A 52148-nucleotide genomic window follows, 5' to 3' on the forward strand; every position below is an offset into this window, starting at 1 on the left:
ATTCATATGGTGTCTTTCCTCCGGTGTCTTGCCTCGGCTGTCTGAAGGGGTGGATTTCACCGGCGCCGGGCGGGTGCCGGGGCTCGTCACACGCGCGGATCATCTGGCCGGTGGTCGCCCTCCAGCGCCTCGACGGCGCCGAGTAGGCCACGCAGGCCGACCTCCTCGCGCTCGACGTCCGTCGGATCGAACTGCCAGTCGGTGACAGGCAGGTTCATGACCTCCTCCGCACGGCTCGACTCGACCAGGGTCACCTCCTCTTCGACCTCGATCTCGAGCTCGTACAGAAATCCGTCTTCGCCGCTCGTGGCGTTCATCGTTCCTCCATGCATGGCTGGGATGTGTGTTCGGGGGGCCGGCTGAAGGCGTGGATCGCCCGCAGGCAGATCTGCCCGGAGACGAACAGGCGGGCGAAGCGCCCGCCCTGGCGAGTCGCCAGGGCGGAGGCGGGACCGGCCCGATGGCGGGCCGCGATGTAGTCCGAACAGCCGCGCGGCGGCCCCGCATGCGGTCGGCATCGGTTCCAGCAGGATCGGCCGGGCTCCTGTTGTCCGCCGGTCGCCTCTTGCGGTCATGCCGTGGGCATGGAGCCACCTGTCGCTGATCTACTTTCCGGTGGCGGTCCGGTCGAGCCAGTCGCGGTATCGGATCTGGCCGAGGGTGGCGCCGTCACCGGGCACCAGCGTGCGCTCGCCCGGCACGCTGCCGAAGTAGCGCGCCTGCGGGTCGGTGACCACCTCACGCGGGTCGCCCCAGGCGGCCAGGGCCGTACGGAAGAACTCGTCCATCCGGAACTGCTCGGGCCCGGCCACCTCCACCCTGCCGTTCAGCGGCGTCCCGACTGCGACCCGGCCGACCGCCTGAGCGACGTCCTCGCCCGCCATGGGCTGGAAGAGCACGGGCGCGATCCGCACCTTGTCGCCGTCCGTGGCCTCGTCCGCGATGCCGCGGACGAACTCGAAGAACTGAGTCGCGTGCACGAGCGAGAACGGGATCGACGAATTCTCGATCAGCTTCTCCTGAACGATCTTCGCCGCGAAGTAGCCGTTCTCCGGCATCTTCTCCGTGCCCACAACCGACACCGCGACGTGGTGACCGACACCCGCCGCCGCCTCCGCCGCGAGCAGATTACGCGTGGAGGTCTCGAAGAACTGCAGCACCGCGGCCCGCTCGAACGACGGAGAGTTCGACACGTCGACCACCACCTGCGCGCCCGCCAGCACCTCGGCCAGCCCTTCGCCGGTGAGGGTGTTGACCCCGGTGCTCGGCGCCGCCGCCACCGCTTCGTGGCCGTGCTCCCCCAGCTTTGTCACGAGCTTCGACCCGATGAGGCCGGTCCCGCCAATTACCACGATCTTCATGATGAGCCTTCTTGTCCGCCGGGGCACTTGATCGCCGCCGGTCGCCAGTTAAGACAGGACAACCCTCCGGCATGTGACAGCTCCAGCGAAAAATTCTGGAGCGCACGCCGCCCGGGTCGACTCGTGGCCGGTCCAGCCCCTGCTGGAAGGCGCTGCCAGCCGATGACGGGCAGGATTCCGCCCTCCCCCCGTAGCGCTTTGGAAGCAAGGGTGCCCGCCGCGTTCTCGGGTGCGATGAGACCCGACGGGTGGAACTGCACCAGCTCGGCGTCGCGGATGTGGCAGCCTGCGAGCACGGCCAGCCGGGACGAGTCCCCCGTGTTCTCGTCCCGCCGAGAGGAGGTGCGCCGCCAAGTTGGCGGCGATCACGCCTACCATGCGACCCGCGCCGACCTGCTGCGCCGGCTGGGCCGCAGTCAGAAGTCGCGCGCGGCGTACGGCAAAGCCATCGAGCTTGCAGGCAACACCGCCGAGACCGCCTACCTGACACGCCGCCGCGACCAGCTGGGGTAGTGCCGGTCGCAGCCGGTTGCAGCCGCTTCGGCGTGGGCGAGGCCGACGCGGTACGGCCGGCTCGGCTCAGCGCTTCTTCTTCCCCGGGGCCTTGACGATCCGGGCACGGACCTGCGGGCGGGTGACGCTCCAGGCGACGCCCAGCAGCAGCAGTCCCTGCACGGCCTGCTCCACGCGGGCCCACATCGGGTACGGGCCGGGCAGCAGCACCAGGGCGGCGATGCCGATCGGACCGACCACCGACACCCACAGCATGCGCATCCACGCCGAGCGGGCGCCGTCACGCATCCTGGCAGCCCAGCGCAGCGACAGCAGCGCCAGCAGCAGCACGCCGGCCGCCCGGATCCACACCACGGGGTCGAGACCCTCGCGGAAGAGGAACGCCAGACCGAGAAAGCCCACGCTGAGGCCGACGTTGGCCCGGAGCAGCGTGAAGGTCCATCGCGTCGGGGCATCGACGGCGGCAGGGGCAGGAGTGGGAATCGGAACCGGGACAGGATTGGCGAAGACGTCGGACCCGGCGGCGGGACCAGCGGTGACGGAGGCGGGAACGGTAGCGGGGGCGGTGTGCTGAGCGGTCATCGTCCTGAACCTTTCGCAGTGTGTTGCGGTGATGTGGATGACGCTACGGATCAAGCACTGGCTGCCGGTATCCCGTTAGCCACCGTCCCGGGTGGGGCTGGACCCACTTGATCGCGGGGCCCAGGTGGGTACGCTCACCTCAGCGGGGGACGGCACACTTGGGGCTGTGGTGAACATCTGGGCGCCGGCCCGCGCGCACGGCGTGGCACTGACCCGCGGCCTGCTGCTCACCGGTCTGAAACCGGTGGCGACCGTGCTGGCCCTGCTCCCGGTTCTCGTCGTCGCCGACGGCTACGCCGGCGTGGTGTCCCTGACGCTGCTGATGATGTTCGTCCTCGGCCGCCGACTCGCCGGGCTGAGTCGTAAGCTGGCCGGTCGCTGGGGCGGCGTCGAGATCCCGGCCCCCTACCTGCCCCGCCCGGCGCTCAAGCAGGCCGAGCACGGGTGGTACTGGACCGGGTACGACTACCATCGCTCGCGCTGGGCGGCCAAGGCCTCGCTCTACACGAACTGGTTCTTCCGCGACCCCGCGAGCTGGCGCGACATGCTCTGGCTGCTGGTCGATCCGGTGGTCGGCGGCGTGTTGGCGCTGGCGCCCGCCGCGCTGGTCGCCTACGGGCTGGCGAGCGCGGTGCTGGCGTGGCTCCCCTGGAATGGCGCCGACCTGCCGGAGTTGGCGAGATACGGCGTCATCCACGGCGGCTCCACCACCACGGCTCTGCTCGCCACGCTGGCCGGAGCGGCCATCCTGCTCCTCGGGGTCGCCGCGGCGCCCTCGGCCGTGCGCGCGCACGCGCGCTGGACCCGGGCGCTGCTGGCCCCCACCAGACAGGCGTGGCTCGCCCGCCGCGTCGAGCGCCTCACCGAGACCCGCACCGACGCGATCAACGCGCAGGCCGCCGAGCTGCGCCGAATCGAGCGCGACCTGCACGACGGCGCCCAGGCCAGGCTGGTGGCGATCGGCATGACGCTCGGTGCGGCCGAGCAGTTGCTGCGGACCGACCCCCCAGCCGTCGCCCCGCTCCTCGCGGAGGCCCGCGAAAGCTCGGCCGCCGCGCTGCGTGAGCTGCGCGACCTGGTGCACGGAATCTACCCGCCGGTACTGGCCGAACGCGGCCTCGGCGACGCGCTGCGCCTGATGGCCCTGGAGAACCCGCTGGACGTCACCGTCCAGGCCGATCTGTCCGGCAGACCGGAGCCGCCGCTCGAGTCCGCCGCCTATTTCGCGGTGTCCGAGGCGCTCACCAACGTAGTCCGGCACGCCTGCGCACGTCACGCGCAGGTGGAGATACGGCACGACGGCGAGTTGCTGCGCATCGTCGTGCGCGACGACGGCCAGGGCGGCGCCGACCCTTCGCGCGGCTCGGGCCTGCGGGGGCTGCAGCGCAGGCTCGGTGTCTTCGACGGTAACGTGATCGTGGACAGCCCCCGTGGTGGTCCGACCGAACTGACGATGGAGATCCCGTGCGCGTTGTCCTCGCCGAGGACCTCTACCTCCTGAGAGACGGGCTGTCCCGGCTCCTCCAGGCCCACGGTCTCGAGGTCGTCGCGGCCGTGGAGAGCGGCCCCGAACTCGCCGACGCCCTGGCCGAGCACCACCCCGACGTGGCCGTGGTCGACGTGCGGCTGCCGCCCACCTTCACCGACGAGGGCCTGCGAGTCGCGCTGGAGGCCCGCCGGGAGATGCCCGGCCTCCCCGTGCTGGTGCTCTCGCAGTACGTCCAGCAGCTCTACGCCCGCGAATTACTCGCCGACGGCACCGGCGGCGTCGGCTACCTGCTCAAAGACCGTGTCTTCAACGCCGAGCAGTTCGTCGACGCGGTACGGCGGGTCGCCGCCGGGGGCACCGCCATGGACCCCGAGGTGATCTCGCAACTGCTGGCCGGCACCGGGCGCGAGAGCACGCTGAGCCGCCTGAACCCGCGCGAGCTCGACGTGCTCGCCCTGATGGCCGAGGGCTATTCCAATGCCATCATCGCCCAGCGCCTCTTCCTCAGCGAGGGCTCGGTCAGCAAATACACCACCACGATCTTCGCCAAGCTCGACCTCGCGGCCTCGAACGACATCAACCGACGCGTGCTGGCCGTCCTCGCCTACCTCAACGGCATCGGACCCTGACCCGCCGTCGAGCGCTGACACGTCAAGAGGTTCTCGAAGAAGATGTCGCAGAGGATGTCGAGAACGGCCTGGCAGCTCCGTCTCAGGGGTGGATGCGGCCACCGGGTCGCACCACACCAAGGAGACCCAGCGTGACGATCCAGCGGATGGACAACGTCCTCATCGTTGTCGACGACCTCGACCGTGTCATTTCGTTCTTCGTCGAACTCGGCATGGAGCTGGAGGGCAAGTCGCCGGTCGAGGGACGTTGGGTGGAGCGTGTCATCGGGATCGACGACGTCCGGCAGGACATCGCAATGCTCCGGACCCCGGACGGCCACGGCCGAATCGAGCTGGCGATGTTCCACACGCCGAAGACGGTCAGCGCCGAGCCGAAGGACGCACCGGCGAACACGCTGGGCATTCGTCGCATCATGTTCGCCGTCGACGACATCGAGGACGTCGTTGCCCGCCTGCGCACCCACGGCGGCGAACTCGTCGGCGAACTGGCGCAGTACGAGGACAGCTATCGGCTCTGCTACGTCCGCGGCCCCGAGGGCATCATCGTCGGCCTGGCCGAACAGCTCAGCTGAGGGCCGCGCGCAGCCCCGGGCCGGCTCAGGTGCCCGGGCGCCGGGGAGCTGTCGGGACGGGCGGGTGTACAACGGGCAGGCCCGAGGTGCGCCAGGACTGGAATCCACCCGGGATCTCGCCGTCGGCGGCCCGCTGGAACTCCGGTCGCGTGTCGACGAGCAGAGCCCCCCGCCGTACCGCGTGATAGGCCTGAACGGCGGTCAAGCGCTGCAGCCCCCGCCGCGCCCGGGCGAGCACGTGATCTATTCCCCCCGACTCCATTCGTCGATCATGACCCGAGATGGCCACGTCAAACGTCCCGGTGACGTTGACGGAGTACCGAAGGGGTCGCGTTTCGCAAGAGTCTCGCCGATGGGTAGACCGGCGGTGTGTCGCTTGAATTCGCTGTCCAGTGGCGGCTGACCCTGCTCTGGAGGACTGCGTTCAGGAGAAGAGATTCGGCCAGTTGCCGCCGCGAGCCCGTACGTCCGCGGCCACCTCCTTCACCGACCGACCGTCGGTGTCAACACGCAGATCACCTGTCCCGGCGCTGTCGAGCGCCCTGGCCTCGAACGCCGCTCGTTCGGCGATACGGTGCAGGGTGTCCGAGTTCAGCCCTTTCAGCCCATCACCCGGGAGGGCCGGCCCGCCTCCCCGGCCACGCTGCGCGACGCGCTCGGCCAGCGTTTCCGGCCCCGCATGCAAGCGGCACACGGTCAAGGCCGTTCCGGGCAGCAACTCGGCGTAGCCGCGGACGATGTCGTCGGAGCCGGCCTCCCCGGAGACGACCAGGCATTGGGCACCCGCCGCGCGGTGCCCTGCCCAGACGGCCGCAAGGTTGCGGGCCTTGAGGCGATGGCTGTCCACGTCGTCGTCCGCGACGGGACGCAGCGCACCGATCTGCTTCACATCGACATAGGCGGCACGCACGCCGGTCCGGTAGACCTGCATGAAGATCTCGTAGCCGACCGTCGACTTCCCAACCGCCGTAGCACCGCACAGCCACAGCACGGGTACCGGCACGGAAACGGGTGCGGCATCCACCGAGGTCGGGGGGTTCTCCCGGTCAACGACACGGTGGACCGTCGCGGCGGGGAGGATGCCCGGCCATCCCCCCACACGCTCACAGACCAGCCGGGCAGTCTCGGACACCGCTAAGCCGCCCGTATCCACGCACACGTCGGCGTAGTCACTGCGTTCCAGCGTTTCCGCTTCAACGACCGCCTCCTCTACCAGATCAGGACGCCATCCCCGCGCGAGGAACCGTTCCTTGAGTTCAGCACTGTCGACGCGCAGTCGGCACACGGTGAACGTGGCCTCAGGAAGAAGGGCGGTGTACTCACGAACCTCCTCGGGAGTGTCGACGAAGCCCGCGAGGACCAGACACTGCACCCCTTCCTGCAGGAAATTCGGCCACATCGCAGCCAGATTCCGCGCGCGGAGGCGATGCGTCACCCCCTCTGGCATGGGGTAGCACAGGCTGATCTGGTCAGCGTCGACAAACGCCGTCTTGACGCCGGCACGACTCAGCTGCGCGAACACCTCCCAGCCAACCGTGGACTTCCCGACACCCGTAGGCCCCGACAGCCAGAGCAGAGGCAGAGAAACGTTGCTCATCCGCGTGACGCTAGCGGGCCCCCGGTGGAACGAGCGAGTGCATTTCGCCGCCGTCAGGGGGTGGGTGAGGCTCCGAACAGGACAGACACGGGGGCTCCCCCCCTCAAAGGGCGACCGGTACGACGGTGACGGTGGCCGTGCATATAGACGAGCGCACCGTCGCGGCAGCGGGCGCTAATAATGCCGCAATCCAGACCACAGCGCCGACCAGGGCTTGGCCGTGCCGGAGCACAGTGCGATCTGAGCATTCTGCTCCTCGTTGTCCACGCCCTCCCCGTTGTCCACGCGGCCCACCTGCCGGCAGCCGGTGAAGAACTGCTCGCTGGCGTCGTCGCCCTGCAGGCCCACCACCAGCACCGGCCCGTCGGCCGCGTCAGAGGGTGGCCCCCAGTCGGCGTAGCTCATATGGCCGGAGTAGGGCATCGGCAGGTTGTACCGGGGGCCGTACCGGACCAACGCGCTCGCCTCGCCGTAGTTGGCGGTGAAGATCACGGCTCGGGAGCGCTGCTCGGCGGGGATGGCGGCCCACTGGGCCGCTACCGCAGAGGTGAGTTCGGGCCACCCGACCTGCTCACCCTGCTCCTTGTTGATCGCGTTCACCACCGACAGCGCGTTCGGCGGCAGTACCGGAAGCGAGAACAGACCGCTCACCATGATTGTGACGGCACCGGCGGCGACAACCGTCCATACGCGTCGCCGGTCTCGCATCCATCTGGCCACCGGTTCACAGCCGGCCGCCAGCAACACCAAAAGGAGCGGAAGCGCGTAGTACGGCTTGCCGCCGGCCAGGAGCACCAAGGCACAGAGAAGCGGATAGGCCAGCGCCATCGCACGCGCCCATCGCAGTTCGGGATCGCGCCACAGACGCAGGAACCCCGCGATCCAGATCGGCACGAACAATGGGGACAGGTACACGATCTGCATGGGGAGGAACAACAAGCGGTTCTCAAGCCCATCGTCGGCACTGATCCCACTTGCGACGGTGAACTCCGGCCACCCGTGCGCGGCCTGCCACCACAGGTTGGGCCCGGCCACTACGGCTGCGATGACCACCCCGACTCCCAGCCACCGGCTGCGCAGCACCTGGCGCGGTCCCAGTGCCAGCTGAGCCACGAGCAGGGCTGCCACCAGAATGCCGACCAGATACTTGTTCTCCAGGGCGAGGCCGACGGCCGCGCCCATCGCGACCCAGAGGCGACCGTCGCCGGTGCGCAGCAGCCGCAACGCCAGCCATGCGATCACCACCCACGCCAGCATGTCGAACGTCGACGTGGACACCATGTGACCGACCGCCAAGACGAATACCGACGTCGCCGCGGAGAACGCGGCGATCACCTGCGCTCGCCGCCCCCCGCGCAATTCCCTGGCCACCAGGGCCACCACCAGCACCGTCACCGCGCAGGCGAGCGTCGAGGCGACCCGCAGCCCGGCCGGGGTGTCCCCGAAGACCGCGGTGGTCGCCCTGGCCACGATCGGGGTCAGCGGGGGCTGGTCCACGTATCCCCAGGCGGGATGATCTCCGGCGACCAGGAAGTACAGTTCGTCGCGGTGGAAGCCGTAACGCCAGGAGAGCGCAGTCAGCACCCCGGCCAATGCGGACACGATCGCCACCACCGGAACGTAGGCGAACGCCGCCACCGGGACTGTGGCGAACTTCGCCGGGCCTGTGGCGGGCACTGAGGCGCCGGCAGGCGGCGGGCCCAGGTCGGAATTGATCAACTTGAGGACCTCCGAGGGGATGCCGGGCCGGCGCGACCGCCGTCGTGGCCCGGGAGTTCATAGGTCATCGGCGGGATGCCGACACGAGGAAGGTAGACGGTGGGCCACGGCTGCCGGATCCCCTGCGCTCGCCAACTCTGGCCTCCCCCGTCGGGGGGAGTCACCCGGCCGGGCTCACTCCTGAGAGGGAGGCGGTCCACAGGCGCCTACCCCCCGATCTGCCGCCGCCATACCGGTGTCTGTGGAGACGGACGTGGAACGGCCGGCGCCGAGCGACGAACGCCCGAGGATCCCTCTTGCTGGGGAGGCATTGCTGAGGGCACGGGCCGCATACTTGATCGCATGCAGACGCGTCAGCTCCTCAGCGTCGTGGCGTGGATCAGGGCCCGCCCGCTGATCGCCGACGCGCTGCTCGGCGTGCTGCTCGCCGTCGTCTCGCTCATCGCGCTCGTCTTCCAGTCGCGCGATGAGCACATGCCTGCTCCGGGGCCGCTCGCGGTGGCGTTCGTCCTACTCATCAACCTGCCGCTGGCCTGGCGGCGGGCTTACCCCCTCGGGGTCAACCTGGCCATCGGGGCGGCGGCCGCCGCCTACGGGGCCACGGCGTTGCCGGACCTGGTGACGCCCGTTCCGCTCGCCGGCGTGGTCGCCATTTACAGCATCGCCGCGTGGTGCGGGAGGCGGGTCTCCATGGTCGTGGGCGTGCTGACCGCGATCAGTATCGTGGTCATCACCGTGCTTCCCGCGACCGACAGCGACTTCCTCGACTTCACGTTCGGCGCGCTGCTGCTCGGCAGCGCGTGGGTGCTGGGCGACAGTGGGCGCATCCGCCGTGTGCGCACCGCCGACCTCGAGGCGAGAGCGATCTGGCTGGCGCGGGAGCGTGACTTCGAGGCAAGGCGCGCAGTGACCGCCGAGCGAGCCCGCATCGCCCGGGAACTGCACGACGTGGTAGCCCACCACGTCAGCATGATGGTGGTCCAGGCCGAAGCGGGGCCGGTTGCGGCGGAGCACGACGTGCGAGGGGCGCTACGGGCGTTCGACACGATCGCGGAAACGGGCAGGCGGGCACTGGTCGAGATGCGCCGCCTGCTCAGCGTGCTGCGCGAGGAGACGGACGGACCCGAGCCGGCCCTCGTGCCGCAGCCGGGTGTGGCGGAGCTGCCCGGTCTCGTCGAGCAGGTACGGCAGGCCGGTCTGCCGGCGACGCTCGACATCGAGGGCGAGCCCGTCCCGCTGTACGCCGGAGTCGACCTGTCGGCGTACCGAATCGTGCAGGAGGCGCTCACCAACGCGGTCAAGCACGCGGGCAAGGTACCGGTTCGCGTCCATCTCCGTTACGGCCGGCAGGAGCTGCGCATCGAGGTGCGCGACGACGGGCACGCCGCAGGGCCGGAGCGCGGTGGCGGAGACGACGGCGGACCGAACGGCGGGAACGGCCTGATCGGCATGCGGGAGAGGGCGCACCTGTTCGGTGGCGAACTGACCGCGGGGCCGGATCCCGAAGGAGGCTTCACCGTCATGGCCCGGCTGCCACTCGGCAGCACCAGAGGGTGATCATCATTTCTTACCGTGGCGGATGAGCACCGGGGGCAGACGCGAAGTGAGCATCAGGATTATGGTCGCCGACGACCACGGGATCGTCAGGGACGGCTTCCGCATGATCCTTGGGGCCCAGCCGGACATGGAGGTGGTCGGGGAGGCCGCCGACGGGTTGGAGGCGGTCGAGGCCGCCCGCAGGCTGCGCCCCGACGTGGTTCTGATGGACATCCGCATGCCTCGGATGGACGGCTTGGAGGCCACCCGTAGGCTCGCCGGCCCCGACGTGGCCGATCCCGTCAAGGTGCTGATGCTGACCACGTTCGACCTCGACGACTACGTCTATGAGGCACTACGTGCGGGCGCCAGCGGCTTCCTGCTCAAGGACGTGCGCCGCGACGACCTGGTGGGCGCCGTACGGGTCGTCGCCTCCGGGGAGGCCCTGCTCGCCCCCTCGATCACCAAGCGGCTGATCGCTGAGTTCGCCGCCCGCCCACGCCCGTCGAAGAAGGCCCCGCCGGCTGTCGAGACCCTTACGGGGAGAGAGCGCCAGGTGCTCGAACTGCTGGCGAGAGGCCATTCCAACGCCGAAATCGCCGCCCGGCTGGTGGTCTCAGAGGAAACGGTGAAGACCCATGTGAGCCACGTCCTGGCGAAGCTGTTCCTGCGCGACCGCGTGCACGCGGTGATCCTGGCCTACGAGATCGGCGTGATCACCCCGGGCTCCGGGTGAGACTCTTCCGCGCGACGCCCGGCATGGTGTCCCGGACAACGCCGGGCCTGCCCGGCGATGTAACCGATCAATGGCAGCTCCGGCCATTCAGTCGGTTAGGGTCGCGGGGTGGGTCCTCACCGCATGCCTGCCGCCGAGGTCGACGTCTCCCCCGGTCTGGTTCGCCGGCTCTTGGCCGCCCAGCAACCCGACCTTGCTCACCTGCCTGTCGAAGTGATGGCGAACGGGTGGGACAACGTCATGTGCCGGATCGGCGACGTGCTGGTCGCCCGGCTGCCGAGACGTGAGGTGGCCGCCAGGTTGCTCGTGCACGAACAGCGGTGGCTCCCCGTTCTTGAGCCTCGGCTGCCTCTGCCCGTACCCGCGCCGGTGCGGAACGGGCAACCGGACCTCGACTACCCGTGGCCGTGGAGCATCGTCCCGTTCCTGCCCGGGGAGATTGCCGCGCGGAAGCCGCCGGCCGACCTGCGAGACGCAGCGGTCAGCCTTGCCGGGTTTCTGGCGGCCTTGCACACTCCCGCCGCACCGGACGCCCCCATGAACCCCTACCGCGGTGTCCCGCTCGCGGACCGCGGCGCGACGGTCACCCAGAACCTGAGCGTATTGGGCAGCCTGGTCGACCACGGGGCCGTGATGCGCGTATGGGAGGCCGCGGCCGCAGCACCGACGTGGGGCAGGCCCCCGTCGTGGGTGCACGGCGACCTTCACCCCGCCAACATCCTGGTGCACCACGGCCGCATCAGCGGTGTGATCGACTTCGGTGACATCACCTCCGGCGACCCTGCCACGGACTTGTCCGTGGCCTGGATGCTCCTGCCCACCGAATGCCACGATGCTTTCCAGAACGCCTATCGGGCGGCGGCCGAGTATGTGCCCGACGACCACATCTGGGCACGAGCGCGAGGCTGGGCGCTCGCGCTGTCGCTCGCGTTTCTGGCCCATTCCGCTGACAACCCGCTGATAGCGGAAATAGGCCACCACACCATCAATGCCGTGCTCGCATAGGCAGCGCGGCCGAATATCGGATGGCAGGCCGGGCCCGCAGGCTGTCAGGCTCCGCACATGAGTCCCCAGACCAACGGCGTGTCCGACACCTCCTGGCTCGGCACACCGATCGACGCCCGCCCCCTGTTCGGGCCGGAGCTGACCTCGCTCCTGGACCTGCTGCGCGCACTGTCAGCGGCCGAATGGAATCAGACGGCCGTACCAGGCTGGAGCGTGCAGAACCTTGCCGCACACATCCTCGGCGACTACCGCGGCCGACTCGGCTGGAGCACAGACGGATTTCGGCCCGCCTTCGCACCCGGCGAGACCCTGGAAACGTTCATCCATCGCGTCAACCAGGACTGGATCGACCTCCACACCGGCCACAGCCCGGCCGAGCTCATCGACGCCCTAGAACTGGCAGGTGACCAGGTCAACCGTCGATTCGAGTCCACCGACCTCGGTACGGCGGGCCTGGGAGTGTCCTGGGCAGGGGCAGACCCGGCACCCACATGGCTGGACATCGCACGGGAGTTCACCGAGTACTGGACGCACCGCCAGCAGATCCGCCATGCCACCGGCCGCCGCACGGATCCGGACCCTCGGGCCCTCGCCACGGTCCTGGACACCTTCATGCGGGCCCTGCCCCACACGATGCGCGGCACCTCCGCAGCCGTCGGGACGCAGGTGCAGGTGGCCATCAGCGGTCCGGTCGGCGGCATCTGGAACGTGACGGCGATGAAGGGCCGATGGTCACTGGCCGCGGCGCCCAACGGGCAGCCGGCGGCATCGGTGACGCTGGACTCGGAGACGGCCTGGCGCTTGTGCACGCGTGGCATCGAGCCCAGTACCGCCCTGACACGCGCGCGCATCCGGGGGGATCGTCAGCTTGCCGAAGCCGTCTGCCAGATCGTGTCCATCGTCTACTGAAACCGGGCGTCGAAACGCAGCCGCCGTGGATCGTGTTCGACGAGTTGGGGGCACGCGCCGACCGCCGTTGCCCGTCGTACGGCACTGGGCCGACCATCCCGGCCGCTCCGTTCTGGTCAGGCGCGTAGCGGGCGGAAGAACTCGCGGATCTCGGTGACCAGCTCATGCGGCCGCTCCAACGCCGCGAAATGGCCGCCTCGGTCGAACTCGGTGAACCGGGTCAGGCGGTAGCAGCGCCGTACCCATTCCTCGGGCGGCGTGAAGTTGTCCTTCGCGAAGGAGGCGAACCCGGTCGGCGTGCCGACGTACCCGGGCACAAACCTGCCGAGCATGCCCTCGGTGTGCATGGTCTCGTAGTACAGGCGAGTGGAGGTGGCGATGGAGTTGGTCAGCCAGTAGAGGGTGATGTCGGTGAGCAGTTCGTCCTTGCTGAAGACCGACTCGACGTCGCCGCCGCAGTCGCTCCATGCCCGGAACTTCTCCACGATCCACGCGGCCAGCCCGGCGGGCGAATCGGACAGTCCCGCAGCGAGCGTGGATGGCCGGGTGCCCTGGATTTGGGCGTACCCGCCCTCCTCGGAGAAGAAGTGCTCGGCCTGGGCACGGAGATGCTGGCCGCCTTGAAGGAGCGCTTTGCCGCGATCAAGGTGGGTGACCCGAAGGACGAGGCCACTCTGGTCGGCCCCCTGTCCAGTGAACGCGCCCTGGAGGGACTGCTTCGGCTGATCGAGGACGCTGAGGCCGCGGGTGCTCGAATCGTCCACGGCGGCAACCGCGTCGACCGCCCCGGGTTCTATCTAGAACCGACGATCATCACGGACATCGGCGAGGACAACCCGCTCTATCAGGAAGAAGCCTTCGGACCAGTGCTGTCCTTCTACGTCGTGAACACCGAGGAAGAAGCGATTCAGCTGGCCAACGCCACGAGGTTCGGCCTGGGCGGCTACGTCTTCGATGCCGACGTCGAGCATGCCCAACAGGTGGCGACCCGGATCGAGGCCGGCATGGTGTACATCAATTCCTGCTTCGCCGACTCGCCGAGCCTGCCCTTCGGAGGGGTCAAGAACTCCGGATTCGGACGTGAACTGTCAGAACTGGGCATCGGCGAATTCCTCAACCGCAAACTGGTGACGGTCGCGCCGTAGCGCGAAGACGCCCGTATCCTCCGGCACGTCGAGGACCAGATCGATGCGGCCAAGCCCGCTGGCGCGCGAGGTCCGCAACCGCCCACTGGGCGGATCACGAACGTACGCTGAGGGCATGCGTAAGGTCGTTGGGGTTCTTGGCTTCATCCTGGGCGCCTACCTGATCGTCCGCGCCATCGCAGAACCGTTCGTCATCGACATGTCCGACCCGGCAACATACCGAAACGACTGGGGCGGTCCCAGCCTCGCAGGGGTCGTCGCAGTGCACAGTGGACCCGGCCTCATAGCAGCCGCGTTGATGATTTGGGCACTGATGCGCCGTCGATCGCGCCTCTCGCGGTAGGACGGGCGCGGACCGTCGCCTCTATGAGAGCGCGGCGCCCGGCATGCTCGGCGGTTACCGCCGGAACAAGGCCGGGCCGTTTATCAGCGTGTACATCTTGCCCTTCTTCATCACGCTGATCCTTTCTGGCTCGTGTGCGGATGTGGGTCATGTGGCGTCGTGGAAGACGAGGCCGAGGGTGTGCCGGCGACCGGTGCGGACGGTGGAGACGCCATGGCGTACCGGTGCGGCGGACCAGCCTCGTGCGGACGGCACGGGCCTGTCTCGGGTGGTGAAGATCAGGCCGTGGCCCTGAGGGATGAGTACCGCCGTTCCGCGGGATTGCGCCCGAGGGCGCTGTTCGACGAGCAGGAACTCACCGCCGGTGTGGTCTTCGGCCGGGGCGTTCAAATTGACGACGACCTGGAGAGGGAAGACCTTCTCGCCGAAGATGTCGCGGTGGAGCGCGTTCCAGCCGCCAGCCTCGTAGCGCAGCAGGATCGGAGACGGTCTGCCCTGGCCGGCGCTGTGGCAGATCTCCAGCCATTCAGCCAGGGTGTCGGGCCATTCGGCGTCGCGGCCGAGCTTGCCGTACCAGTCGCGGGCGATGGGCAGCAACCGCACATACAGTTCTTCGCGGAGTCGCTGGACGGCCTCGGGGAAGGGGCGGTCGAAGTAGCGGTACTCCCCCTCGCCGAACCGGTGCCGTCGCATGCTGACCGTGGAGCGGAACAGTTCCGGCTGGTCGTACAGTCCCGCCAGGTCGGAGCATTCGGCGGGCGTGAGCAGTTGAGGCAGCAGCGCGCATCCGTATTCGCCGACCTCGCCGGTGACCGCGTCCCAGTCCGCGGCGGCGACCCGCTCGGCGAACCTGTCCCTTGCGGCGGTGTTCCGTCCCGCTGTGCGCGACGTGGCGGTGATGGCGTTCATGGTGTCGCCTCCAACGTGAGAAGGGCGTGTTCGGCATGGTTGCCGCCGGCGTACCCGCCGAGGCTGCCGTCGGACCGTACGACTCGGTGGCAGGGCACGACGGGCAGCACCATGGGGCCGTAGACGGTCACGATCGGCTCGAAAGGCGGCATGGTCACATCCTGAAAACGCCCGGCGCGCCGAAAACGTGAGATCACCTTCAGAACAGCCGCGCATCTTCCCGTTTCGGCGGGCTCGGCGGCAGGGGCGGCAGGCTCCTCCAGGTTCGGCAGGAACCGCTTACGCTCCAACTTCCCGGCTCAGGGCGCGGGCTTTGGGGTCGGACAGTTCGTCTGCGGGTCGCAGCGATCTCCATAGCAGCGCGGCCGCATACGTCCGATAGGGCGCCCACGTGGTCGCCATCTTCCGCGCCTCCTCCACGGTCGGCAGATCCTCGCGCTGCCACGCCTTGCCGATGGCGCGGCGGATGCCGACGTCACCGGCGGGCAGGACGTCGCTGCGGTGGAGTTGGTGGATCAGGAACGTCTGTGCCGACCACAATCCGATACCTTTCACCGCGGTCAGCGCGGCTATCGCCGCACTGTCGTCCAGGTCGGCCATGTCCTCGATGTCGATGAGGCCGCTCACCTGCCGGTGCGCGAGGTCAAGGACGTATGCCGCCTTCGCCCGAGACAGGCCGCACTCGCGCAACCGTTCGGCTCCCAACGCGATGATGCCGCCGGGTGTGGGGATGCCGCCGACCGCGGCCGCGATCCGGTCGAAAACGACGAACGCAACGACGGCGGAGATCTGCTGGCCGACGATGTGCAGCGTCATCGCCGCGAAATTGCTCGATCCGGTACGGCCGCCGTCGTGCCATTCGAAAGGGTTGGGATGACCGTACTCTTCGGCCAGGCGTGCGAGGACCGGATCACGATCGGCAAGAAATCGGTATTGGCGCTCATAATCGCTGGTCATGATGGTTCCCCTCAGGTGGCCCGCCTCCGATCGCCTGGCCCGACAGGCGCGGGCCGCGGCCTGCGCAAGAAGGTCAGACGGCGGCGACGCAGTCGATTTCTATGTCGAAGGGGCCGGGCCATGCGGGAACGCACACGAAGATCCGCGCGGGTGGATCGCTGGGGAAGTATCGGCCGTATACGGCGTTTACCGCGGCGAACTTCTCGACGGATGTGCAGTACACGTTGCATTTGAGGACGTTCTCCAAGGACGAGCCCGCCGTCTCCAGACAGAGTTTCATCTGCTCCAGGACGAGCTCGGCCTGGCGCTCGATCGAGGCTCCCTCTATTACGTCACCGGTGTCGGGGTCGAAGGGCGGGAATCCCGAGACATAGATGGTGTCGCCGCTTCGAGTGGCGGCCGAGGTCGGCGCTTTCCATCGCTCCAGGTAGCTCGACAACGGCTCGACGCGGATCATCTGTCTGTTCATCGTCGTACTCCCGTCAGTGAGTATGCGCGGATCTGTTGAGACACCGGCGGGCTCCGCCCGGCTCTCGCCGATTTCGGCTTCCCGCAGCGCCCGGCGCGAGACGGAGCCGTCTCCGGCGACGGGCACGTGATCCCGGCGCATCCGTGCGTGCGTGGCCTACGAGCGCCATCGCTGGATGAGCTGGTCGGCCAGGCCGGGCAGGTCCGGTGCGACGATGTTGGGCTGAGGCAGCGAGGCGACGGGCAGAGGCGCGTTGCCCGGCCGGGTGACCAGGCCCGCGGTGTAGCCGGCGCTTTGGGCGCCCACGGTGTCCCAGACATGGCAGGCGACCATGAAGCATGTGGACGGCGGCACCGCCAGTTCCTGGGCGACCAGATGGTAGACGTGCGTGTCGGGCTTGTAGGCGCGGACGGTCTCGACGGTGAACTGCCGCTCGAAGAACGGCGCGAGGCCCGCGTGCTCCAGCGGGCTCTGCCCGCCGGGGTTGCCCGGCGAGTTGGTCAGCGTGACCAGGCGGAAGCCCGCGTCTCTGAGCTTGGTCAGACCCGGCTCGACGTCGGGATGGGCGGGCATGGTCAGCATGGCCTGCCCGATCTCCTCCACGTCGTCGTCGGAGACCTGGACGCCGTGGACGTCGCCGACCATCTTGAGCAGCCCCTGGCCCAGAGTGAAGTAGCCCTCCCAGAGGCCGGACAGGGTGATCGTCATCGAGTACATGATGAGCTGGCTGAGCCACTCGCGCATGACCCGGGCGTCGCCGAAGATCTTCTCGAAGAGCGGGTCCATCGACTCGAAGTCGATGAGGGTCTCGTTCACGTCGAAGACGAGAACGCGGGGCTCGCCACCGATCCACTCGCCGTCGGCGCCGGCGGGCGTGGCCAGGTTGTGGTTCATCGTTGTCATCCCCCTGTTCGGTTCCGATGGTTTGCGCGGTTTGCCCGAGCCCGGCGGTCACCAGTCGGCGGTGTCCACGTAGGGCCGGGTCCAGACCGTGACGTGCAGCATGACCGACTTGGTGAAGGCCGCGTGCATGCGGTCGACCTGCTCGGGCGAGGCGCCCTTGGCGGCCAGGTACTCACGCGCCGTGGCGATCACGACGGCGGTGAAGGCCAGCAGGTAGCGCATCGGAATGTGGTCGAGCGAGTCGGCGTGGTCGGTGGCGTTCTTCTTGGCCCGGGTGTGACGCAGCCCGATCTCCTGCTGGTAGTTCAACCAGGCCTGATCCAGCGGGCGGGTACAGGCGTCGATGATGAACCGGTCGAAACGTGGCTTGGACGCCGCGCCGTACTCGGGGTTGGACCTGCCGTCGGGATGGCCGGAGTAGGGGCGCATGAACGGCAGCTCGCCGAGCCGTCGGCGGTAGGCGGTCACCATGTCGTCGGCCTGATCGGCGAGGATGCCGGCGGCATCCTCGAGAGCTCGTTGATCCTCTTCGGTGAGCCCCACCACTTCCTTGAGCCGTTCCAGGTCCTGCATGGTCAACGGCGAGGCGGCGGCCTCGGCCGTGCCGTAGGTGTAACCGGGAATGGCCTCGGCGTGCTCGGTGACCAGTTTGGGTGTGGGCGTGTGCTCAGTCTTCACAAGAGCCCCCTTCGTACGACATCGCAAATCGGGCCCTGGAAAATCGCAGTGCGCGCGGCTCCGGCGTCCTGCGACGCGCCTTCGATCTGCGGAGACTTGTCCATCCAATAGGGCCGAGATGTCTCTGACCTGGGCCGCAAGCCCCATTGAGATCCGGCTTCTCCCCTGGCCTACCCATTCGGTAGGTGCTACACCTCGACCGTACGCGCACGATGCTTCGACGGCGCTCGAACAATGATGGACTTGACCTGGCCGAATGATTGTGGCGAGGAGCCGCGGTCACCGGATCTTCGCGTTATCAGATCCGCTGGAACTGCCTGGAGACGCTCGGCGTTCCCTCACCCCGGGCACCGCGAAGCGGGTCGAACGGCGTGCGTGCCGTCCGGTGCAGGCACCGGACGGCACGCTTACGCGGTAGAAGAGCTCGACTCAGGAGGGGCGCTGGCCCGGCTTCGCGACGATGCCCACGGCGGTACGCAGCCGCTCGTACTCCACGGTCCCCTTCTTCACAAAGACCGGCGGCCCGCCGTCCGACTCGAATGTCTGGTCCTTGATCGTGATAATCCGGTCCCCCAGGAAGGCATAGGTCTTCGGGTCGAGTAGCACTTCCTGGTGCATCGCGTCCATTTCCAGCCCCAGAGCGATCGCCGGTCGGCCGGCCGCGTCGACCCTGCCCGTGATCAAGGTCACGTTAGGGATCTTCTTGATGGCCTGGAAGATCGCCGCTTCCTGCTTGGGCGGCACGACATTGAAGGCCAAGATGTTGACCAGACTGTCATAAGCCATCTCATAGCCACCCGTCCGCACGCCGAGCTTCTGCAGCAGCGCGTCGGGGTCTGTGGGTAGAGGAGCGTAAGAGAACGGGCGCTGCGGCCTCACTAGCTCGGGTCCGACATAGACCTTGCCGTTCGTGATGCCGGCGCCCTGCTTGCCGTCGGCCCGCTCCCATCTCTCCTCGACCACGGTCTTGTAGGGCCCGCCGTCGACCCCTCCTTTGGCGTTCACACCGGTCGTTTCCGACATCTTCGTGTAGATCCACTGATGGCTCTGTAGCGGGGTGAAGGGCCGTTGCTCGGCGGCCGCGGAGGCCCGGTCCAGTACGTTCGCCGCCAAGGCGACCGACCCGATCCGACCAGGCTCCCGGTTCCCACCGGAGGTCTGTACGACGGTCACCCCGGCCGCCACGACCGCTGCCAGCGCGCCGACGGCGAGGAGTCCCACGCCCGCCCTGAGCATCCGGAACCGGCGGCGGGGCCGTACCGGCTCCGGGGTACGGCCCGCGGCCCTGGTCAGCAGAGCCGCCCGAGCCTCCATCCGTGCAGTGTGCGAAGGCGTCTTGGGCTCGCCCCAAACCTCGCGCAGAGTCGTCAAGTCATCCATCAGGCGTCCTCTCCGATTGTCGTGGGGTCGATGCCGCCCAGCGCGGCGCGTATCTTCTTGCGGGCTCGATGCAGGCGTGATCGGGCCGTCCCCGAAGGGATGTCCAGAGCCCGCGCGGCCTCCTCCCCGGTCAGCCCGGCCCATGCGACGAGCAGCAGCACGTCCCGGTCACCCTGGGAAATCGCGGCCAGCGCCGCCGCGAGCCGCCCCCGGTTCGACTCGGCGACGACGCGCCCCACGATCCGGTCCGCGGGCCCGTCGACGGCGCCGGGCGGGCCGACCCGGGTCAGGGCCCGGTAGTGGCGGGTCTCGGCTCGGTGGTGACGGGAGATGAGGTTGGAGGCGATCCCGTACAACCACGGCCTGGCCGTTGAATGCGCCGTGTCAAAACGGCCTCTTCTGTCGAAGGCGATCAAAAAGGTCTCCGCCGCCACGTCGTCGGCCATGCTCGGCCCGAGCCGCCGCTCGACGTATCCGTAAATCTCGGCGTAGTAACGATCGAAGATATCGGCGAACCGCTCCGGTTCTCGCCCCGAAAGCCCGATGATCTCGGCATCGGTCGGCCCGGCACTTACATCGCCGAGCTCTCCTGCCACCTCCGCCGTCTGTGCCTCCGCTCGTCTCATGGGTTCCTTCCTCGGGTGGGTGGTCACTCCCCCTTCGCCGATGCGCCGGGAAGTGTTCGCAGGAGACGCTGCACGAGAGCGGGCCGAGTCGAAGATAGCGATCTTCTACGCTGTGGAAATTGTTTCTCGACTTGTCGATTGGCGATCGGTTTGACTCGTCGTAGGGGTAGGCGGGCCCGGCCGGGCCCCCACCTGAAGGGATGGCTGACGTGGCGCAGTATCTGATCCTCATCCACGGCGACGAGAGGGAGTGGGCCGCGATGTCCGCTCAGCAGCGGGAGGAACTCGCCGAGGGTCATCGTTCCCTCGTCAAGGCGGCCGGGGCGGCGGTCCTTGACTCCCGGGAGCTGGAGCCGGCGACGGTCGCGACCACACTGCGCGCGGACCCCGCCGGTCGGCTGACCATCACTGATGGGCCGTTCCTGGAAACCAAGGAGGCGGTGGGCGGCTACTACCTGATCGAAGCCGCCGACCTCGACGAGGTGATCGGTCTGGCGTCGCGGCTGTACGAGGTCTCCGCCGGCCACAGCGGGGTGGAGATCCGCCCGGTGGTCGATCACGGATGAGCGCCGAGGTCCTCGCGGCGGTCGCGCAGGCGCACCGCCGCGACTGGGCCCAGGTGCTGGCCGCGACGGCGCGCCTGACCCGGGACCTCGATCTCGCTGAGGAGTGCACCCAGGAGGCCTACGCCCAGGCGTTGCAGACCTGGGCGCAGGTCGGCGTCCCAGATCGCCCCGGTGCGTGGCTCACGACCACTGCCCGCAACCGGGCGCTGGATGTGCTGCGTCGCGAGTCGGTGCTGCGCCGGGCCCTGCCGCTGCTTGTATCGGAACAGTCGGTGCCCGGGCCCGAGGACGGCCTCGACGACGACCGCCTGCGGCTCATCTTCACCTGCTGTCACCCGGCGTTGTCGCGCGACGCTCAGGTGGCGCTGACACTGCGACTGGTGTGCGGCCTGTCCACGGCCGAAGTGGCCCGCGCGTTTCTGGTGCCGGAGCCCACCATGGCCGCGCGGATCACCCGGGCCAAGAAGAAGATCACCGCCGCCCGTATCCCGTACCGCGTGCCCTCACCCGACCACCTCGCCGAACGCGTCAGCGCCGTCCTCGAGGTCCTGCATCTGATCTTCACCACCGGCCACACGGCGCCGATCGGCGCGCATCTCGTCCGCCGGGACCTGGTGGACAGCGCGATCGGCCTCGCCCGCATGCTGCATCTGCTCATGCCCAACGACGCCGAGGTCAGCGCCCTGCTCGCGCTGCTGCTGCTCATCGAGGCGCGCGCCGACAGCCGCCTGTCCGCCGCCGGGCGGCTTCAGCTGCTCTCGGAGCAGGACCGCACGCGCTGGGACACCCAGCTCATCGGTGAGGGCATCGCCCTGCTGACCGATGCGCTACGCCGGCGGCCGCTGACGCGGTACGCCGTCGAGGCCGCGATCGCCGCGGTGCACGCCGAGGCTCCGACCTGGCAGGACACGGACTGGGCGGAGATCGTCGGGCTGTACGACGTCCTCCTCCAGCTCTGGCCCTCGCCGGTGGTCGAGCTCAACCGTGCCGTCGCCGTGGGACTGCGCGACGGCCCGCAGGCAGGCCTCGACGCGCTGACGCCGCTGCTCGCCGAGCCGGCGTTGGCCACCTACGGCTACCTCAGCGCCGCCCGCGCCGACTTCCTGCGCCGACTGCACCGGTGGACGCAGGCGGCGGACGCGTACCAGGAGGCCCTGGCCCTCACCGAGAACGGCGTCGAACGCGCCTTCCTCACCGAACGGTTGGGCGAGGTCCAGCGCATATCAACCGGGGAAGAGCGGCCTCAGCGCCCGCCTACCGATGACAGCTAGAGCCTGTCGCGGTGTCCCGGCGGATCGCACTCAACTCGGCATGAGCGCGCGGTCAGCGGCAGAAGAGTACGTTCGATGGCCGTCAAATCATCGCCTTGAGAGTCAGTCGGCCGGTCCCGTTCTCCCGCATTTTCGGGGGTACGCAACCATCTCGTGGTGATGGTCCCTCCGTGGAGGGCCAAGGCGCCAGCCTCCAGTAGTGCTTGCCGTTCGGACAGTCGCGATTGGTACCGGGTCATGGCTGACCCGGTACCGGGACCGGCGGGTCCGGTGGTCCCGTCCTTGTTGTTGGCCGGGGTGGTGCCAAAAAAGGATGGCCGAGGATGTCGAGAACGTGACGCCGGCTCCGTCCCCGGGGCACGAGCGGCCACGAGGGGCCGTGCGATACAGGAGGAAATCATGACGATTCACCGGATGGATCACGTCGGCTTCGTGGTGGAGGATCTCGCGGCGGCGATCGCGTTCTTCGTCGAACTGGGCCTGGAGTTGGAGGGCCAGACCACGGTCGAGGGTGCCTGGGTGGATCAGCTCATCGGGCTGGAGGGCGTGCGATCGGACATTGCTGTCGTGCGGACCCCGGACGGCCAGGGCCGGGTCGAGCTGTCGACGTTCCATCGGCCGGTGGCCACCAGCAGTGCGCCGTGGGAGCCGGTGAACACCCCGGGCATCCCTCGGCTCACGTTCGTCGTCGACGCAGTCGAGGATGTCCTCGACCGGCTGCGCGGCCACGGCGCCGAGCTCGTGGGCGAGCTGGCGCAGTACGAGGATTACTGCCGGTACTGCTACGTCCGCGGCCCCGCCGGCGTCATCATCGGGCTGGTCGAGGAACTCCGCTGAACGACGCTCCGTGCGTCCGCGTGATAGATCACCGACCATTACCATCCGCATCGGAAAGGACCGCCGCCATGGCCGCCGCTGATGATCTCGACCGTGCCACCGACTCGAAGTGGGACTGGGTCGCCGAGCAGACCCGGACGTATCTGGCCTCGGGCGGAACCGAGGGACACGAGTCGGACGGCGTATACACACTCGTGCTCGCCACGACCGGACGCAGGACCGGCGAGCCGCGTCGCACCTGCCTGATCTACGGCACCTCGGGGGACGACTTCGTCGTCGTCGCCTCCAAGGGCGGCGCCGACGAGGATCCAGAGTGGTTCAAGAACCTCCAGTCGGACCCGAGCGTCGGCGTGCAGGCCGGCACCCGCCGGTTCACCGCCCGCGCCCGGGTCGCGTCCCCGGCCGAGCGCGAGCCCCTCTGGGCCCAGATGGTGAGCATCTTCCCGCTGTACGCTGAATACGCGCAGAAGACCGACCGCGTGATCCCGATCGTCCTGCTCACTCCACAGGACTGACTCAAGTCATCTCCGGCCTGCGGTCCATGGCCCTGAATTCGAACGTTCGCGACGTGTCCTGGCATGGCTGACCGAACCACCCGGTGATCCACCGACGCCGTAAGCGGCAGGCAGGCGCTCAGCTGATCGATTCCGTGTCCTGCTCTCAACGCGCTGTCGTCGGCAAGAGCGCGCGGTCAGCGGCAATGAGGACGTCGGCCTGCAGCGGGCTCGACCTACACTGTCGTCGGCTGAGTTCGTCGTGAAGACCGTGCGACCGGTGGGAGTGGAACAGCAAAGAGGAGTCGTCGCCCCTGTCCCCAGGAGCGCCCCTCAATCAGGTCAACGTCAAGCGGAGCACACCCAGCAGGCGAGCGGTGCATTGCTTCAGTTAGCGGCGTCCAGAGGGATTTCTGGTTCTGCCTTGGCTAGTCGGCGCGCGACGATCAGCATTCCGTCTACGGCCCTGCGGTCTCGGTCGCCGATGGCAACGCCGGTCGGCGTGACGTCCAGTCGTTCGAGAACGGCGGCTACGAATGAGGCCGAGCCCCGTCGATGCTCGAGGTCCAGTCGGAGGTAGGTCGTGAGTGAGGGTACGGCCTTCGCTCCCAGACCATGAAGGGCGACGGTCGCCAGAGGCGGCGCTGTCAGCGTCCCCAGCGAGGTCTCCAGGCTTTCCAGCAGCGCAGCCTCCAGGCGCTGGGTCCGACCAGACGCGAGCCAAGCGCCCATGACGCGCGGCCGCCAGTGCGAGGCCAGCAGCTCAGCGACTTCGTCGTCGGTCGTCCCTCGCGCCACTTCGCGCAGAGCGTCGAACGGGACGCCATGCCTTACTGCATTCAGGCCCATCATCGCCAAGTAGAACGGCAAGACGCACCGCCGCTCCAGATCCGTCAATCCCGACACAGCCGTAGGCTACGGCACGCACCTCGCGGAGATCGTCGTACGTCGCACGGCATGACCGCGCGACCAGCGGCATGACAGGATGTTTCGCTCTAGGCCTGTCGACGGAGCCTGTACCACTGCGGCGCTGTCTGCGTCAGCGGCCACCCCAGCCCCGTGGTGTCCGCGGGCTCGACCGAGAGCGTCTGCCAGCTCGGGAATGCGGCCTCGACGTCCGCCCTCGACACGCCACCTGCGACGGAACGCATCCTGGTTGGTCCGAAGGCGAGCATCAGCAGCGTCGCACCCGGGTCGGCAAGCGCAGAGACACCCCGCCCCTCGGCGAGACGCTGCTCGGAGTTCAGGCCCTGAAAGCAGCCGATGTCGAAGAAGAAGTCGAACGTGCCCAGGTCGGCCGGCGCGAGGTCCGTTACGTCGCCCACTACGAAGGTGGCGCCGGAGACACCCCTGCGGTTCGCCGCGTCGATCGCGCGCGGGATGTTGTCGATGCCCACGGCCTCCCAACCCCTCCTCGCGAGTTCGGGGGTGTACTGGCCACGGCCGCAGCCGAGATCGATCGCACGACCGAGCGGGCGCGACCGCTCTGGCTCCTCCCGGTCCAGCAGGGCCCCGATACTTGCCGCCGCGGCCCTTCCGTAACGCTCCCACGGAGTAAGCCCGAAGCGATATGCGAGGGCGTATCTCATCATCGCGGTGACCTCCCGGCACAAATCGATACGTCTCTTCTCGACGACGCGAGGTGCCGTTTCATCACAGCACTGAACGGAACCGCCGACTGCCGCTCATCGGCATGTCAGTGTGTGCCGGTTCGGCTGAGACTGAACCTGTTGACTTGGAACGGGCGGCTCATCGTTCCCAGCCGTCAGGGCCTGAGGTTGCGGTGGAGGAAGTCGGCGGTCGCCTGAGCGGCTCGGGTGACGTGCGGTTTCACGTCATAGAGGTCGATATGCTGGTCGGCGTCCAGCCAAAGGATCTCCTTGTCTCCGGGCTTGCGTTCGTAGAGCTCCCGAGCCAGCTCCGGCGAGCAGTAGGCGTCGGTCTTTCCGTGGACAATCAATAGCGGGGTGGCGGCCAGGAGATCAGCCGCGCTGAGGGCGTCGAAGGTCATCAGGGAGTGGAGCGATCCTCTGGTGACTTCGTCGCGCCAGTACGGCGACGCGGACCGGGCGGTGCCGTAGTAGGCATACGGTTCATCGCCTGCCATCGCGGCCTCGCCGCCGTCGGGCGCCACGGCGGGCACGTACTCGTCGTACCGGTCCAGGAAGCCGCCGAGCGCGGACCGATAGGCGTCAATGCCCATGGTCTGGGTGATCTGAGCCGGGCTGTTGTAGGCACCCGCTATTCCGGCCACCGCCTTCACGCGGGAATCCGTGGCGGCGGCCCGCACCGCATAGCCCCCGCCGAGGCAGACGCCGACCACACCGATCCGAGCCGGGTCTACCTCGGGCCGGCCGGCCAGCACGCCGACCGCGGCCCTCAGGTCAGCCAGTTTTCCCTGACTGTCCTCATGCTGGCGGCGTCCGCCGCTTTCCCCGAAGCCCCGGTGGTCAAAGGCGAGCGTGACGAGCCCAGCCTGAGCGAGTACCTCGGCGTAGGTGCCGACCACTTGCTCTTTCACCCCGGTGAAGGGGCCGGTGAGTGCCACGGCAGGCTGCGGACCGTCCGCGTCCGGAACCCGGAGCTCGCCCACCAACTCCACACCTTCGCTGCCGAAGGTGATCCGCTCAGTTTTGACAGTGGTCATGAGCCCTCCCAGGCGCCGAGATCCCAACCTTCGTGATCACGCGGCGAGTTCGGCGGCAACGGCGTCCGCGCCCAGGCCGACCAGCCAGCCCAGGGGCGCATCAGGCAGGAAGCGGGTCATGGTCTGCGTCAGCTCCAGCTTCTGCGTGTCGCTCAGATTCGGCGCACCGGCGGCCAAGTGCCCCACCGCCTCTCGGTACATCAGCAGGTACTGGCGCTGCCGGGTCAGCAGGCCGGTGTCGCCGGGCGCGCCGTGGCCCGGATACAGCGGCACCTCGGCCAGCTCGTCCACCAGCCGGTCGAGCACACTCAGCCACGCGCCCGAATGCCCGTCCACCGTGTAGGAGTGCACGCCGTCGAAGGCCAGGTCACCGATGAAGGCATTCCGCTTCTCGCCGGCCTCGACGAGGAGATAGGAGTCGGCGTGACTTTCAGCGGCCCCGAGGTCGTGCACCTGAATCCGCAGCCCGGCGACGTCCACGGTGCCGCCACCGTCCAGCGGCCGGTCCGGCACCCGGAACCGGTCCGGCCACTCCTCGCCGTAGGTGGGCTGCCACTGCTCCCGCTTGGCGACCGCAGTCTGCTCGATCGTCTTGGCGACCAACGCCGTCGCATAGACCGGCACGTCGTCGCCGACCACGTATGGCAGCCCGTTGAAGTGATCCGGGTGGGGATGCGTCACGAACGCCGCAACCAGCGGCTTGCGCAACGCCGCGAGCCGCGCGGCCAGCGCCCTGGCGTCGGACACCAGCAGTCCGGCATCGACGAGCACCACGCCGTCCACCGTCTCCAGCAGGTAACTGTTGACGAAGATCCCGGGCTCCGCGGCCGTGTACGTGTGGACCTTAAGCTCTGTCATGACCGAGACACTAGGCGCCCTGATCTTGAACCGGCCAGAAGGCACTTTGAGGTGCCCCTCCACACGGGAGAACCCCATGGCACTGGTGATACCCGACGTCCTGGAAGAAAGCTGCACGACCCGGCAGGCGCTGGAGCGGCTGGCCGCCAAGTGGCGCGTCCTGCTGATCTACGCACTACTCGCGGGACCACAGCGGCACGCCGAACTGCGCCGCAGGCTACCTGGCATCACTCAAAAGGTCCTGACCGAGACCCTGCGGAACATGGAAAGCGACGGGCTGGTCGAACGGCGGGTGCTCAAGGAAACCGCCCCACAGCATGTGGAGTACGCCCTGACCACACTCGGCAAAACCCTGCGGGAGCCGCTGTCTGCCATCTGCGCCTGGGCGGCGGAGCACGGCTAGCGATGCCTCACGCAACAGCGGCATCCGCTCATCGGCTACTTGTTAACTGGCGGCACGACCTCAGCCCGGCCAGGTCGTCGGCCTGCAGGCGATGCGGTGCTTCCGCGGCGACAGCGAGTTGATGCACCGCGTCTACCCGGTGATCCGGGCCGGCCTGGCCGCGCCGGACCCGGCATGACCTGGCTCAACGAGACCATCCGCGGTCGGCACATCAGTCTGACCACCTTCCGCGAGAACGGCCAGGCCGTCCCCACCCCGGTCGGGTTCGTCGTCGACGGCGACGAATTGTTCGTGCTGACGGCACGGGACAGCGGAAAGGTCAGACGACTCCGTGACAACCCGTCCGTTGTGGTCGCACCGTGCGACGGCAGGGGGCGCATCGCCGAGGGCGCACCAGGCACGAACGGCACGGCCCGGCTTCTGGATGAGACGGAGACGGCCCGAGTGCGACGGCTCATGTCGCGCAGGTATCCCGCGGCCCGGTTGGTGTTCTGGTGGAACCGGTTCCGCGGTGACCGTGACCGTTGGATCGGGATCGAGGTGACGCCCTCCACGATCGCCCTGGTCGCCGATCTCGCCAAGGGGCATCGCCGGTAGAACCGGCCGAGCGAGGTCGAGGACGCGATTTTCGTCCCCACGGACCTCCGGGCAACCGGTGAAACCCGGTCGAGGGTGCCGTGAAACCGGCGCCGCGGAGAGTGGAGCCATGAGCATCACAGAACTCGGACGTACCGGGGGCGGCCCGGCCCCCAACGAGAGCACCGATCTGGCCGTACGTGCGGAAGGGCTGATGAAGACGTTCGGCGAGCACCGTGCCGTCGACGGGATCGACCTACACGTACGCCCCGGCGAGATCTTCGGCGTCCTCGGCCCGAACGGCGCCGGCAAGACCACCACGCTACGGATGCTGGCCACCCTCTTGAAGATCGACGCAGGCCGTGCCGAGATCTTCGGGGTCGACGTGGCCGGCAACCCGCACGTGATCCGCCAGCTGGTCGGCGTCACCGGACAGTACGCATCGGTCGACGAGAACCTGACCGCCCGCGAGAACCTCTGGCTTTTCAGTCGCCTGCAGGGCATCGCCGCGCCGCGCGCCCGGCGCATCGCCACCGAGCTGTTGGCCCAGTTCGGCCTGGAGGAAGCCGCCGGCAAACCGATCGCGCAGTTCTCCGGCGGCATGCGCCGCCGCCTCGACCTGGCGGCCAGCCTGATCACCAGGCCGCCGCTGATCTTCCTCGACGAGCCGACCACCGGTCTCGATCCGCGCACGCGCGGCCAGATGTGGGACACCATCCGCGGTCTGGTCGCCGACGGCTGCACGGTGCTGCTGACCACGCAATACCTGGACGAGGCCGACCAACTCGCCGATCGCGTCGCCGTCATCGACCACGGCCGCAAAGTCGCCGAGGGCACCCCCGACGAGTTGAAGACCGCGGTCGGCAACTCGGCCCTCCAGTTGCGACTCGCCGACCCGGGCGAGGGGTCCGCCGCCGTGGAGGTCGTGCGGCGCGTCCTCGGCTCAGACCCGATCCTCAGCCCGGAGCAGGGCCGCCTCAACGTCGCCCTCGACCAGGCCGACCTGGCCGCGGACGTACTGATCGCGCTTCGCGCCGCCGGGGTGTCGATCTCCTCGGTGAGCGTGGCCAAGCCCAGCCTGGACGAGGTGTTCCTCGCCCTCACCGGCCACGAGACGGACGGCGACGACGAGACCGGCACGGAGGAGAACCGATGAGCACCCTGATCGCACCTGCCCGCGAAGTGGTCACGGCCGCCGACCGCGTGGCCGCCGCCCGGCGGCACGTCTCCATGGCGGAGACGCTCGCCCAGACGATGATGATGGCGTGGCGGGCGCTCAAGAAGATGCGCCGCAACCCGGAGCAGTTCTTCGATGTGGCGCTGCAGCCGATCCTGTTCACCGCGATGTTCGCCTTCATCTTCGGCGGCGCCATCGCCGGCGACGTGCAGAGCTACCTCCCCCTGATGATCCCCGGCATCCTCGCCCAGACCGTGCTGACGACGTGCATGGCCACGGGCACGCAACTCCGCGAGGACATGGAGAAGGGCGTCTTCGACCGGTTCAAGTCGTTGCCGATCGCCCGGATCGCGCCACTCGCCGGCCCGATGGTGGCCGACCTGCTGCGCTATACGATCGCGGCCACGCTGACCTTCGGCATGGGTCTGGTGATGGGCTACCGTCCGGGCGGCGGAGCGGGCGGCGTGCTCGCCGCGATCCTGCTGGCGATCTTCACGGGCTGGTCGCTGGCGTGGGTCTTCACCTGGGTCGGCACGATCGCCCGGAGCGCCCAGGCCGTGCAGGGCATCTCCATGATGATCTTGTTCCCTTTGACGTTCCTGTCGAACGCGTTCGTCCCCGTCGACACCCTGCCCGGCTGGCTGGCCGCGTTCGTACGGATCAACCCGGTCTCACATCTGGTCACGGCCGCCCGCGACCTCGCCAACCACGCCGTCGTCAGCGGAGAGGTGGCCTGGACGATCCTGGCGTGCCTGATCGTCATGGCGATCTTCGCGCCGCTGTCGGTACGCAGCTACAAACGGCACATGTGACCTCCGTCCGGCACGGCCGGAGACCTGCTCGACGAGACTCCGTGCCTCGTCGAGCACGTCGGAGCCGCGTCGATCGCCGTAGTGGGCCCGCACGGCGGCGATCAACCCGGGCGCGGCCCGCTCCGCGTACGGTTCGATCCGCTCGAAGGTCATGCTGGGCATGAGGCTGTTGTACGCGAACCGCTCGGCGAGCACCAGCAACCCGATCGAGTCGCCGGGGGCCATGGCTCCGCGCAACAACCCCCAGGCGCCGAGGGCGAAGAGCATCGAGCCGCACAGCGGGTAGTCGAGGACGGGGTTCTTCACGGCCAGCAGGTCGTAGCCCCGGACGGCGGAGAACAGCTCCTCGCCGTACCGGACGTCTTCCGGCGGGGCGTGGTACGCGTACGCCGTCAGGGTGACCGACACCGCGACGAGCGACCACGGCGTGAACTCCGCGCTCGGCATCCCGGGCAGGCGCAGATCGCGGGCCCGCTGGACGGCCAGGCGGTATTCCGCGAGCGCGGCGGCCGTCTCGCCGCGGGCGAGGGCGAGCTCGGCCGCGCACAACGAGACGATCGCCACCCCGCCGAGCACTGCCTCATTGTCGTTGATCCGGGTGATCTCGGCGAGCTCGGCCTCCGCGGTGTCGAGATCGCCGTCGGCGAGCGCGGAGGTCAGCAGCAGCGCGCGTAGCTGGGTCTCGTCTTCGGCGGCGCCGAGCCGGCTCAGCACCGGGATGGCGGTCCGCGCGTGTCCGACCGCCCGCCGGCGGTCGCCGAGCTGCATGACCAGGTGGGCCAGCACGGCGCGCATGATCGCGGCGAACCACGGGCCCTCGTCCTCTCGGAGCATCGACAGGGTCCGCTCAGCGGCCTCGATCGCCCCGGTCACGTCACCCGCGTTCTCCAAGACGTGGACGTTCATCTGCGTCGCCGCCAAGGCGACGTCACGGTCGGTGCTCCGGCACAACTGCTCCAGCCGGCGATGCATCTCGGCACCGTCGGCCGCGTCGCACGCGAGCAGCACCGCGGCCATCGCCGTCACGCGGGAATCCGTCGTGCCGCTGGTGGGCAGCGCACGGAGGAGATCGCGCAACGGATCGCCGCGGCGATCGGTGACGATCGCGATGTTCATGAGCGTGATCAGCACGGCGGCCCTGGTCACCTCGACAAGGGACGGCGGCGGCACCCAACCGGTGATCACCTGGCTGATCGCGTCCCAGTGAACGAGGATCCGGAAGTGGTCGCCACGGATCGACCACAGCGCGCCGAGGCCGGCCAGCAACTGGACCGTGGCAACGGGATCGGACTCGCCGAGAGCCTGCCGCAGCAGATCGGCGAGGTTGCCCTCCTCGGCGCGCAACGCGTCGACCGCCGCGAACTGTGCCAGGCTGAAGATCTGGGAGGCGTGTTCGAGGGCGTACGCCGTCGCCCAGTCCCGCTGCGCCGTCCGAGCGAGCGCCTCCTCGCCGGCCTCCTTCAACCGCATCCGCCCGAACTCCCTGACGGTCTCCAGCATCCGGTAGCGGAGGCCGTACGCCGTCTCGCGGACGCTCAGCATCGACTGCTCGGTCAGCGCGTCCACGACGTGCAGGGCGTCCGGGCCGAGTACGTGCTCGGCCACGGCCAGCGTGAAACCATCACCGAACAGCGACAACCACCGCGATGCCTGCCGTTCCGGCTCATCCAGCAGATTCCACGACCAGTCGATGACCGCGAGCAGCGTCTGGTGCCGGTCGGGGGCCGTACGGTTCCCGCCGCGCAGCAGGGCGAACCGGTCCGGAAGGCGCAGCGCGATCTCCTCCACCGACATCACCCGCACCTTGGCCGCGGCCAGCTCGATCGCGAGCGGCAGCCCGTCGAGGCGGGCGACGACCTCCTCGACCACTCGCACGTCGATCCGCGCACCCGGGCGGGCGGCCGTGGCGCGCTGGCGGAACAACTCCACCGCGTCGCCTGTGGGCAGCTCACCGAGCAGGTAGACGCGTTCGGCGGGGATCGACAAGGGGGCGCGCGAGGTGATGAGCACCCGCAGGTCGCGGGTCGTCACGGATAAGAACGCCACCAGGTCGGCGACGGCCTCGATCACATGCTCGCAGTTGTCCAGGATCAGCAGTGCCGGAGCCTGGTCGAGATGCTGGGCGATCCGGGCGCGAACGTCGGAACGCTGCTCGGCGGTCAGGGCACGACGCCCGCTGACCGAGTCCCGAACCCCGAGCGCCGAGCCCACCTCGCCCACCACGCCCTCCGCCGAGGAGACGCCGACAAGCTCGACGAAGTGAGCGATGGGCTGCACGGCGTTCCTGCCGACGACATGAGCCAGCCGCGTCTTGCCCAGCCCGCCGGGGCCGATGATGGAGACCACCCGGTTGGTCCGCAACAGGGCGTGCACCGCACGGATGTCGCCGTCGCGGCCGAGAAGCGAGGAACCGTCGAACAGGATGCCCTCGCGCACCGGCCGATCCGCGGCGAGGAGTTCGGCGTACACGCGGGCGAGCTCAGGCCCTGGTTCGGCGCCGAGTCGCGCGACCAGGCCCGCGCGATACCGCTCGTAGCGCTCCAGAGCGGCGGCGGCGCCTCGTACGGCGGCCTCGCTGCGCAGCAGGCAGGCGAGCAACTCCTCGTCGTACGGCCGATCGGCCGCGGCCTCCTCCAGCAACGGCAGCGCTCCCTCATGGGCGCCGCTCCGGCCCCGCGCGATCGCCGCCACGCGTCGCGCCTCGGCCACCCACTCCGCGGCGACGCCTCTCAGTTCGGCGAGTGGGCCCGTGCCGCCGTCCAAGCCGCCGGACACGAGATCCATGGCCTCCTCGGCGCGGCGACGCGCGAGCGCCACGTCGTCTTCGCCGACCGCGGCCCGTGCCTGCTCCACCAGCGCGCCGAGCAGCAGAACGTCCACCTGATCGGCGGGCAGCCCCAGCCGGTACCCACGCGGGATCCGCACCACGATGTCGGCGCAGGTCGCCGCCCTGGTCCGCGAGACGACCACCTGTAGCGCCTTCGTCGGGTTGGCCGGCGCCTCGTCGGGCCACAACTCCTCGACCAGGCGCTCGTCACTGAGCCCCGTACGCCCGTGTACGGCGAGCACGGCCAGCAGGGTTTGAGCGCGGTCGCCGACCACACGCACGCCCTGCCAGCGGACGCCGTCGAGCAGGACCAGTGCGGGGGACATACCTTCAGCTTACGGACGAGTGACGTTTGAGGAGCATGACCGCGTGCGTCTCGACGAGCGAATCGGATGATCGAGGCAACCGGGGTATTCGTCACCGAGGATCCAGGAGGGGTCGGTGTGACGGCGTCTCGCCGCGCTGATGGTCGGCGTTCAGGTGACGCGGGTGTCATACTCCTCGCGATTGGCGAGCACCTCGTCCATGTGCGCCTCGGCCCAAGCCTTGACGCCGCGCATCATGTGGTGGAGCGAGAGACCCAGGTCGGTCAGCTCGTAGGTGACGGTGACCGGCACGGTCGCCGTCACGGTGCGGGTGACCAGGCCGTCGCGCTCGAGGGAGCGCAGCGTCTGAGTGAGCATCTTCTGACTGACCCCGGCCAGCCGGCGGGCCAACTCCGAGTAGCGCATCGCTCGCGGCTCGCCGACGCGGTTGCTGCCGGAGGCGTGCGGGCCGTCGCTGCCGAGAGCCGCCAGGACCAGCGTCACCCACTTGTCGGAGATCCGGTCGAGTAGCCGGCGGCTGGGGCAGCCTGCCAGGAACGCGTCGTAGTCCGCCTGCGCCTGAGCCCGCTTCTGCGCCGCCGTCAGTGTTGGCATCGGCTGCTCCTTCCTACCGGGCGGTGCCCTACGCACCCTGAGGTGCCTACTTCCTAATGGAGAGTTACCCCTCAATAGTGATGTTGGACGACCGCAGAACACAAGCCCACAAGGAGCGAACCCATGAGCATGTCAACCTTCCGCACCGCCGTCGTGCGCACCCCGGGCGGACCCGGCTCGATCGAGATCATTGAGGTTCCCGTCGCCGAGCCCGGGCCCGGCGAGGTCCGGATCGAGATCGCCGCCGCGCCGGTCAACCCCGTCGACCTCGGGGTCGCGGGTGGCTTCTTCCACGCCATGGGGTTGATCGATCAGCCGGAGCGTACCGGCCTGGGCTGGGACTTCGCCGGCATCGTCGTAGCCACCGGCCGCGGCGCAGACCTGGCCGTCGGTACCCGGGTCGCCGGTCTGGTGGTCGGGTTCGACCGCGACTTCGGCACCTACGCCGAGCAGCTCGTCGTGCCGGCCGCCGGCCTCGCCGTCGTGCCCGACGGGCTGGACCTGGTCGCGGCGTCGACGGTGCCGCTCAACGGGCTGGCCGCGGCGCAGATCGTCGACCTGCTCGGCGACGCGCCCACCGGCGGTGACCGACTGCTGGTGACCGGGGCGGCCGGTGCGGCCGGGGGGTACGTCTCCTCGCTCGCACAGGACCGCGGCTGGCGGGTGACCGGCCTGGCCCGAGCCGAGGACGAGGAGTTCGTCCGCAGCCTCGGCGCCGGCTTCACCACGCAAGCCGAGTCGGGCTGGGACGCGGTTGCCGACGGTGCCGCACTGCAGGAGCAGGGTCTCGCCTTGGTCCGCGACGGCGGGGCGTTCGTCGGCGTCCGGCCGAACGCCGTGCCGGCCACGGAGCGCGGGATCACCGTAGCCGCCGTGGTGACGCACCCCGACGGCCCGCGATTGGGCGACCTGCTCGCCCGCACCGCGTCCGGCGAACTGCCGGCTCGAGTGCACACCGTCGTGCCGCTGGAACAGGTCGCCGACGCCCACCGGGCCGTGGCGAAGGGTGGGGTGCGCGGTCGCTACGTGCTCCAGCCCTGACCGGCGACTTCCAGCTCGACGATCCGACCGGTGACGTCATCGGGATGATCATCGCGGTCAACGGCCGCATTCAGCCTTGGGCTCAACCGAACCCACATCAACTATCATCACAAAGGCATCCTTTGCGATCAACGCTAGATCTCGAGCGCAAGGCTTCGATCCGACCAGGGCCGCGTACAGCGGCAGCCATGGGCTCACGGTGATCAACTTGCTCCGCCGAAGTTGCAGCAGTCCGAACCGGGGGATCTGTTCGGGCCGTTGGTAGCTTGATCGCGTGCGCCCCGCACTCACACGCCCTGCCGGCAGGCCGGAGCAAGGAGGGAACACGGTGTCCAGGCGCATGAGCACTCCGTCGGCGGCGCAGATCCGTTGGATCAACGCCGCCGCGATCTACGAGGCCATGCGTGCGCGGGAGTCCTGCACCGCCGGGGATCTCATGACGGCCACCGGTCTGTCGCGCCCGACCGTCCACACGACGTGCGACTGGCTCATCGCCCAGGGTCTCGTGGCCGAAGTGATCACCGATCTCGTCCAGGACGCGCAGCCGGGCCGCCCCGCCCGCCGCTATCAGATCAACCCCCGCGCCGGGTTCGTCCTCGCGCTCGACATCCGGGAGAGCCGGGTCACGGGGGCCGTCGCCGACCTGACCGGCGGGATCTGCGACGAACTGTCGCGCGACATCACCGCCGACCCGAGCCTGCGATCACAGGCAGCCGTCCACGCGCCGTCGATCGCCCACGACCTCGTCGAACTCGCCGGTATCGATCCTGGCTTGGTGTGGCAGGTCTGCGTGAGCATCCCCGCGCCCGTCCAATCTCGCGAGTACGCCCCCTCGACCGCCGCCCAGTATCGGGCGGGCACCCGGGACGTGATCACTGAGCTCGAAGAGACCCTCCCGTGGCCGGTGGTCGCCGAGAACGACGCCAACCTGGCGATGATCGGCGAGCAGTGGCAGGGCGCCGCCCACCACCACGACAACGCCGTGCTCCTCGACGTGTGCGAGAACGGCTTCGGGGCCGGGCTCATCGTCAACGGCCGCCTCGTGCGGGGCAGCAACGGCCTGGCCGGCGAGATGACGTCCGTCGACCTGCTGTCCGGAATGGGTCCCGCCGGAGGGGTGACACGCAAGGTGGCCCAACTCGGAGCCGACGTGGTCCGCGACGCGCGTGACGCCTCCGGTGCGGATCCGTCCCCGGCGGAGACGGGGGCACTCGTCCACCTCGCGCACGGCGATCCCGAGCAGGTGACTGACGAGATGGTGTTCGCCGCACTCGACGTCGGCGACCCCGCCGCCCAGAGAATCGCCGACCAGGTGGGCGCGATCGTGGCACGTCCCATCGCGATGCTGGCCACGCTGCTCGACCCGGAGTTGGTCGTCATCTGTGGACTTTCGGCCGAGGCCGCCGACCGGCTGATGCCACCGATCGAAGAGCAGACGCTGGAGCTCTACCGCAGGCTCGCCACCCCGCCGCCGCGGCTGGCGATGTCAGCCCTCGGCAGCAGGGCGACCGTCATCGGCGGAGTGCGCCGCGCGCTCAACGAGGTCGAGAGCCGGCTGTTCGGGTCACCTCACAGCGAGCGCTGGCCGGCCACGACCCTTCGCGCCGCCGACGCCCGGTAGTCCCCAGGTCCGCTCTCCACTGACGCGCCTTCGGCCTTCGATGCCTGCCGTACGCGTCTGATCCCGCGGGTGCGGGATGTCCCCTCCTGGTCCCGGCTTGCGGGCGCGCTCCCATGACGCGGCCGCCGTCCGCGGGGACATTGGCCAGGCCGTCCTGGCAGCCCCTGGCCGTTCGCCATTTCGACCGTTGACGCCCCGATCTACGTGGGGCTATGGTATCGAAAAACCTTTAATAAATACCCCTTCGTAACATTGCGGTAACACCCCTCCACTAGCTCGCAACACGACCGAGGCAGTCGGCACCCGCGGACGGATACGGAAGCTTCGCGGCACCGAGGACGCCACATACGAGACCCCCACTCGTCGGCATCACTGCGCCGTCTCAGCGCGCTCGCACCGAGGGGGCCTCTCCATACCGAGAAAGACTCCAGTGAGACACGACAAGCTGATGATCGCCGTTGCCGTCCCGTCCCTCACGACGCCGGCCACCCACGGCCGAGGCCCCACCGGATGGAACGCCCGGGGCGACCAAGCTGAGCAAGTGTCAAACTAAAACGGACATTAATGATGCAAACGTGACAATTGACACCATAGCTTCTTAAATAGGAAGCTTGTACGCGGTCGAGCCCCAGCCACCGTAGTCGGGCCGCAGGTGCCCCCCAGTAGTCGTGCTCCTGTCTGGGCCGGAGGCCGCGCCCGACGGTGATGTGACCGGGAGACGGCAGCCGAGTCCGCTCGGCGGCCCCGGGGCGATCAACCACGCGATCGACGACACCGCCGGGCCTGCCGGTCCGGCACGCAATGAACTTGTCCACCCCTCATATCAGCCACCGCTGATCCAATCCCCCGACCCGCACCGCCTGGGAGGGCGAAGCGGTCCCTTCCAGAATTAGTGAGGAACAACCGTGCTCACACGCAAGCCGTACGTCTTCGCCGTCGCAGGCGCTCTCATGTTCGCCGCCGCGGCCTGCGGCAGCAGCGACTCGTCCGACAGCGGGTCCGCCGCCGCCCCGGCTTCCATCACCTACTGGGCGTCCAACCAGGGCACGAGCCTGGAGAGCGACAAGCAGATCCTCCAGCCGGAGCTCGACCGGTTCACCAAGGAGACCGGCATCAAGGTGAACCTCGAGGTCGTCCCCTGGTCCGACCTGCTCAACCGCATCCTGGCCGCGGCCACCTCAGGCAAGGGCCCTGACGTCGTCAACATCGGCAACACCTGGTCGGCCTCCCTGCAGGCGACAGGCGCGTTCGTTCCGCTCGACGACGCCCAGTTGAACGCTCTCGGCGGCAAGGCGCGCTTCCTCGGCCCGAGCCTCGCGGCGACGGGCGCCCCCGGACAGCCCCCGGTGGGCGCGCCCCTCTACAGCACGGCCTACGCCCTCTACTACAACAAGCAGATGTTCAAGGACGCCGGCATCGCGGACGCGCCGAAGACCTGGGACGAGCTGGTCGCCGACGGCAAGAAGCTCACCAAGGACGGCAAGTGGGGCCTGGCCGTCGAGGGCGCCAGCGTCAGCGAGAACGCCCACATGATCTTCACCCTCGGTCAGCAGCACGGCGGTGACCTGTTCGACAGCTCGGGCAAGTCGCAGTTCGACTCGCCGGCGAACGTGGCCGCCGTCAAGCAGTACCTGGACTTCATCGCAACGGACAAGATCACCAACCCGAGCGACGCCGCCTACTCCAACGGCACCGAGGCGCTTCAGGACTTCATCGGCGGCAAGGCCGCGATGGTGATGTGGCAGTCGGCCAGCGGCACGCTGAAGACGGGCGGCATGACCCCCGACGACTACGGCGTCGCGCCGATCCCGCTGCCCGACCCCTCCTCGGGTGGCAAGCAGGTCGACAGCATGGTCGGCGGCATCAACATCTCCGTCTTCAACAGCGCCGCCAACAAGGACGGCGCGCTGAAGTTCGTGAATTTCATGACCAGCAAGCAGACGCAGCAGGACCTCAACAAGGCCTACGGCTCGCTGCCGACGGTCACCGACGCCTACGACGACCCGGCGTTCCAGACCCCGGAGATCAAGACGTACCAGCAGATCCTCGCCAACACGGCCGCCCCGCTGCCCCAGGTCGCCAATGAGAGCCAGTTCGAGACCCTGGTCGGCAATGCGATGAACCAGCTGTTCGCGGACGCCGCGAGCGGCAAGCCGATCACTGACGAGTCCGTGAAGGCCAAGCTCACCGAGGCCAACCAGCAGATGGCCGGCTGAACCGACCTGCCCCGTGGTGCCGGGCGGTGACAACGACCGCCCGGCATCACGTGCCCGACCACGAAGATCGAAGATCGGAAGGACGTCAATGGTCGTGTCCGCCACGTCCCGGCCCGGCAGGGGACGGGGATCCGGAGACCCGGGGAGGCCTCCGCCACCATCCAGAGGTGGGCGGGGCCGGGTCACCGCCTGGCTGCCGGTGAGGCTGCGCCGTCTCGGCCTGCCGTACCTGCTGATCCTGCCCGCCCTCCTGCTGGAGTTGCTCGTCCACCTGATTCCGATGCTGATCGGGATCGGCATGAGCTTCATCAAGCTCACCCAGTTCTACATACGGAACTGGTCGGCGGCCCCCTCCGCAGGGTGGTCGAACTATCACCTGGCGGTGGACTTCAACGGCCCCGTCGGCCGCTCGCTGCTCCACTCGTTCTTCGTGACCGTCGGGTTCACCTTGCTGACGGTCGCGCTGTCCTGGTTCTTCGGGATGGCCGGAGCCGTGCTGATGCAGGGGGAATTCCGCGGGCGGGGCTTCCTCCGCGCGCTGTTCCTCGTGCCGTACGCGCTGCCCGTCTACGCCGGCGTGATCACCTGGAGCTTCCTGCTGCAGCGCGACTCGGGGCTCGTCAACCACGTGCTGGTGGACCAGCTGCACCTGTTCGGCGACAAGCCGTTCTGGCTCATCGGGCAGAACAGCTTCGCCTCCATCGTCGTGGTGTCGCTGTGGCGCTGGTGGCCGTTCGCCTTCCTGGTGCTGATGGCGGGCCTGCAGAACATCCCCCGGGACCTGTACGAGGCGTCGGCGATCGACGGCGCGGGATGGATGCGGCAGCTGCGGTCGGTCACGCTTCCCATGCTGCGCCCGGTCAACCAGGTGCTGGTCCTGGTCCTGTTCCTGTGGACCTTCAACGACTTCAACACGCCGTACGTGCTGTTCGGGAAGACGGCGCCCCAAGAGGCCGACCTGATCTCGATCCACATCTACCAGAGCTCGTTCGTCACCTGGAATTTCGGAACCGGCTCGGCCATGTCCGTGCTGCTCCTGCTGTTCCTGCTGCTGGTCACGGCGGTCTACCTGCTGATCACTTCGCGGAGGAGGAGCGATGCGTGACCCCAAATGGCTGAAGTGGGTGCGCATCATCGGGCTCGGCCTGCTCGGCCTGTTCACGGTGACGCCGATCTACGTGATGATCACGTCGTCGATCAAGCCGTTGAAGGACGTCCAGGGGGACTTCCACTGGATCCCCACGACGATCACCTTCAGTGCCTTTCACGACATGTGGTCGACGGTGCCCCTGGCGCACTACTTCGTCAACAGCCTCATCGTGTCGACCATCGCGTCGGTGGTCTCGGTGGTGGTCGCGATCTTCGCGGCCTACGCCGTCAGCCGCTTCCGGTTCGCCGGGCGCAGGGCCTTCTCCATCACGGTTCTGTCGACCCAGATGTTCCCCGGCATTCTGTTCCTGCTGCCGCTCTTCTTGATCTACGTGAACCTCGGCAGCGCGATCGGTGTCGACCTGTACGCGAGCCGCACCGGCCTGATCATCACGTACCTGACGTTCTCGCTGCCGTTCTCGATCTGGATGCTGGTCGGCTACTTCGACTCCATCCCCGTCGCGCTCGACGAGGCCGCCAAGGTCGACGGCAGCGGGCCGATCGGCGCGCTGATCCGCGTCGTCATCCCCGCCGCGACCCCCGGCATCATCGCCGTCCTCATCTACGCGTTCATGAGCGCGTGGGGCGAGGTGCTGTTCGCCTCGGTCATGACCGACGAGGCGAGCCGGACGCTCGCCGTCGGCCTGCAGGGATACGCCACACAGAACAACGTCTACTGGAACCAGATCATGGCGGCCTCGCTGGTCGTCAGCATCCCGGTGGTGGCCGGGTTCCTGCTGCTCCAGCGCTATCTCGTGCAGGGGCTCACCGCGGGCGCGGTCAAGTGACCCGTTCCGATCCGCACGACGCGATCCATCAGCGCACCACTCACCGCACAACGAGGGAGAACAACTCATGAAGTCGCACGGGGGCGAGGGCCCGGATCTCACGGCCTTCGGAAGGGACTTCGTCTGGGGCGTGGCCACCTCGGCCTACCAGATCGAGGGCGCCGTCGACGAGGACGGCCGGCTTCCGTCCATCTGGGACACCTTCAGCCGGGTTCCCGGCGCGACCGACGGGGGCGACACGGGTGACGTGGCCTGTGATCATTACCACCGGTGGCAGGAGGACGTCGGCCTGATCAAGCAGCTCGGCGTGGACGCCTACCGGCTGTCGATCGCCTGGCCGCGGGTCGTCCCGACGGGCTCGGGGGCGGTCAACGCCAAGGGACTGGCCTTCTACGACCGGCTCGTCGACGCGCTGCTCGAGGCGGGCATCCGGCCGTTCGTGACGCTCTACCACTGGGACCTGCCGCAGGCGCTCCAGGACGAGGGCGGCTGGCCGCGGCGGGACACCGCCTACCGCTTCGCCGACTACGCCACCGCCGTGGCCGAAGCGCTCGGCGACCGCGTCACCGACTGGACCACGCTGAACGAGCCGCTGTGCAGCTCGTGGATCGGTCACCTCGAGGGCGCGATGGCGCCGGGCCTGAAGGACCTCGAGGCCGCCGTTCGCACGTCGTACCACCTGCACCTGGGCCACGGGCTGGCCACGCAGGCCATCCGTGCGGTCGCCAAGAAGACGCCCTCCGTCGGCATCGTCAACAACCTCAGCCCGATCGAGCCCGCCACGGACAGCGACGCCGACCGCGCCGCCGCCCTCCGCATGGACGGCCACGTCAACCGCTGGTGGCTCGACCCGATCCTCGGCAGGGGCTACCCCGAGGACATGGTCGAGGTCTACGGCGTCGACCTGCCGATCCAGGACGGCGACCTCGAGACGATCGCCCAGCCGCTCGACTACCTGGGGCTGAACTACTACTTCCGGCAGATCGTGGCCGACGACCCCGAGGGGCCCGCGCCGTACGCGCGGCAGGTTCCGGTGCCGGGGGCGACCACCACCGCCATGGGCTGGGAGGTGAACGCGGACGGACTGGAGCAGCTCCTGCTCCGCCTGACCCGCGAGTACGCCGCCGAGCAGATCTACGTCACCGAGAACGGCTCGGCCTGGGACGACAAGGTCACCGGCGACGGGACCGTCGAGGACCCCGAACGGGCCGCCTACCTTGAGGACCACCTCGCCGCCTGCGCCCGGGCCGTCCGTCAGGGCGCCCCTCTAGCCGGGTACTTCGCCTGGTCGCTCATGGACAACTTCGAGTGGGCCTACGGCTACGCGAAGCGGTTCGGCCTGATCCACGTCGACTACGACACCCAGGTCAGGACCATCAAGGCCAGCGGCCACCGCTACGCCGAGCTGATCCGCGCCGGTAAGGAACCGCAGGAGGGCTGAGCCCCGTCAGGTCGTTCCGTAGTCCGTCAGGTCAGGCATTCCCTGGCGGACTACGGGCGTTCCCCGGCGTCCTGTGGCGCTGGGGGGCGGCCGACTACTGGTCGGCGGCGCGGTCCTATGTTCGTCCGGTCTTTACAGTGGGCGACGCCGGCGCAGACGTCCGACTCGGCCTTCAGCACCCAGGAGTGGCTCCATGGATCGATACCTTCTGCCTGGACAATCGGCGGAGTTGTACGTGCTCGATGTGAACACGGGTGACCGGAGGCTGGTGTACCGGTCGTCGGACGTGCTGTTCGAGGCGCCCAACTGGAGCAGCGACGGGCAATGGCTCGTCATCAACGCCGACGGGCTCCTGTTCCGCCTTCCCGTTTCCGGCGGCACCGAGTTGGAACAGATCGACCTCGGCGGTGTGCCGCCGATCAACAACGACCATGTCCTCAGCCCGGACGCCGCGACTGTTTATGTGTCGGCCGAGGATGGTCATATCTACGCGGTACCCATGACGGGAGGCCGCCCCCGGCGCGTGACGAATGACCACGGACCGGATTTCGCTCACTACCTGCACGGGATCTCCCCGGATGGCACGTCCTTGGCGTACATCGGGTTGCAACGTCGCGGCGACCGGCAGCCCATCACGAACGTCTATCTCATCCCCGTCACCGGCGGAGCGGATCAGCAGTTGACGGACGACGGCTTCCCCGACGACGGATCGGAGTTCGGCCCCGACGGCCGGTGGATCTACTTCAATTCGGAACGTGCGGCTTCCGCTCCCGGCCACGCGCAACTGTTCCGTATGACCTCGGATGGATCGACGACGGAGCAGCTCACCAGCGATGAGCGGGTGAACTGGTTTCCCCACCCGTCCCCGGACGGCACGCGGATCGCCTACATCAGCTTTCCGCCCGGCACCCTGGGTCATCCACCGAATGTGGATGTGATCGTCCGGATGCTCGATCACGACGGTATTCGCGATCTCACTCACCTGTTCGGCGGCCAGGGGACGATGAACGTGCCGAGCTGGGATCCGACCGGCAATTCGATCGCCTACGTGGCTTATCCCTTTGGGCAGCGCCTCGAGCATCCTGACAAGATGACGATCAGGCTCAGCGAGATCGACCTGTGAATCCATTCGACATCATTCACCCTCCGCCTTGCTGCACTTAAGTCCAATGAAAAGCATCCGAGCCCAACTGGACTCGGATGCTTTTATTCCATTTCCCGCGATCAGCCATCTGTCGTTACGTCCCGGGAGGGGACGCGACCCTCGGGAGGATCTGGACGGCGGCGGCCACGACGATGCAAAGCCCCACCAGGAGATCGAGCCCGAGAGTAAAGGCGTGCGCGTAGGCGCCAGAGGCGGGCTGGGCGTCGAGAGAACCGTAGAAGACGGCCCCGATGACGGCCACGCCGATCGCGTTACCGGCCTGCTGGGCGGTGTTGAGGACACCGGAGGCCGCGGCGGCGTGCCGGGGATCGGTGCCGGCCAGCACGATCGCGGGTAGCGGTGCCATCACGAACCCCATCCCCGCCCCAGCGATGAACAGGCCGGGGATGACCCAGGCGATGGTGTGCAGGGCGCCGAAGAGGGTGGTGGCGACGAGGACGGCGTACCCGCCGGCAGCCACCGACGTGCCGACGGTGATGACCTGACGGCCGAGCCGGGCCGCGATCCGGCCCGACAAGGCCGAGGAGGCGAAGTAGCCGATGCCCAGTGGCAGGAAGACCAGACCGGAGTCCAAGGCGGAAAGGCAGACGGCCATCGCCAGCACGGCACTCGGTATCGCCGAGGACACCGGCCAGCACCAATGGGTCATCCATCTCAAGAGCTTCCTGGCCTACCTCGCCGCCGTCCAGGGCGACGAAGAGCGTTTCCGGAGACTCGCCACCGACGCGCTGTCGGGCACCGTGCCCATGCAGGGCGCCCTGTGGGTCGACTGGGGCCAGGGGATGCTCGACCTTGGATCCGGCCGGGTGGACGCCGCCCTGACCCGGCTTGAGGCCCTCACCCAAGGCCCCGGCTGGTATCACGTCTCGGCCATGCGCTGCGTGCCCGACCTGGTGGAAGCCGCCGTACGCAGCGGCGAACCCGGCCGTGCCCATCACGCCTTCGCCCGGTACGAACGATGGGCGCGGCAGCCCTTCACCAGAGCCCTCGCGGAACGCTGCCGGGCGCTTCTCGGTTCCGACGCCGACGCCGAGGAGCGCTACCTGGCGGCGCTCGAAGCCGGGGGTCCGCCGTTCGAGCACGCCCGCACATCTCTCCAGTACGGCGAGTGGCTGCGCCGTTCTCGCCGCAGGGGGCCGCCGCCGGGCATCTGCAACTCGCGCTGGAGACCTTCGAGCGCCTGGGCGCGAGGCCCTGGGCCGACCGCGCCCGAGCTGAGCTGGAAGCGACCGGCGCGAAGGCCCCGGGCACCCCGGCCCGCGGGATCCTGAACGACCTCACCCCGCAGGAGTTGCAGATCGTCCGGCTGGCCAGGCAAGGATTGTCGAACAAGGACATCGCCGCTCAGCTGTTCCTCAGCCCTCGCACCGTCGGCTACCACCTTTACAAGGCCTATCCCAAGCTCGGCGTCGCCTCCCGCGGCGAACTCACCACACTCGATCTGGCCGACTCCGCCTGACACCGGTACGTCCTCATCGCACCGGTAGCACGCACCTGGACTCGTCCTCAACATGGTCGGGTTTATGAGGCGCCGACGACGCCGTAGTACAAAGCCAGGAACTCCAGGATCTCCTTACGGTGGGGCGACAGGGCGGGCAGGTAGCGGTCGATCGCGGTGTCGACGGCCGCCCGGAAGTCGCCGTATCGCGAGGTCTTGTCGCGGACGAACGGGCCGATCAGCTTGATGAGCTCGTAGTTGCTGTCGATGTCGAGTTCCTGCAGGGCTCGGTCGATCGGTGCGGGGTCGTCCTGGAGGCGGGGAAGCACCCGGCTGACGTAGGTGACACGGTGCAGGATCCGCCAGCACGGCGGCCGCTTGCCGTCCTGCCTGGCCTGGCGTAGTGCGACGGCGGACGGGTCGCCGGACTGGTCGAGCCAGATCGGGTCGACCACCTGGTTGAAGAACAGGTCGTGGTGGTCGGTCGCCGGGGCGAGGTAGAAGGTCATGAACCGGTAGGCGTCGACCTTGCCCGGCACCCGCGTCCGCTGTCCGAGCGCGTCGACCTCCGCGATGTCCTGGCCGGGCGGCAGGTTCACCTCCAGCCCGAAGGAAGTCTCGGAGTCGCGGGTCTTGGAGACGTTGAGTTCCAGGTGCCCACCCAGGCTGGCCTTGACATCGACGGTGACGGCGACCGTGAAGACCGAGACGTCGGCGCTGACCTCTCCGCCGGCGGAGGCGGTGAGGCTGTACGACCCGCCGATGGTCTCGGAGTAGGTGTCGAGTGTCTCCTGCGTCTCGGCGTAGCGGCCTCCGTCGGCGGTCCAGACATAGGTGTTGACCAGGTTGCGCCGCACCAGCGGCGGCATGGTCCCCGCCGCGGCCGGACCGGCGTCGTACTGGTCGAACAGCGTCGCCGTCTCCTGCTGCTCGCGCTCGATCCGGGCCTTGAGCTGGTACGCCTCGATCGGTTTGAAATAGCTGGAGTCGGGCCGGTATGTCAGCGCATTGGGATAGTCGGGGTCGGCGTCGCGCCCTACCTTGCCGTCGAGGGTGCCCTGCTTGGTGTACTGCGGATTGATCGGGAACGTGATGATGTTCCAGTCCTCGGGGATGTCCGGGTTTGGGCGCATCTGGTAGGCGATGAGGGCGCCGGTGTGGGCGAGGCGCAGCGCGAAGACGTCCGCGGTCTGAGACCGCACGAGCGCCATGCCGGCGTTGTCGGGCACGTACCTGCTGCCGAGGTCGGCGAACAGCGGGACGCTCTCCTTGCCGCCGGCCAGTTCGAGGCCGCTCACACGGGTGGCCTTGATTCCCTGCCCGGTCTGCGTGTCGTGCAGCCAGCTCGCCGACGTCTCGACACTCGCCGACACGCCGACGCTGACCTTGGCCTGCTCCACGGGCATCATTTCGACCTGGCCGATGCCGACTCCCAGCGGCGCCTCGATCTCCATCAGCCCGGCCAGGATCTCCGAGTCGTCGCCCGTGGACGCGGACACCTCCAGCGAGGCGTCGATACCGGCGTCGCGTGAGCTCGCGTAGGTGTAGGTCGTCGTGGTCGCCTCGGTCAGCGCGACCGAGCTCGCCCCGGCGTAGTCGCCGTCCCCGGTGAGGTTCTCGCTCGGGACCGGCGGCGCCCCCTCGATGAAGCCGATGAGTTGCGGGTCGAACTGGGCCTGGCCCACCCACTCGGTGACCACGTCGCCGATCTTGAAGCCGGTGACGAGCCGCCAGGCGCCGTCCTCGATATAGGCGTGGCACCGCTTGAAGACACCGGCCGACGCGGCGTCGGTGCCGGGCTCGAGCATGGCGTATTCCGCGACCGCGGGCGGACTGTCGATCGTCGCGTTGAACGGGGTCGCCGTGCCGGCGATGGCGTCGCGGGCCTGGGGCACGTCATCACCGATGGGCGCCGTGGACAGCGCGTAGGATCCGGCGCGCACGGTGAGGTCGTTGCCTCGCGGGCCCTCGTCCACCAGCCGCCGGTTCGCCTGCGCGTCGAAGGTGTAGTAGGCGATGAGGTTCTCCCGCTCGCCGGCCAGGCGGCGGAACATGTTGTCCCGTATCTGCTCGGCGGTGCGCTCCGTCCGCCAGACGCGCAGTTCGTCCAGCTGCCCGCGCAGCCCGCCCGGCCCGGTCGAGGACCCGCCCAGCGAGAACCCGTCGACGAACCCGAGACCGGCCGGGAAGCCGGGCGAGGGGATCAGCGCGGCGGGGAGGCCGTCACGGTAGACGACGAGCCGGGACGCGGACGGATCCGGGCTCCGTACCCACGCGGCCGGGCCGTGCAGGAGTGCGTCGTTGCCGCCCTTGGCGTCGAAGGCGACGTTGCCCTCCTGCTCCTCCAGCCGCCACCAGCCGGCCAGGCCCAGTTCCTCGCCGGTGATCGGACTTCCGATGAGCGCGACGTCCCGAGCCGTGTTCCACAGCCGTACCTCGGTGAGGGTGCCCCGCAGCGTCACGTCGGCCGCCCCGGCGCGCCGTACGAGGCCGATCGTCAGGGGATCGGCGTTCGAGCCCACCTCGGGCCCGCGGTAGGTCGCCGAGCCGACGCGCTCGCCGTCGATCGAGAAGACGATCTCGTCCCAGGAGCCCTGGGAGGTGTCGGCACCGAGGGTGCGCTTTCGGGTCACCGCGAACCGGTGGACGCCGCCGGGCGACAGCTCCTTCGGCGAGGATGTGCAGCTGTGGACGGCACGCGTGTTGTCCTCGAAGGTGAAAACCAGCCGGCCCTTGTCGTCGACGACGAGGGAGTACGGCACGGCATCGCCGGTGCCGCCCGTGCCGGAGCCCACCGTCCCCCGGCTGATCAGGCCATGCGCCTTGGCGTCGTCCAGTTTCGCCGTCACCTCGATGGTGAGGTCACGGGTCAGGTTGAGGCTCGCGGCGCTGCCCGCGTCCAGGTACGCGCCGCCGCCGAGTTTCAACGCCCAGGATCGGTTGACGGCCAGCGCCAGATGGGTCCAGGTGCCGGCGGGGAACGGCTCGGAGGTCTCGGCCTGCGTGCCGCCCGCGTAGGCGTACACCCGATAGCCGTCCAGGGGTGCGGCCTCGGTGCTGAGCGGCGCGGGGGTGACCCCGCCGTGGATGTAACCGTGGTCGGGCCCGCTCACATTCGGCATCTGGCCGAACTGAAGGGGACCACGCCAGCAGCCGGCCAGATCGGCCACACGGCCGCCGAGCCGCCGCCGCATGTCCGCGGCGATCTCGACCGGTCCGCGGGCACGCTTCCAGATGCGCACCTCGTCGACGTCGCCGTCAAAAGGCGCCTCGATCCCCCCTTGGGGCGTGACGGCGGCGCCGATGGCCCAGGGGCCGTTGACCTCCAGCGGGCCGACGGTCGTCTGCTTCGACGCCAGCAGCTCTCCGTTGCGGTAAAGGTGCCACGCGGTGCCGTCGTAGACCCCGGCGAGGTGCACCCAGTGGCCACCCTCTCCGGAAGGGATCGCGGCGATCGCCCAGTTGTCCGTGCCGTTCCAGCACCCCGCCTGGTAGGTGCCGCCGGCGATGCGCAGCGCCACCTGGGCGTTCTGGCCGGGGCCGCGCTGAGGCCCGTGCGAGACGACCGTGCGGACGCCGTCGGTGTGATCGGCGCGGACCCACGCCTCCATGGTGATGGTCGTGAGGTTCCTGAGCGTGTCGGGCAGGGGGATCTCGACGTATCCGGTGGTCCCGTCGAACGCCACCGGACGCTCCTGCCGCAACGCGAGGGCGTAGTCCTCCCCTTCTTCGGTGACCGACCGGTGCTGAACCAGCCAGCCGAGGTCTCCCGGCTGGTCTGCCTTGACCCAGGTCTCGATGGTCAGATCGCCGGGCGCCGAGAAACCTTCGGTGCCGGTGAGGGCAGGCGGGGATTCCAGGGCCCAGGGCCTGCCCTTTGTGCTGCCGTGGTTCCCGGCCGGCGTGTGGTCACGCAGCACGCCGTTGTCGCCGTACCAGTAACCGACCAGGCCGGGCTCGGCGCCGGTCAGCCGGGTCCGCACGCCCCCGGCGATCTCCAGCGCCGTACGGGCGTGCTTCCACAGGCGGATCTCGTCGATGCCTCCGACGAAGAAGCGGTCCTCGCCATCGGCCGAGGCACCGATCGACCAGCCCGCGGGGACCTCGATGGCACCCACGGCGGCGGCCTGCGAACCCACCCGCACGCCGTTTCGATAGAGGTGCCAGGTCTGGGCGGCGCCGTCGTAGACACCGGCGAGATGCACCCAGGTGCCGAGGTCCTGCGGATCGACCGGGACGCTGACCATGTGGTCGGTCCCGTCCCAGGATCCGACCTGGTACATGCCGTCGAGGATCCGCAGCACCACCTCGGCCCGCGGGTCGAGGGTGTAGCCGCGTCCCACGATCGTGTGCGAGCCCGTGATCACGTCGGGACGGACCCACGCTTCGATGGTGATGTCGCCCACCACGTCGAGGTCGCCGACGGCGGGGATCACGACCGCCTGGTGGTCGGCCGGGTTCTGTATGTTGACGTAGAACTGCAGCGCGGTCTCGTGGAGGACGCCCGCCAGGGTGTTCTGGCCGTCGAAGTTCAGGGTCGTTCCGGGCGTGACCGCCGACCACCCGCACGACCGCGTCGCCGCCGCGGTGTCGGATGCCTCCCCCGTCACCGCCCCGGCCGCCCGGCTCGCGTCCACCACGACCAGCAGAGATCCGGCCGACAGATCCGCGCCCGGCTGGGTGGTGGACGCCCCGGCGGGATCGTAGGGGAGGCGCGTCACCGGCGCGCCTTCACCCAGGTCGAGCTCCGACGGCTCGATCGGCACGCTCACGGCCCCTGCCCGCACAGCGTCGGCGACCACGACGAGCCCGGTGCCGACCCGCAGCAGGTCCCCTGCCGCCAGCGGCACCCGCAGCCCGTCGCGGAACGACAACGTCCCCGTCTTGCCGTCGACCGGGTCAGCCTGCCCGGCGAACGACGCGGCCGCCGTCCCGTTGAGGATCGCCGCGAGCACCGCCGGATCGCGCGGCATCCGCCGCCATGTCTCGGTGATCGCGCCACCGTCACGCGGCAGAGTGACGGTGAGCGTGCAGAGGTCCGGGTCGGCATCCTTCGTTGTCACGACGGTCAGCCCGTCATAATCGGGTTCGGTGCCCCTGGCGACGAAGACGAGCTCGCCGGGGATGTCTCCCCCGGTCGGCAGCGTCAGCCTGGCCCGTGCGGTGAGCGCGTCGTAGGAGGCGGCGGAGAACTCACCGGCAGGCCCCCGGAAATACAGGGAGAGCCGGCCGAGGGCGCTGTCGAACAGCACCGGCGCCTCACCGGTCCGCGCGAAGCCGAGTACGGCGCCCGTCACCCCGAGTCCCCGCCGGTCGAGATGGACGAGCGGCATCACCAGCGGCCTGTTCCCCCTCAGGCGCGCCCGCTCGTCGGCGACCTCAGCCGTCTTCGCCGTCCAGGCTTCCCGGTACGAAGCGAGCAGGGCGCGGTGGCCGGGGAGCGTCTGGGCCAGTTGCCGCTGCCATGCGCGCAGTTCGGATGTCAGCCGGTCCACGTTGGCCCTGGCCTGGGCGAGGAACGTCGGATCGATCCCTGGGGCCCTTTCGAGGCGGGCGACCCCGTCCCGGGCGTCGATGAGGCTCTGCAGGCTCCAGTACACGTCGAGCGCATTCGTCGACGGCGCGCCACCCTCGTCGAGAAATGTCCGCAGGCCATCGGCGCGGGTCTGGTCGGCCTCGATGAGGACGGTCTGCTCGGCGATGTGAGCGTCCAGCCCGGCCAGGACCCTCTCGTCCTCCGCGATCTGGTCGAGCAGCTCCGTCGTCAGCTCGCCCTGGGAGTCCTCGGTGGCCAGTTCGAGGAGACGGACCACGGTCGGCACCTCCGTCAGCCGGCCGTCCCCGCCGACCCCGAAGTCCAGCACGGCCACCTCCTGCCCGGAGCCGCCGGAATCGGCCGAGGTGACAGCCGCGAGCATCACCCGCGCGGCCTGCTTGGACGGCTTGGCGGTCGCGGGGTCGTAGCCACCGGAGACCGGCTCCTGCTGGTAATAGAGAGCGGCCGCGAGGCCCCCGTCCACAGAACGGCCGTCCACGCGCAGCGCCGAGCGGGTCAGCTCGCTCCCGATCCCGATCGGCGCGTCCGACGTCACCCAGGCTGTTGCGCCCGCCAAGCTCCCGGTCGCGCCACTGCCCGTCTGGTCCCAGACGGTGCCGCCCGCCCCCTCGTCGAAGCGCCAGTAACCCGCAAGCCCCGGCTCCGCGCCCGACAGGCGGTGCCGAAGGTCGGCCCGTACATCCGTGCCCGATCGGGCGTACGACCAGAACCGCACCTCGTCGATCAGCCCGGCGAACCCGCCGCCGACGGACCTGACCGGCGCGAGCGCCGGGACCAGACCGCGCAGATCAGAGGTGATGTGCCTCAGCCCGCCGCCGACGTACACCTGGAGCGAGGTGGCCGGATCGAAGGTCACGGCGACGTGGTTCCACTCCCCCTGCGTGACGATGTCGCCGGTGACCACCTCGTGCCAGGCCGTCCCGTCGCCGAAGCCGATCCGCAGCCGTGACCCGTCGATGAGCCAGACCGACGGAGCCGCCTTCGCCGGCGCCTTCGCGGTGCCGCCTACGAGGGCCTGCTCCTTGCCGACCCCCTGAGGCCGGATCCACGCCTCGATCGTGAACTCGTGCCCGAGTGCCTGCGTGCCGGAGAGACGGACCTGGTCACTGTTTCCGGTGAACGACAGGGCCGAGCCGGCCGAGCCGGACGTGTCGACCTTCGGCACCAGATCCTCGCCGCAGACTTTCCCGGGCTCCTCCTTGGAGAGCGCGTGCGGGCAGGTGCCGGGTGTCAGCGTGTAGACGTCGTCGTGTTCGAGACAGGTGTAGGCATGCGAGCCCCGGGTGTCGAACAGGCCGTCGGAGGAGCGTTCCACGCTGTACGACCAGAGCAGGCCCGCCGTCCCGTCATGGGTGAAGATCTGCCATCGGAAGGCACCGGCGACCCCGGTCGGGGTCAGCACCGCGGCGAACCGACCGCCGTTCAGCGGGGACACGAAACGCAGTTCCTGAGTGGGCTCGATGAACGGCCGCCGCTCCAGGTCCTCGGCGCCGAGGCTGTCCTTGCCGCTCTGCGGCCGGGTCCTGCTGCGGCTGCGCTTGAAACGGACCTCCCGCTTGGGCCTCAACTCGGTCCCCACGAGCAGGAACCGGTCGACGAGCAGTCTCCCGTCGACCACCGGCACCGAGCCATCGGAGGCATTGGCGGCGTAGACCATGTTCTCGTGGTCCACGACCACCTCCCGCGCCGCGGCCACGGCGGCGGGGTCCGCTGCCGGACCGGCGAGCATGCCGTGGGATGCGAGGAGCGCCTCGGGCGACGGCTCGACGACCGCCTGCCGGAGCACGTACAGGTATCGGCCGTCGGACAGCACCTGGAATGGGACCGCCGCGGTCAGCCGCGCGGTCGACGACATGAACGTGTCCGCACCGCTGGCCGGCATCTGAACCTGCTCGGCGACGCCGTACCCTACCCGCGCCAACTCGGAGGGGAACGCCAGCTCACGCGGATTCGCCGACCACGCCGCCACGTCGGAGGATCCCGTCGTCAGGTCAAGCACCGTGTAATGGATACGGCGCCGTTCGTCCATCGCGAAGGCTACGACCACCCCGTTGTGGCGCAACATGGTGGGAAACCGGTACGTCCGATCGCGGTAGGTCCTGACGAACATGTCGAGCATGGCTGATCTCCCTCTCCGAGACCTCCCGATGATGAGCGCACACCGAAAACGCGGATATCGTGGAAAACTCGTACTGAAGGAAATCGACATAAAACGGCATAAAACGCCGTCCACGTGGTCTTTTGATCTGGTCATCCACCATGGTCAGGCGGAACCCCGGGGCATTT

The 52148-nt window shown here is 68.9% G+C and carries 51 protein-coding genes and 1 pseudogene (1 of these 52 only partly in view); 27 read left to right on the forward strand and 25 right to left on the reverse strand.

Going from position 1 to position 52148, the window contains the following annotated elements; genetic code table 11:
- From Psi02_RS33045 to Psi02_RS41190, 4 genes are all read right to left on the reverse strand, one after another.
- Positions 1-6: the start of a ferritin-like domain-containing protein gene (locus tag Psi02_RS33045; protein WP_203979767.1), read on the reverse strand. The gene continues 1065 nt to the left of window position 1, outside the view; only the first 6 of its 1071 coding nucleotides appear in the window; the start codon lies at positions 4-6; its stop codon lies beyond the left edge, outside the window.
- Positions 7-86: 80 nt separating this feature from the next.
- Positions 87-317: a hypothetical protein gene (locus Psi02_RS33050; protein ID WP_203979768.1), complete on the reverse strand. Its 231-nt coding sequence runs from the start codon at positions 315-317 to the stop codon at positions 87-89.
- Positions 318-605: 288 nt separating this feature from the next.
- Positions 606-1361, reverse strand: a complete 756-nt coding sequence (locus tag Psi02_RS33055; protein WP_203979769.1) for an SDR family oxidoreductase — start codon at positions 1359-1361, stop codon at positions 606-608.
- A complete protein-coding gene (locus tag Psi02_RS41190) occupies positions 1358-1657 on the reverse strand; it encodes an FAD-binding protein (protein WP_203979770.1) in 300 nt (99 codons plus the stop codon). The genes Psi02_RS33055 and Psi02_RS41190 overlap by 4 nt, the downstream gene beginning before the upstream one ends.
- On the opposite strand from Psi02_RS41190, the gene Psi02_RS33065 reads away from it, so the two are divergent.
- Positions 1596-1874, forward strand: a complete 279-nt coding sequence (locus Psi02_RS33065; RefSeq protein ID WP_203979838.1) for a hypothetical protein — start codon at positions 1596-1598, stop codon at positions 1872-1874. The genes Psi02_RS41190 and Psi02_RS33065 overlap by 62 nt on opposite strands.
- Positions 1875-1940: 66 nt before the next feature.
- On the opposite strand, the gene Psi02_RS33070 is transcribed toward Psi02_RS33065, so the two are convergent.
- Positions 1941-2456, reverse strand: coding sequence for a hypothetical protein (locus Psi02_RS33070; protein WP_203979771.1), 516 nt, complete (start codon positions 2454-2456; stop codon positions 1941-1943).
- A gap of 166 nt (positions 2457-2622) precedes the next feature.
- On the opposite strand from Psi02_RS33070, the gene Psi02_RS33075 reads away from it, so the two are divergent.
- From Psi02_RS33075 to Psi02_RS33085, 3 genes are all read left to right on the forward strand, one after another.
- Positions 2623-3957, forward strand: a complete 1335-nt coding sequence (locus Psi02_RS33075; protein WP_239095367.1) for a sensor histidine kinase — start codon at positions 2623-2625, stop codon at positions 3955-3957.
- Positions 3921-4574, forward strand: a complete 654-nt coding sequence (locus Psi02_RS33080; protein ID WP_203979772.1) for a response regulator transcription factor — start codon at positions 3921-3923, stop codon at positions 4572-4574. The genes Psi02_RS33075 and Psi02_RS33080 overlap by 37 nt, the downstream gene beginning before the upstream one ends.
- Positions 4575-4720: 146 nt before the next feature.
- Positions 4721-5146, forward strand: a complete 426-nt coding sequence (locus Psi02_RS33085; protein WP_203979835.1) for a VOC family protein — start codon at positions 4721-4723, stop codon at positions 5144-5146.
- A 25-nt stretch (positions 5147-5171) separates the two neighbouring features.
- On the opposite strand, the gene Psi02_RS33090 is transcribed toward Psi02_RS33085, so the two are convergent.
- The 3 genes from Psi02_RS33090 to Psi02_RS33100 all read right to left on the reverse strand — a co-directional run bounded on the left by Psi02_RS33090 (position 5172) and on the right by Psi02_RS33100 (position 8462).
- Positions 5172-5408 carry a hypothetical protein gene (locus Psi02_RS33090; protein WP_203979773.1) on the reverse strand — a complete coding sequence of 79 codons (237 nt, stop codon included), beginning with the start codon at positions 5406-5408 and terminating at the stop codon, positions 5172-5174.
- A 162-nt stretch (positions 5409-5570) separates the two neighbouring features.
- Positions 5571-6743, reverse strand: coding sequence for a P-loop NTPase family protein (locus tag Psi02_RS33095; RefSeq protein ID WP_203979774.1), 1173 nt, complete (start codon positions 6741-6743; stop codon positions 5571-5573).
- A 174-nt stretch (positions 6744-6917) separates the two neighbouring features.
- Positions 6918-8462, reverse strand: coding sequence for an ArnT family glycosyltransferase (locus Psi02_RS33100; protein ID WP_203979775.1), 1545 nt, complete (start codon positions 8460-8462; stop codon positions 6918-6920).
- Positions 8463-8804: 342 nt separating this feature from the next.
- Between Psi02_RS33100 and Psi02_RS33105 the strand changes: the two genes are divergently transcribed.
- From Psi02_RS33105 to Psi02_RS33120, 4 genes are all read left to right on the forward strand, one after another.
- Positions 8805-10019, forward strand: a complete 1215-nt coding sequence (locus Psi02_RS33105) for a sensor histidine kinase (protein ID WP_203979776.1) — start codon at positions 8805-8807, stop codon at positions 10017-10019.
- A 46-nt stretch (positions 10020-10065) separates the two neighbouring features.
- Positions 10066-10734 (forward strand): response regulator, encoded by a 669-nt coding sequence (locus Psi02_RS33110; RefSeq protein ID WP_203979777.1) that lies wholly within the window; start codon positions 10066-10068, stop codon positions 10732-10734.
- A 123-nt stretch (positions 10735-10857) separates the two neighbouring features.
- The gene (locus tag Psi02_RS33115; protein ID WP_203979778.1) at positions 10858-11739 is read left to right on the forward strand and encodes an aminoglycoside phosphotransferase family protein; all 882 of its coding nucleotides are present in this window, start codon (positions 10858-10860) and stop codon (positions 11737-11739) included.
- 57 nt (positions 11740-11796) lie between these two features.
- Positions 11797-12648, forward strand: coding sequence for a maleylpyruvate isomerase family mycothiol-dependent enzyme (locus Psi02_RS33120; RefSeq protein ID WP_239095369.1), 852 nt, complete (start codon positions 11797-11799; stop codon positions 12646-12648).
- Between the two features lie 116 nt (positions 12649-12764).
- Here Psi02_RS33120 and Psi02_RS33125 read toward each other — a convergent pair whose 3' ends face one another.
- Complete coding sequence (locus Psi02_RS33125; RefSeq protein ID WP_203979779.1) at positions 12765-13133, reverse strand: alpha/beta fold hydrolase; 369 nt, start codon at positions 13131-13133, stop codon at positions 12765-12767.
- Positions 13134-13235: 102 nt separating this feature from the next.
- On the opposite strand from Psi02_RS33125, the gene Psi02_RS33130 reads away from it, so the two are divergent.
- Both Psi02_RS33130 and Psi02_RS33135 read left to right on the forward strand, forming a co-directional pair.
- The gene (locus Psi02_RS33130; RefSeq protein WP_203979780.1) at positions 13236-13793 is read left to right on the forward strand and encodes an aldehyde dehydrogenase family protein; all 558 of its coding nucleotides are present in this window, start codon (positions 13236-13238) and stop codon (positions 13791-13793) included.
- 115 nt (positions 13794-13908) lie between these two features.
- Positions 13909-14136 carry a hypothetical protein gene (locus tag Psi02_RS33135; protein WP_203979781.1) on the forward strand — a complete coding sequence of 76 codons (228 nt, stop codon included), beginning with the start codon at positions 13909-13911 and terminating at the stop codon, positions 14134-14136.
- A 147-nt stretch (positions 14137-14283) separates the two neighbouring features.
- Here the strand turns inward: Psi02_RS33135 and Psi02_RS33140 are convergent, their stop codons facing one another.
- From Psi02_RS33140 to Psi02_RS33175, 8 genes are all read right to left on the reverse strand, one after another.
- Complete coding sequence (locus Psi02_RS33140; protein ID WP_203979782.1) at positions 14284-15045, reverse strand: 2OG-Fe(II) oxygenase; 762 nt, start codon at positions 15043-15045, stop codon at positions 14284-14286.
- On the reverse strand, positions 15042-15197 hold the full coding sequence (locus tag Psi02_RS33145; protein ID WP_203979783.1) for an MGMT family protein: 156 nt from the start codon (positions 15195-15197) through the stop codon (positions 15042-15044). The genes Psi02_RS33140 and Psi02_RS33145 overlap by 4 nt, the downstream gene beginning before the upstream one ends.
- Before the next feature lie 127 nt (positions 15198-15324).
- Entirely contained in the window at positions 15325-16002 is a 678-nt protein-coding gene (locus tag Psi02_RS33150) for a DNA-3-methyladenine glycosylase family protein (protein WP_203979784.1), read from the reverse strand.
- Positions 16003-16075: 73 nt separating this feature from the next.
- Positions 16076-16597: a RidA family protein gene (locus Psi02_RS33155; protein ID WP_203979785.1), complete on the reverse strand. Its 522-nt coding sequence runs from the start codon at positions 16595-16597 to the stop codon at positions 16076-16078.
- Between the two features lie 30 nt (positions 16598-16627).
- Positions 16628-17365 carry a haloacid dehalogenase type II gene (locus tag Psi02_RS33160; RefSeq protein WP_203979786.1) on the reverse strand — a complete coding sequence of 246 codons (738 nt, stop codon included), beginning with the start codon at positions 17363-17365 and terminating at the stop codon, positions 16628-16630.
- 57 nt (positions 17366-17422) lie between these two features.
- Complete coding sequence (locus Psi02_RS33165; protein WP_203979787.1) at positions 17423-18052, reverse strand: protoglobin domain-containing protein; 630 nt, start codon at positions 18050-18052, stop codon at positions 17423-17425.
- Between the two features lie 429 nt (positions 18053-18481).
- Positions 18482-19432 (reverse strand): CU044_5270 family protein, encoded by a 951-nt coding sequence (locus Psi02_RS33170; RefSeq protein ID WP_203979788.1) that lies wholly within the window; start codon positions 19430-19432, stop codon positions 18482-18484.
- Positions 19432-20058, reverse strand: a complete 627-nt coding sequence (locus tag Psi02_RS33175; RefSeq protein ID WP_203979789.1) for an RNA polymerase sigma factor — start codon at positions 20056-20058, stop codon at positions 19432-19434. The genes Psi02_RS33170 and Psi02_RS33175 overlap by 1 nt, the downstream gene beginning before the upstream one ends.
- A 209-nt stretch (positions 20059-20267) precedes the next feature.
- Here Psi02_RS33175 and Psi02_RS33180 point away from each other — a divergent pair, with 209 nt between their 5' ends.
- From Psi02_RS33180 to Psi02_RS33195, 4 genes are all read left to right on the forward strand, one after another.
- On the forward strand, positions 20268-20624 hold the full coding sequence (locus Psi02_RS33180) for a YciI family protein (RefSeq protein ID WP_203979790.1): 357 nt from the start codon (positions 20268-20270) through the stop codon (positions 20622-20624).
- Positions 20621-21895: an RNA polymerase sigma factor gene (locus Psi02_RS33185; RefSeq protein ID WP_203979791.1), complete on the forward strand. Its 1275-nt coding sequence runs from the start codon at positions 20621-20623 to the stop codon at positions 21893-21895. The genes Psi02_RS33180 and Psi02_RS33185 overlap by 4 nt, the downstream gene beginning before the upstream one ends.
- A gap of 399 nt (positions 21896-22294) precedes the next feature.
- Positions 22295-22732, forward strand: coding sequence for a VOC family protein (locus Psi02_RS33190; RefSeq protein WP_239095370.1), 438 nt, complete (start codon positions 22295-22297; stop codon positions 22730-22732).
- 68 nt (positions 22733-22800) lie between these two features.
- Positions 22801-23247: a nitroreductase family deazaflavin-dependent oxidoreductase gene (locus Psi02_RS33195; RefSeq protein ID WP_203979792.1), complete on the forward strand. Its 447-nt coding sequence runs from the start codon at positions 22801-22803 to the stop codon at positions 23245-23247.
- Between the two features lie 366 nt (positions 23248-23613).
- Here the strand turns inward: Psi02_RS33195 and Psi02_RS33200 are convergent, their stop codons facing one another.
- The 4 genes from Psi02_RS33200 to Psi02_RS33215 all read right to left on the reverse strand — a co-directional run bounded on the left by Psi02_RS33200 (position 23614) and on the right by Psi02_RS33215 (position 26731).
- Positions 23614-24132: a DUF6000 family protein gene (locus Psi02_RS33200; protein ID WP_203979793.1), complete on the reverse strand. Its 519-nt coding sequence runs from the start codon at positions 24130-24132 to the stop codon at positions 23614-23616.
- An 89-nt stretch (positions 24133-24221) separates the two neighbouring features.
- On the reverse strand, positions 24222-24818 hold the full coding sequence (locus Psi02_RS33205) for a class I SAM-dependent methyltransferase (protein WP_203979794.1): 597 nt from the start codon (positions 24816-24818) through the stop codon (positions 24222-24224).
- 173 nt (positions 24819-24991) lie between these two features.
- Positions 24992-25873: an alpha/beta hydrolase gene (locus tag Psi02_RS33210; RefSeq protein WP_203979795.1), complete on the reverse strand. Its 882-nt coding sequence runs from the start codon at positions 25871-25873 to the stop codon at positions 24992-24994.
- A gap of 36 nt (positions 25874-25909) precedes the next feature.
- Entirely contained in the window at positions 25910-26731 is an 822-nt protein-coding gene (locus Psi02_RS33215) for an MBL fold metallo-hydrolase (RefSeq protein ID WP_203979796.1), read from the reverse strand.
- Positions 26732-26807: 76 nt separating this feature from the next.
- On the opposite strand from Psi02_RS33215, the gene Psi02_RS33220 reads away from it, so the two are divergent.
- From Psi02_RS33220 to Psi02_RS40400, 4 genes are all read left to right on the forward strand, one after another.
- Complete coding sequence (locus Psi02_RS33220) at positions 26808-27134, forward strand: winged helix-turn-helix transcriptional regulator (RefSeq protein ID WP_203958143.1); 327 nt, start codon at positions 26808-26810, stop codon at positions 27132-27134.
- Positions 27135-27308: 174 nt separating this feature from the next.
- Positions 27309-27731 carry a PPOX class F420-dependent oxidoreductase gene (locus Psi02_RS33225; RefSeq protein WP_203979797.1) on the forward strand — a complete coding sequence of 141 codons (423 nt, stop codon included), beginning with the start codon at positions 27309-27311 and terminating at the stop codon, positions 27729-27731.
- Positions 27732-27840: 109 nt separating this feature from the next.
- On the forward strand, positions 27841-28866 hold the full coding sequence (locus tag Psi02_RS33230; protein ID WP_203979798.1) for an ATP-binding cassette domain-containing protein: 1026 nt from the start codon (positions 27841-27843) through the stop codon (positions 28864-28866).
- Positions 28863-29699 (forward strand): ABC transporter permease, encoded by an 837-nt coding sequence (locus Psi02_RS40400; protein WP_239095371.1) that lies wholly within the window; start codon positions 28863-28865, stop codon positions 29697-29699. Before Psi02_RS33230 ends, Psi02_RS40400 begins: the two co-directional genes overlap by 4 nt.
- Before the next feature lie 2016 nt (positions 29700-31715).
- Here Psi02_RS40400 and Psi02_RS40405 read toward each other — a convergent pair.
- Together Psi02_RS40405 and Psi02_RS33240 are read right to left on the reverse strand one after the other, a co-directional pair.
- A pseudogene (locus tag Psi02_RS40405) lies at positions 31716-32852 on the reverse strand (AfsR/SARP family transcriptional regulator); the annotation flags it as partial.
- 150 nt (positions 32853-33002) lie between these two features.
- On the reverse strand, positions 33003-33446 hold the full coding sequence (locus tag Psi02_RS33240; RefSeq protein ID WP_203979800.1) for a winged helix-turn-helix transcriptional regulator: 444 nt from the start codon (positions 33444-33446) through the stop codon (positions 33003-33005).
- A gap of 123 nt (positions 33447-33569) precedes the next feature.
- On the opposite strand from Psi02_RS33240, the gene Psi02_RS33245 reads away from it, so the two are divergent.
- The 7 genes from Psi02_RS33245 (at position 33570) to Psi02_RS33275 (ending at position 42825) form a co-directional block, all read left to right on the forward strand.
- Positions 33570-34487: an NADP-dependent oxidoreductase gene (locus Psi02_RS33245; protein WP_203979802.1), complete on the forward strand. Its 918-nt coding sequence runs from the start codon at positions 33570-33572 to the stop codon at positions 34485-34487.
- 328 nt (positions 34488-34815) lie between these two features.
- The gene (locus Psi02_RS33250; RefSeq protein ID WP_203979804.1) at positions 34816-36108 is read left to right on the forward strand and encodes an ROK family transcriptional regulator; all 1293 of its coding nucleotides are present in this window, start codon (positions 34816-34818) and stop codon (positions 36106-36108) included.
- A gap of 905 nt (positions 36109-37013) precedes the next feature.
- Positions 37014-38324: an ABC transporter substrate-binding protein gene (locus Psi02_RS33255; RefSeq protein ID WP_203979805.1), complete on the forward strand. Its 1311-nt coding sequence runs from the start codon at positions 37014-37016 to the stop codon at positions 38322-38324.
- Positions 38325-38523: 199 nt separating this feature from the next.
- Positions 38524-39429: a carbohydrate ABC transporter permease gene (locus tag Psi02_RS33260; RefSeq protein ID WP_239095372.1), complete on the forward strand. Its 906-nt coding sequence runs from the start codon at positions 38524-38526 to the stop codon at positions 39427-39429.
- On the forward strand, positions 39422-40261 hold the full coding sequence (locus Psi02_RS33265) for a carbohydrate ABC transporter permease (RefSeq protein ID WP_203956288.1): 840 nt from the start codon (positions 39422-39424) through the stop codon (positions 40259-40261). The genes Psi02_RS33260 and Psi02_RS33265 overlap by 8 nt, the downstream gene beginning before the upstream one ends.
- 67 nt (positions 40262-40328) lie before the next feature.
- Positions 40329-41702, forward strand: coding sequence for a GH1 family beta-glucosidase (locus Psi02_RS33270; protein WP_203979812.1), 1374 nt, complete (start codon positions 40329-40331; stop codon positions 41700-41702).
- Positions 41703-41937: 235 nt separating this feature from the next.
- Positions 41938-42825, forward strand: coding sequence for a TolB family protein (locus Psi02_RS33275; protein WP_203979819.1), 888 nt, complete (start codon positions 41938-41940; stop codon positions 42823-42825).
- Between the two features lie 115 nt (positions 42826-42940).
- Here Psi02_RS33275 and Psi02_RS33280 read toward each other — a convergent pair whose 3' ends face one another.
- The gene (locus tag Psi02_RS33280) at positions 42941-43441 is read right to left on the reverse strand and encodes an MFS transporter (protein WP_203979821.1); all 501 of its coding nucleotides are present in this window, start codon (positions 43439-43441) and stop codon (positions 42941-42943) included.
- Here Psi02_RS33280 and Psi02_RS33285 point away from each other — a divergent pair.
- Both Psi02_RS33285 and Psi02_RS33290 read left to right on the forward strand, forming a co-directional pair.
- Positions 43407-44138 (forward strand): hypothetical protein, encoded by a 732-nt coding sequence (locus Psi02_RS33285; RefSeq protein WP_203979823.1) that lies wholly within the window; start codon positions 43407-43409, stop codon positions 44136-44138. The two genes, Psi02_RS33280 and Psi02_RS33285, sit on opposite strands and share 35 nt — an antisense overlap.
- A gap of 20 nt (positions 44139-44158) precedes the next feature.
- The gene (locus Psi02_RS33290; protein ID WP_203979825.1) at positions 44159-44326 is read left to right on the forward strand and encodes a response regulator transcription factor; all 168 of its coding nucleotides are present in this window, start codon (positions 44159-44161) and stop codon (positions 44324-44326) included.
- 62 nt (positions 44327-44388) lie between these two features.
- On the opposite strand, the gene Psi02_RS33295 is transcribed toward Psi02_RS33290, so the two are convergent.
- The gene (locus tag Psi02_RS33295; protein ID WP_203979833.1) at positions 44389-51981 is read right to left on the reverse strand and encodes a LamG-like jellyroll fold domain-containing protein; all 7593 of its coding nucleotides are present in this window, start codon (positions 51979-51981) and stop codon (positions 44389-44391) included.
- Positions 51982-52148: the final 167 nt, after the last annotated feature.

This window comes from Planotetraspora silvatica (assembly GCF_016863315.1).
GTDB lineage: Bacteria > Actinomycetota > Actinomycetes > Streptosporangiales > Streptosporangiaceae > Planotetraspora > Planotetraspora silvatica.

What these genes read in the sequence shown, in the direction of transcription:
- Psi02_RS33050 (WP_203979768.1), bottom strand. Translation starts at nt 317, where the DNA reads ATGAACGCCACGAGCGGCGAAGACGGATTTCTGTACGAGCTCGAGATC.
- Psi02_RS33055 (WP_203979769.1), bottom strand. Translation starts at nt 1,361, where the DNA reads ATGAAGATCGTGGTAATTGGCGGGACCGGCCTCATCGGGTCGAAGCTC.
- Psi02_RS33065 (WP_203979838.1), top strand. Translation starts at nt 1,596, where the DNA reads ATGAGACCCGACGGGTGGAACTGCACCAGCTCGGCGTCGCGGATGTGG.
- Psi02_RS33070 (WP_203979771.1), bottom strand. Translation starts at nt 2,456, where the DNA reads ATGACCGCTCAGCACACCGCCCCCGCTACCGTTCCCGCCTCCGTCACC.
- Psi02_RS33085 (WP_203979835.1), top strand. Translation starts at nt 4,721, where the DNA reads ATGGACAACGTCCTCATCGTTGTCGACGACCTCGACCGTGTCATTTCG.
- Psi02_RS33090 (WP_203979773.1), bottom strand. Translation starts at nt 5,408, where the DNA reads ATGGAGTCGGGGGGAATAGATCACGTGCTCGCCCGGGCGCGGCGGGGG.
- Psi02_RS33095 (WP_203979774.1), bottom strand. Translation starts at nt 6,743, where the DNA reads ATGAGCAACGTTTCTCTGCCTCTGCTCTGGCTGTCGGGGCCTACGGGT.
- Psi02_RS33105 (WP_203979776.1), top strand. Translation starts at nt 8,805, where the DNA reads ATGCAGACGCGTCAGCTCCTCAGCGTCGTGGCGTGGATCAGGGCCCGC.
- Psi02_RS33115 (WP_203979778.1), top strand. Translation starts at nt 10,858, where the DNA reads ATGCCTGCCGCCGAGGTCGACGTCTCCCCCGGTCTGGTTCGCCGGCTC.
- Psi02_RS33120 (WP_239095369.1), top strand. Translation starts at nt 11,797, where the DNA reads ATGAGTCCCCAGACCAACGGCGTGTCCGACACCTCCTGGCTCGGCACA.
- Psi02_RS33135 (WP_203979781.1), top strand. Translation starts at nt 13,909, where the DNA reads ATGCGTAAGGTCGTTGGGGTTCTTGGCTTCATCCTGGGCGCCTACCTG.
- Psi02_RS33140 (WP_203979782.1), bottom strand. Translation starts at nt 15,045, where the DNA reads ATGAACGCCATCACCGCCACGTCGCGCACAGCGGGACGGAACACCGCC.
- Psi02_RS33145 (WP_203979783.1), bottom strand. Translation starts at nt 15,197, where the DNA reads ATGCCGCCTTTCGAGCCGATCGTGACCGTCTACGGCCCCATGGTGCTG.
- Psi02_RS33150 (WP_203979784.1), bottom strand. Translation starts at nt 16,002, where the DNA reads ATGACCAGCGATTATGAGCGCCAATACCGATTTCTTGCCGATCGTGAT.
- Psi02_RS33160 (WP_203979786.1), bottom strand. Translation starts at nt 17,365, where the DNA reads ATGAACCACAACCTGGCCACGCCCGCCGGCGCCGACGGCGAGTGGATC.
- Psi02_RS33170 (WP_203979788.1), bottom strand. Translation starts at nt 19,432, where the DNA reads ATGGATGACTTGACGACTCTGCGCGAGGTTTGGGGCGAGCCCAAGACG.
- Psi02_RS33175 (WP_203979789.1), bottom strand. Translation starts at nt 20,058, where the DNA reads ATGAGACGAGCGGAGGCACAGACGGCGGAGGTGGCAGGAGAGCTCGGC.
- Psi02_RS33185 (WP_203979791.1), top strand. Translation starts at nt 20,621, where the DNA reads ATGAGCGCCGAGGTCCTCGCGGCGGTCGCGCAGGCGCACCGCCGCGAC.
- Psi02_RS33190 (WP_239095370.1), top strand. Translation starts at nt 22,295, where the DNA reads ATGACGATTCACCGGATGGATCACGTCGGCTTCGTGGTGGAGGATCTC.
- Psi02_RS33195 (WP_203979792.1), top strand. Translation starts at nt 22,801, where the DNA reads ATGGCCGCCGCTGATGATCTCGACCGTGCCACCGACTCGAAGTGGGAC.
- Psi02_RS33205 (WP_203979794.1), bottom strand. Translation starts at nt 24,818, where the DNA reads ATGATGAGATACGCCCTCGCATATCGCTTCGGGCTTACTCCGTGGGAG.
- Psi02_RS33210 (WP_203979795.1), bottom strand. Translation starts at nt 25,873, where the DNA reads ATGACCACTGTCAAAACTGAGCGGATCACCTTCGGCAGCGAAGGTGTG.
- Psi02_RS33215 (WP_203979796.1), bottom strand. Translation starts at nt 26,731, where the DNA reads ATGACAGAGCTTAAGGTCCACACGTACACGGCCGCGGAGCCCGGGATC.
- Psi02_RS33220 (WP_203958143.1), top strand. Translation starts at nt 26,808, where the DNA reads ATGGCACTGGTGATACCCGACGTCCTGGAAGAAAGCTGCACGACCCGG.
- Psi02_RS33225 (WP_203979797.1), top strand. Translation starts at nt 27,309, where the DNA reads ATGACCTGGCTCAACGAGACCATCCGCGGTCGGCACATCAGTCTGACC.
- Psi02_RS33230 (WP_203979798.1), top strand. Translation starts at nt 27,841, where the DNA reads ATGAGCATCACAGAACTCGGACGTACCGGGGGCGGCCCGGCCCCCAAC.
- Psi02_RS40400 (WP_239095371.1), top strand. Translation starts at nt 28,863, where the DNA reads ATGAGCACCCTGATCGCACCTGCCCGCGAAGTGGTCACGGCCGCCGAC.
- Psi02_RS33240 (WP_203979800.1), bottom strand. Translation starts at nt 33,446, where the DNA reads ATGCCAACACTGACGGCGGCGCAGAAGCGGGCTCAGGCGCAGGCGGAC.
- Psi02_RS33245 (WP_203979802.1), top strand. Translation starts at nt 33,570, where the DNA reads ATGAGCATGTCAACCTTCCGCACCGCCGTCGTGCGCACCCCGGGCGGA.
- Psi02_RS33265 (WP_203956288.1), top strand. Translation starts at nt 39,422, where the DNA reads ATGCGTGACCCCAAATGGCTGAAGTGGGTGCGCATCATCGGGCTCGGC.
- Psi02_RS33270 (WP_203979812.1), top strand. Translation starts at nt 40,329, where the DNA reads ATGAAGTCGCACGGGGGCGAGGGCCCGGATCTCACGGCCTTCGGAAGG.
- Psi02_RS33285 (WP_203979823.1), top strand. Translation starts at nt 43,407, where the DNA reads ATGCCCAGTGGCAGGAAGACCAGACCGGAGTCCAAGGCGGAAAGGCAG.
- Psi02_RS33295 (WP_203979833.1), bottom strand. Translation starts at nt 51,981, where the DNA reads ATGCTCGACATGTTCGTCAGGACCTACCGCGATCGGACGTACCGGTTT.